Below are 57360 nucleotides of genomic sequence, written 5' to 3'. Positions count from 1 at the left end.
GTCCTATCAGGACAGACGCAGGCCGGGAGCTGAAGCGGCATCCAGCGCACGACCGCGCTCCCAGCTGCTCTCGGGCGACCGGCGGCTCACAACTCCAACGGGGGCACGCCCAAGCCGCCGGCGACGTGGCCTTCCAGCAGGCTCAGCAGAATGCTGACGTCGCGCCGGGCGAGGGCGGCCTGGTACTCCGCGAACAGCTCCTCGTGCCGCTCGACCAGGCCCTCGCGACCGCGTTTCAGCGCGTTGGTCGCGTGCAAGGCCAGCTCGATCTGGTCGCAGATCTGCGCATAGCTGGTCATCAGCCGCTGGTTGCCCGAGGCGGTGACGAGTGCTTCGTGGAACTCCCGGTCGGCTGAGACCATGGCCACCGGGTCATCCGCGTCGACCGCGTCCCGGAGCCGGGAAAGCGCTTCCGCCATCCCACCGGACCCCGCGTTCGCCCCGACGGCCAGCCGGCTCGCCAGCCCCTCGAGTGCGATGCGCACGCCCGCGAGATCGACCAGGTCCCGGGCGGTGAAGCTCGCCACCGCATAGGACCTGTTCGGTTTTTTCACCACGAGGCCGGACTGTTCGAGCGCCCGCAGCGCCTCCCGCACCGGGGCCCGGCTCACCTCCATCCGGGCCGCCAGCACCGAGTCGCGCACAGCCTCACCGGGAGGCAGCTCTCCCGAGAGGATCGCGTGCCGCAGCTGTTCCCGCACGGTCTCGACGAGACTGCCGGCTCGTACGGCCTGGATCGTCATCGGCTTCTCCCAGTATTGACGACTGTCGACACTCCTTATAGCATACCCGACCATTGGCGACTGTCGACAGTTTGCCGCCGGTCGTACTCGCTCAAAGATCTGGAGGCCGCTGGTGTCCTACCCCTCTGACAGGCCCTCGCTCCGTAACCGGCTACTGGAAGGTCCCGTACTGGGCACCTTCGTCAGCGTCGGTCACGCTGCAAGTGTGGAAATCCTTGCCACACAAGGGTTCGAAGCTGTGTGTATCGACGCCGAACACGCAGCGCTCGGCCCTGCGGAGATCGAGTCGCTGATCCGCGCGTGCGACGTGTCCCGCGTGCCGAGCCTGGTGCGGGTCTCCGGGGTCGGCGCGGAGATCAGCCGCGCACTCGACTCCGGCGCCCGAGGCGTCGTCGTCCCGCGGGTGGAGACAGCGGAGGAAGCCGCCGCGGCGGTCGCGGCGGTGCGGTATCCACCGGCCGGCACCCGCGGCGCGGGACCGGGACGCGCATCGGCGTACGGCTCGGCGCTCCCCCGCTACCTGGAGACGGCCAACGACGACACCGTGTTGGTCATCCAGGTCGAGACACGACGTGGCGTGGACAACGCCGAGGAGATCGCCGCTGTCGAAGGCATCGACGTGGTCTTCGTCGGGCCCGGCGATCTGGCTGTGTCGCTCGGTGTTCCGGGTGGTTCGCCCGCGCACAGTGCCGCGGTCGAGCGAATCATCGGCGCCGCCACCGCGGCCGGCGTGCTGACCGGGATCTTCTGCCTCGACAGCGCACAGGTGGAGCGGTGGGCCGGCGCGGGAGTTCGCTTGTTCCTGCTGGGCGGCGACTTGTTGTTCCTGGGCAGCACAGCGTCCACTGTGGCCAGTGACGCCCTGCGGAGGCTCGCGACGGTGAAGGCGGCGACGGCGTGAGCGATCTGGTCATCCGTACCGACGGGCTGCTGGCGGTCGAACCCGCGGACGTGGCGGTGCTCGAGAAAGCCGGCCTGCGCTACCGGGAGGTCACATGCCTCACCGAGGAGTCGCTGATCGAGAACTGCGCCGATGCGGCCGGACTGCTCGTCCTTCGCGAGCCCATCACCGAGCGGGTGCTCGCCGCCCTCCCCCACTGCCGTGTGGTGGCACGGTTCGGCGTCGGCGTCGACACCGTGGACGTGCCCGCCGCCACCCGGCGCGGGGTGCGGGTGGTGAACGTGCCGGACGCGAACGCGCCCGAAGTGGCCGCGCATGCGTTCGCGATGATCATGGCGCTGGTGCGGCGACTGCCGCAGTTCGATCGCGCCGTGCGTGCCGGAGAATGGGACTACCTGGCGCGCGGGCGCGGCATGCGGCGGCTGGATCAGCTGGTTCTCGGCATTGCCGGGTTCGGCCGCACCGGCCGCCGGGTCGCCGAGTGCGCCCGCGCGCTCGGCATGTCGGTCATCGTGCACGACCCGTTCGTCGCGGGCGAGGTGATCACCGAGTCGGGCTTCCCCGCGGTCGGATTCACCGAACTCGCGCGGACCGCTGATGTGCTCTCCCTCCATGTCCCGCTCACGGCCGAGACGGAGAACCTGGTCAGCGCCGAGGTCATCGCCGGGATGAAGCCCGGTGCGATCGTGGTCAATGTCGCGAGGGGGCGGCTCGTCGACGAGGAGGCGCTGGCCGCCGCCCTTGCCGAAGGGCACCTCTCGGGCGCCGGCCTCGACGTGCTGGCCGAGGAACCCGCGTCACCCGGTTCGAAGCTCCTGGCACTCGACAATGTCATCCTGACCCCGCACGCGGGGCACTACTCCGCCGAGTCCTACCGCGAAACCGTGCACCGCGCGTTCGCGGATGTCGCCCGCGTGCTGCTGGGCGAACCTCCCCGCAACCCGGTCAACTGACCGGCTGCCCACTGAGTTCAAAGGAGAAAGCAGTGAAGCATGGGCGATTGTTCGCGACGCTGGCCTGCGTCGCCCTGGCGCTGGCCGGATGCACCGGCACGAACGCGGCGGGCGGCGGCGACGTCATCCACATCGGGCTGACGAACCCGCTCACGGGCGCCGCCGCGTTCGCCGGCGTCCCCGTCGACCGCGGCGCCCGGGTGGCCGTCGACGAGATCAACTCTTCCGGTTTCCTCGGCGCCGGTAAGAAACTGGAGCTGACCTCGGACGATTCGACAGGGGACGCCGCCAAGGCGATCGCGCAGTTCCGCGGGTTCGCCTCCGAGGGCGACGTCGCCACCATCTGCTGCACCGTCTCCACCGAAGCCGGTTCGCTGGCTCCGTTGGTACAGCGGGAAAAGGTCCCCACGGTGGTCACGGGTGCGACGCTGCCGGGGCTGACCGCGCCGCCGTATCTCTACCGCACGATCGCCCTGCCTTCGAGCCCCGGCGGAATGTACGACCAGCTGGTCGATGCCGTGGCCGCGGCGTACCGGCCACGCACCGCGGTCGTCGCGGTCACGGCGGACAACGGCGGCCAGGTCGACGACTCGAAGGTGTGGACGTCGGCGTTGCAGCGCAACAAGGTATCGATCGTCCGGAGCATCGACACCTTCACCGCGGACACGGATTTCTCCGCCGTCGCGGCACAGATCATGGCGGCGGCCCCGGACGTGCTGGTGGAAAGCATGCTGGGGTCGAAGTCCGCGTTGCTCACGAAGGCGTTGCGAGATCGCGGATATCAGGGGCGGATCCTGTCCAGCTACGGCGTCGCCACCCCGCCGATCTTCGAGGCCGGTGGCCCCGCCATGGCCGGCACGCTCTTCCCGATCCCCTTCACGCCACTGGCCGACAACGACCGCACCCGCACGTTCGTGAAGCTGTACCGGAACGCGCACGGAGTGGACCCCGACCTGTTCGCCGCACAGGGTTACAACGCCGTGTGGTTCCTCGCCGAAGGCCTCAAACGCGCCGGGAAAGCCGATCGTGCGGCACTCGCGCAGGCCCTGTCGGCGTTGCCGAGCTTCCCATCCGTGTCCGGTAACACCTACAGCATGAAGGACGGCCAGGCGGTGTTGTCGGACAAGGTCCAGTTCCTCCAGTGGAACGCCGACGGGACACAAAGGCTGTGGCCATGAACCTTTTCCTGCAACAGCTGGTGAACGGCCTGTCGACCGGCGCCCTCTACGCGCTCTTCGCGATCGGGTTCGGCATCATCTTCGCGAACATGGGCATCCTGAACGTCGCCCACGGAACCTTTGCCACCTGGGGCGTCGTCGCGGCCTACGAACTCGTCATCCACACCGGGCTGCCCTTCGTCGTGGCCGTGCCGGCCGCGGCGATCGCGGCCGGCGCAATCGGCCTGCTGGCGGAGACTTTCGCCTTCCGGCCCCTGCGGGAGAAGAACGCCGGGCTGCTGGGCAGCATCATCGTGGCCGTCGGAGTGTGGATCATCCTGCTGAACTTGGCGGAGGTGGTACTCGGACCCGACGCCGTCGCGCTGCCGGACGGGGTGTTCCCCACGAAGGCGATCGCCGTCGCGGGCCTGCAGATCCCGCCGATCTACTTCGTGAACGTCCTCACGCTGGCGGTTGTCGCCATCGGGCTCGGCCTGTTCCTCAGCCGGACGAGGTTCGGGGCGGCGATCCGCGCGGTGGGATTCAAACCGGAGTCCGCCGCCATCGCCGGGGTCAACGCGCGCCTCGCACTCGGGGTGACCGCGGTGATCGCCGCCGGAATCGCCGGGGTGGCCGGCATCCTCACCGCCGCCACCACGAACAACGTGTCGTTCAACGTCGGAGAAGGCTTGCTGCTCAAGGGTTTCGCGGCCGTCGTGATCGGCGGCTTCGGCAACCTCCGCGGTGCCGTACTGGGCGGGCTCGCCATCGGGATCATCGAGATCATGACCGTCCAGTACCTCTCGACCACCTTCCGGGAGGCGATCGTCTTCGGTCTGCTGCTCGTGTTCCTCGTGGCGCGGCCGCAAGGGATCTTCGGAGAGGTCAAGGTGAGCCGAGCATGAACACCGCCTCGTTGCTGTCCACGGCCGAGTTCGGCCTCGTGTTCGGGCTGCTGGCGCTGAGCATGTACGCCTCGCTCAGCACCGGCCTGCTCAGCATGGCCAGCGTGACGTTCGCCGCGTGCGGCGCGTTCCTCGCCGGCCGGCTCGGCGCGAACACCGGCCTGCCCGGGGTGGTACTCCTGCTCGGCGGCTCACTGCTCGGTGCGGTGGTCGCGGTGTTGGTCAGCCTCGTCATCCTGCACCTGAACAGCCACTACATCGCGATGGCGACGATCGCGGTGCTGCTCATGACCAGGGTGGCGGCGCTCAACCTGCCGATGCTCACCGGCGGCGTCAACGGGCTGTCCATCCCGGTCGAACTCGGTCTGCCGTACATCTTCGGGAGCCTGGCCGTCGCGGTGTGGGTGTTCGCGCGGCTGCGGCGCTCTCGCTACGGGATCGCGGCCGAGACCGTGCGGGAGGATCCGGTGGTCGCGGCCACCCTCGGCATCAACATCCGCTGGATCCAGAGCGTCAGCTTCGTCATCAGCGGGTTTGTCGGCGGAGGAGCCGGAGTACTCCTCGCGAGCCTGTACGCCTACGTCGACGCCGACACGTTCTTCCTCAACCTCGCGTTCGTGTGCCTCGCCGCCGTCGTGCTCGGAGGCGGCTTCCACTGGCTCGGTCCGCTCGTGGGCGGGTTGGTGTTCACACTCATCCCGGAGATCCTGCGCGGCACGGTCGACCAGGCCGACCAGATCGTCAACGGGGTCATCCTGATCGTGATCATGATCTTCCTCCCGCGAGGCTTGATCGACCCGGCTCGCCGGCGCACCCGAGGAGCGCGGAAATGACCACCACACCGGCCATCCGGACGATCGGGCTCGCCAAACAGTTCGGCGGGCTGCGGGCCGTCGACGACGTCAGCCTGACCGTCCCCCGTGGCTCGATCTACGGCATCGTCGGGCCGAACGGCGCGGGCAAGACCACCTTCCTCAACCTGGTCAACGGCATCGTCCGGCGCAGCGGTGGCGAGATCGAGGTGCTCGGCTCCCGCACCAGTACGTCGGCGACGCACCAGGTCGCGCGCTTGGGGGTCGCCCGGACTTTCCAGACCATCAAACTGATTCCGGGTCTCGATGTGGTCGAATCCGTTGTGGCCGGCCGGTACCGGGTGCGCCGCGACACGGCACTCGCCGCCGTGCTGGCGATGCCGGGCGAGCGGAAAGCCCGGCGGGAAAGTGTTGCACGGGCACAAGAGTTGCTCGATCTCGTCGGGTTGCGGGTGCCCCCGCGCAGGCTCGCCACTTCGCTGTCCTACGGCGAACAGCGAAGGCTGGAGATCGCCCGCGCGCTGGCGAGTGAGCCCTCGCTGCTGTTGCTCGACGAACCGACGGCCGGGATGAACGCCCAGGAGTCCGCCGCACTCGGCGAACTGCTCGTCACCTTGCGGGAGACCGGGCTGACGCTGGTGATGGTGGAGCACAACATGGGGCTCGTCCGCACCTACTGCACGGACGCGGCAGTGCTGAACTCGGGCGCGTTGCTGATGAGTGGCGAGCCCGGCGAGTGTCTCGACGATCCGCGTGTTCAGGAAGCCTACTTCGGGAGGCGGGCCAATGCTTGAGGTGACCGATCTATGGGTGTCCTACGGCGGGATCGCCGCCGTGCGCGGAGTCGATCTCACGGTCGCGAAGGGCTCGCTCGTCGCGCTGATCGGCTCGAACGGCGCCGGGAAGTCGACCACCCTCAACACGATCGCGGGGCTGACGAAATCACGGAAGGGCACCGTGACCTTCCACGGCGAGAACGTGACCGGCCGGCCGGCCCACCGCCTGGTCCGGGCCGGCCTCGCGCTCGTCCCGGAAGGGCGCATGGTGGCGGCGCCGCTCACCGTGGCGGAAAACCTCCGGCAGGCCGGATACTCGAAACGTCTGTCCACATCGGACTTCGCCAGGGAGTACGAGCGGGTGCTCAGCCTGTTTCCCGTGCTCGGCAAGCGTTCGGCGCAGATCGCGGGCTCGCTGTCCGGGGGCGAGCAGCAGATGCTTGCGCTCGGCCGGGCCCTGCTGACCGGTCCCGACCTGCTGTTGCTGGACGAACCGTCGATGGGGCTGGCGCCGGTGATGGTGGACACGGTGTTCGACGCGATCCGGGCGATCCATGCCGGTGGCATGACGATCCTGCTCGTCGAGCAGAACGCCGAACTGGCCACCGAAGTGTGTGACGAGGCCGTCGTCCTGCAACGCGGCGAGGTTCTCGTCCGCGGTCGCGGGCGGGACGTGCTGGAGGACGAAACCCTGCGAGCGGCATTCCTCGCGTGAGAAGAAGGGACGGGCATGGCCGACGAGGCTATCCGGGAACTGCTGGCGAAGAAGGAGATCCACGAGGCGCTGCTGCGGTACTGCCGCGGCGTGGATCGCGGTGACACGGCGCTGATCAGGTCGGCGTACTGGGAGGACGTCACGGAGAACCACGGGGCCTACCAGGGCGACCGGCTCGACGACTTCCTGGCGTATGCGATGGAGCGCTCAGCGGTGTTCAGCACGGTTTCGCACTACGTCACCAACCACCTGATCGAGCTGGACGGGGACCGGGCTTACAGCGAGGCCTACGCATTGGCCGTGCACACGGGCGAACGCGGTGGGCGGCCCTTTCAGGCCGTGTTCGGCGGACGCTACGTCGACCGCTTCGAAAAACGTGACGGCGCCTGGAAAATAGCGCACCGCGTGGTCGTCCACGACTGGTCGACACAAGGCGAGATCGAGCACTGGGAACGCGGGATGCTCTTCGTGCAGGGCGTGCCCTCCCGCGCGGACATCGCCTACGAGCGCGCCTAGCTTGAGTTTTAACACCGGGCGCCTCATCGGTATGATGTGATGAATCACCAGATGCCTTCGGTTATTCGGTGACTTCAGGCCGGTTTTCCGGCACAATCATCGTGAATATCACGAGAGGCGGTCACATCGCGATGTCCTGGTCGGCGGTGCGGGAGCTGTGCGAGTCTCTCGAACGCGGGCTGCCACGAATTGCCGAGCGGTCCACCAGGAAGATCCGCCAGGAGTTGGACGAGTACGGGGCAGTCCGGTTCGGCGAGCATGTCGCGGCGGTCCACGATCAGCTGCACCGGCTGCTCGGCGGCATCGCCCGCCGGCGTGCGCTGGACGAATCCGATCTCGCGCAGGCCGTTGTCCTGGCGCAGCGCCGTGCCGGGCAGGGGATCTCCGTCGACGTCCTGATCAATGCGTTCCACATAGGCCACGGCGAACTGTGGAACGAGCTGCGGCATGCGCCCGGCGCGGCGGGCGAGCAACTGCCCGAAGTCGCCACCCTCGTGCTCGAATCGGTGCACGGTATTTCGTCGGTCCTCGCGGCCGCCCATACCGACGTGACCGCGGCGCAACAGAGTCAGCGCATCACACTGTCGCAGCGCCTGATTGAGCTCCTGGCCTCGGGCGAGAGCGGACCGGAGGCGCAGCGTCTCGCCGTCGCGCTGGAGTTCGACCCGGCGGCGGCTTTCATCGCCGCCAGCTGGGCCGGTGGACCCGAGGACATGCCCGATTCCCGAACGGTCTCGCGTTCCTTGAGTGCACGTGGGGTCGTCGTTGCGACCGGGCACCACAGTGACAGCGAAGTTCTCATCACGCAGGGCTCGACTCCCGTCGCCATAGCGAAAGCGCTCGGCGGCGCGAACGTGGTCGGCGCGGGCATCGGCTTGCCGCGGGAAGGCGTCGCGGGGGCCGTACTCAGCGTCGGCGACGCCGAGTTGGCCCGGGCAGCCTCGGCACCGGGCTCACCCGCGAGCTCGCTTTCCGAGACCTGGTACGAGGCATGTCTGCTGTCGAACGCGCAACGCCTCGAGCCGGTTCTGTCCGCCAACATCCATCGCGCCTCCGAAAACCCTCGACTCGCCCAGACCGTCCTGACATTCGCGGAAGGCAACATGTCCATCGCGGATACCGCACGGCTGCTGAACCTCCATGCGAATACCGTGACCTATCGGCTGGATCGGTGGAAGAAGGTCACCGGCTGGGACCCGCGAACCTTCGATGGCCTCGGCAAGTCCGTTCTCGCCTGCAAGATCGCCGACAGGTAACCGGCTGCCGGCGGCTTATGCGGTTCGGGCAGGCCGTGGGATGACTCGTGATTTCCACCAGGGACCCGTCCTCCAAGTCAAGGATTTCCTCGGTTTTACCCATAGAAGCCGCAGCAGGCGTCGCCAATGATAGGGATTACCACAATTTTCCGGACGTGAGGACCTATGACGACGCGAACCACCGCGCCTTCCGAAGGCGTGCCGGGCGGCAACCCTCTCGACGACCGATTCGACCTTCTGGACGGTGAGGTTCATCTGTCCGGGATCCAGGCGCTCGTCAGGCTGCCGATGGATCAGCGGCGGCTGGATGAGCGGCGTGGCCTCGATGTCGGGATCTTCATCTCAGGCTATGAAGGATCGCCGCTCGCGGGTCTTGATCTGCAACTGTCACGTCAAGCGGAACGGCTCGGCGCGCACCGTGTCGTCTTCCGGCCAGGAGTCAACGAAGAGCTGGCGGCGAATGCCGTTCAGGGCTCGCAACTGGCATCGGCGTCGCCCGACCGCATCGGTGACGGGGTCACCGGTATCTGGTACGGCAAGGCACCCGGGCTGGACCGCGCCACCGATGCGATCCGGCACAGCAACTTGGCCGGGACCCACCGCCGCGGCGGCGTCCTCGCCCTGGTCGGCGATGACTCGATCGCGAAGTCCTCCACGGTGCCGAGCAGCTCGGAGCCCGCCATTGCCGAGCTGGGCATGCCGTGCCTGTCCCCTGCTGATCCCCAGGACATCCTCGACCTCGGGCTGCACGGCATCGCCATGTCCCGTGCGTCCGGCCTCTGGGTCGCCATGAAGCTGGCGACCAACGTCGTCGACGGATCCGGCACCGTCAGCCTGAGCTCCGCCCGCGTCATGCCTGTTGCTCCCGACAACACGTTCGGGGGCGAACCGTTCGTCCACGAACCGACCGGCAATCTGCTGCAACCCACCCTGGGGAAGCTCGAGGCGACGCAGGTCCGGCAGCGCATGGAGCTTGCCCGGCGATATGCCGCCGCGAACGATGTCAACCGCATCATCGGGGATCCGGCAGCGACGCTGGGGATCGTCTGCGCGGGTGCCACCTACCTGGACGTCCGGCAAGCGCTGTCGGACATGGGCATCACGAGTGCGAGCATCTCCGGCAGCGGCGTGCGTGTCCTCAAGCTGGGCATGGTGCACCCGCTCGAGCCTGGCATCGTGGCGCGCTTCAGCGAGGGCCTGAGCGAGATCGTGGTGGTCGAGGAGAAGAAGGCGTTCATCGAACTGGCCCTCAAGGACCTTTTGTACGCACGGCCCGGGGTGCCGCAGGTCCACGGCAAGCGGGACGAGGCAGGAGAGGAGCTCTTCCGCGCCGACGGCGATCTTCCGGCCGACTACATCGCTGCCCGTCTCGCGCCGCGCATTCGCCGCCACGGCGGTGCCGCATCGGTCACCGCCTGGCTCGACCGGCAGCGGTCGGCACGGCGCGTGCCGACCCTGCTGCCCATCCTGCCCCGGCCTCCCGCCTTCTGTTCCGGCTGCCCGCACAACAGCTCCACCAAGGTGCCCGCGGGATCCCTTGTGGGCGCCGGAATCGGATGCCACGCGATGGTCGCGTTCATGCCGGAGGACCGGGTCGGCCCCTCGATCGGGCACAGCCAGATGGGCGGAGAGGGCGCGGCGTGGGCCGGCATGGCGCCGTTCGTGACCCAGGATCACCTGTTTCAGAACCTGGGTGACGGCACCTTCCACCATTCCGGATCGCTGGCGATCCGAGCCGCGATCGCCGGCGGGTCACACATCACCTACAAGTTGCTGTACAACGACGCGGTCGCGATGACCGGGGGTCAGCAAGCCGTCGGCAAGATGACGGTGCCGGAGATCGTGGCCGAGCTCCTGGCCGAGGGCGTGGCACGTGTCGTGATCACCAGCGACCAGCCGAAACACAGCCGGCGAGCCTTCGGTCGCCGGCTCCCCGCGAAGGTCACCGTCCGGCACCGCGACGACATGATCCCGGTGCAGGAGGAGCTCGCCCGGACCCCTGGCGTGACCGTGCTGATCCATGAGCAGGAATGCGCCACAGAGTTACGACGCAAGCGCAAACGTGGTCTCGTCGAGGCACCGACGCGGCGCATCCTCATCAACGAGCGCGTCTGCGAGGGCTGCGGGGACTGTGGCGACAAGTCGGGCTGCCTCTCGGTGCGACCGACGGAGACGGAATTCGGCCGCAAGACCGCGATCCACCAGGCTTCGTGCAACCTCGACTTCTCCTGCCTCAAGGGTGACTGCCCATCCTTCGTCGAGGTTGTCCCACGCAAGGGGACGAAGAAGGCCACGCGGGAGCAGGTCCCCGCCACCACCTTGCCGACACCGCGCATGCTCGTGACGCCCGATGACTTCTCGATGCGCATCATGGGCGTCGGCGGCACCGGCGTGGTGACCGTGGCGCAGGTGCTGGCGGCCGCCGCCTCGCACGCGGGCCTCAAGGTCAAAGGGCTCGACCAGCTCGGGCTGGCGCAGAAGGGCGGCGCGGTCGTGTCCGACGTCCGCCTGTCCACGTCCGAGATCGTGGGAACCAACAAAATCGGGCCCGGTGCCTGCGACCTCTATCTCGGCTGCGACATCCTCGTCGCGGCAACCGAGTCCAACCTCGCCGTCATGGGCGCGGACCGCACCTACGCGGTCGTGTCGACTTCAGTCACTCCCACGGGACAAATGGTGACCGACACCAAGACGTCGTTCCCTCGGCCCGACGACCTCATCACGCGCATCGAATGGGCGGGATCGCGCCCCGAAAACGTGTTCGTCGACGCTCACGCGGCCACTGGCGCGGCAGCCTTGGACGAGGACCAGTATGACAACGTCTTCCTGCTCGGCGTCGCCGTGCAGGCGGGCGTCCTTCCCCTCTCGCCCGAGGACATCGAGTGGGCACTCGATGTCAACGGGGTCCAGGTCGAGCGCAACATCAAGGCTTTCCGGCTCGGCCGGCAGCACGCGGTCAGCCAGGATCCGGCCGACGCCTCCACCACGGCGAGGGCGAAGGATCACCGCACCGAGAAGGTCGCATCGACCGTGCAAGTCCCGGGCGACACCGCCCTGGGCATCCTCGTCCGACGTCGCGTCGACGAGCTCATCGCGTACCAGAACGTCGCGTGGGCGCAGCGATACGCACACGAAGTCGAGAACATCCGCAAGTCCGAAGCGTCCGCACTCGACGACAGCACCGCCATCACGGAGACGTACGCGCGGCACCTGTACAAGGTCATGGCCTACAAGGACGAGTACGAAGTGGCTCGGCTGCACATCTCCCCTGCCCTCGAACGTCAGGTCCACGACGAGTTCGGCGAGGGAGCACGCTACTCGATCCTGCTCCACCCGCCGATCCTGCGAGCCATGGGACTGAAGAACAAGATCCGTCTCCGATCCTGGTGGGGCAAGCCCGTGCTCAGAAGTCTCTACGCCATGCGCGCTCTGCGCGGCACGCGTTTCGACATCTTCGGTTACGACGCGGTGCGCCGCGAAGAACGCCGGCTCATCGACGACTATGCCCGGTCCATGGCCACCGCGGTCGCCGCGCTTTCGGTCACCACTCGCGATCTGGTGCTCGAACTTGCCGGCCTGCCCGACGTCGTCCGGGGCTATGAGGACATCAAGCTTCGGACGGTGAAGGAGTACCAGGAACGGCGTACCGCAATCCTGGACCACCTCGCTGGTTGACGATCAAGTGCGCGGTGACGCTCCGTCGTCCGGCTCGGATCGGGGGTCAGCGGCGTGGCTGGCGGGGTCGGTTGGTTTGCCGGCAAGGGCGTGCGAGAACTCGGCCCGGAGTTGTTCGATCAGTCGCGCATTCTCCGCACGCAGGTCGCGGATGGTGACGTCGCGGGATTCCTCATTGAGGGTGACGACGATGGTTCCACCCGGACTGAGGGTGGCTTCCTTGATCTCGCTGATGTTGTCGGCGCCTTGTTGGCGGAAGACGGCGACCACATCGGCGCGGCGGAGCCCAAGCCGATGCAGCGCACCGGCGACCGGGCGGCCGTCTCGAACCAGGACGGTGGGGGAACCTTCGAAGATCTGGGTCAGGCGCGGGTGGCGGTTACTCACGCGCACCACCCCGGCGTTGATCGCGACCAGGACGGCGGCGCCGACCAGACCACCCGACAGGCTGTTGTCGTTACCGATCACCGCGTTTTGCACGACATTGGACAGCAGCAGCATCACGACCAGGTCGAAGCTGTTGAGCTGAGCCAGGTCGCGTTTGCCACCCAGACGCAGCAACAGCGCAAGCCCGCCGTAGACGAGCACGGTGCGCAGCACCTTCTCCAGCCACGGTATCTGTATGTGCCACAAATCGGTCCACACCGTCGAGGCCCCTTCCGTCAGTCCCGCCGACGGGCCGAGCCTGTCACAGCCGCATCCGCCTATCCCGGCGGCGGTCAGCACCCCGGCCACCCCGCACGTGAGCACGAACCACGCGCGCCGCCCATCGCACTCACTGGCGAGCGTCCCGCAAATCTGGATCCGCCACCGTGACCCACCGGGGTTCATAGCCGGAGCCGACAGCGATGACACAGTGGTCGGCATGATCCGCGAGCATATCGCCAGCGCCCATCCCGCCCTCGTCGAGACGATCAGCGAGCAAGACCTGAGGAACTGGGTCGCGCGCCGCCGCAGCCCGGCAGTTGCTCCTGCGGCGGCTGCCTGGTCCTCGGTGGCGCACCGGACCCCTCGCACCGTCGGCTCGAGCAGTGCACCGACGCGTGCGAACCGTGGCGAGCCTCATCGGGCGGCTTCTTCGGTGGCGACGCGGTCGAGCCGCAGCGCCTCGAAGATCGGTGCGTCGGAGAAGCGGAACAGGTCCAAGGCACCGGAGTCGGAGTCGGTGGTGCCGGATTCCGAGCGCACCGAGAACGGCTGCCAGGACGGGACGACGAACAGGTCGCCCCGCGTGACGCTCCAGGTGTGCTCGCCAACCGTCACGGAGCCTGCGCCGTCGAAGACCTGGTAGACAGACGAACCGGTCTCGCGCACCGGCACCGTCTCCCGGCCCCGCGCCACCCGATGCATCTCGGCTCGGATCGTCGGCAGCACGTCGGCTCCGGTCATCGGATTGGTGTAGCGGACGGCGGCGTGCCCGGGCTCGACGGCCCCCGGGAATCCCTCGCGGTCCAAGGCCAGCTGATCGGCGAGCGCACGGTCGGTGTGCTCCCATTTGTAGGCGAACAGCGGGGATCCGGCAGGGCCGGCGACGACGGAGACAGGGCGCAGGCCGGGATGGGCCCAAAGCCGCTCGGAGCGTGACCGCTTGGGGGTCGCCCGCTCGGCCTCGGAGATCTCGTCGCGACCGAATTCGAAGAACTGCGTTTCGCCGGCGTACTGGAACGGGATGTCCAAGCCGTCGATCCACGCCATCGGCTCCTTGGTGGCGTTGTGGTGGGCGTGCCAGTTCCAGCCTGCCTGCGGCAGGAAGTCGCCACGGTTCATGGGCACCGGGTCGCCACCCACGACCGTCCACACACCTTGGCCTTCGACGACGAACCGGAAGGCATGCTGGGTGTGCCGATGCGTCGGGGCGTCCTCGCCAGGCAGGAGGTACTGGATCGCCGCCCACAGGGTGGGTGTCGCGAAAGGGCGCCCACCGAGCGAAGGATTGGCCAGCGCGATAGCCCGCCGCTCGCCTCCGCGTCCCACCGGCACCAGCTCACCGGCTCGCGCCGCGAGCCGCCGCAAGTGGTCCCACCGCCACACGTGGGGCACCGCACGGGAGCGCGGGTGCACCGGCATGAGGTCGCCGATCTCGGTCCACAGCGGTACGACCAGCTCCTGCTCGAAGCTCTGGTAGAGCGACTGCAGAGCCGGCGTCACCTCAGGCTGGCCCGGGGCGGCCACCGCCTGGAGCCGCACGGGGGTTTTGGCAGAGGTCATAACGGCACTTTGGTCGCAGATCGACCTTCGGAACAGACACTTTCTGCTGTGTCGAACAAACGGCCGGCCGAATCCAACCCTTTCAGTACCGATCGGTTGAAAAGTACGCTACGGTCCACTTCGGACCGATCGACACAGAAGGTGAAGGAGTTCGGAACGTGGGGATACTCGAAGGCAAGATCGCTGTCGTCACCGGCGCCGCCAGCGGGATCGGCCTGGCCGCCGCGGCGCGCCTGGCGGCCGAGGGCGCGTCGGTCTTCCTGACGGGCCGGCGTAAGGCCGAACTGGACGCGGCCGCCGCATCCATCGGCCCCTCGGCCACCGCAGTACCGGGTGACATCGCGGAACCTGCCGATCTGGACCGGCTGTACGACATGGTCCGTGCTCGCGGCCAAGGACTGGACGTGCTGTTCGCCAACGCGGGCGTCGGCTCGTTCGCGCCGCTCGAACAGGCGACCGAAGAGCAGTACGAGCAGACATTCGGCATCAACGTCCGGGGCACCTGGATGACCGTGCAGAAGGCGTTGCCCTTGTTCAACGAGGGCGGGTCGGTGATATTGAATGCCTCGATCCGCGCCGCCGACGGCTGGGAGAACTTCGGCCTGTACTCGGCGTCGAAGGCCGCAATCCGGTCGCTCGCGCGAACGTGGGCCAACGAACTGAAGGGCCGGGGTATCCGGGTCAACACGGTCTCACCGGGCGCGATCGACACTCCCGCAATCGATCTGACCGTCGGCGAGGAGCGAGCGGCGGCCTTCAAGACGGAACTCGCCGCGGGAGTGCCCCTCGGCCGGCTGGGGCGCCCCGAGGAGGTGGCCGCCGCAGTGGCCTTCCTCGCCTCCGCCGAGAGCAGCTTCATCCTCGGCACGAACCTGGACGTCGACGGCGGCGAGCTTCAGTTCTGATCAGGGAAGGCTCGAGCGCACGCCTGGCAGGCCGCACGCTTCGCGCAACCGCACTGGATCCAGATAGAAAACGGTGAAATCGCGGATCAAGCCACCGTCGAACGTGATGAACTGGGCGAGGTGGGAATCAACTGTTCGCCCGGTCGCCCGTGAAGTCAGGTGCACCCGCATGCTGACGGCCACTCCGTCATCGCCCGCAAAGTACCGCACAGTCAAACCCTCGGCGGAAACCCAGGTTTCCGACAACACCGCGAAGAATCGCTCGACTTCCTGGATCCCTTTCCACTCGCCGGGAAATGGTGCGGATGGGCCCTGACGCATAACGGCCTCAGGATGAAAACAGGCAGCCATTTCATCGAAACCGGCCCCTCGTGGCGCGCCTCCGGCCGCGACATACCGCATCTCGGCGTCATAAAACCTGTCCAACACGGCGATATGGTCCGTGCAGCCGGCTTCTCGCGCTTGATTCGAACTCATCGGTTTCACTCCTCGGATTGATCATGGTGATGCCGGTCAGTCGCACCGATCTACCTCCCCGAACGCCGAAGCTACTTCGCCTGGCTTTCCAGCCGTGGTGCGTTCTGCACAACGAAACGCTGCTGGCGTCGTCGGGGTCCGCGGGCGAATATGCACCAAGGCGCGCCGCACTGAGAACGTATGCGCGCCGAGAAGGGGACAACCATGAAGATGCGCCGCGAGAACCCCGATGAGCTGAGTTTCGGCTATTTTTTCCCGACCGGGCAGACGGATCACATCTGGTCCGCCGAGGCGGCGCGGACGACGCCACCGCTCAGCCGCCGAGTATTTTGCGACATGGCGCAGGCAGCGGAGGCCACGGGCTTCGACTCCCTGTTCATCGCCGATACCTGGTCCGGGCACCAGCGCGCCGCCGAGCGCGGGGGGCACCAGTCACCGAAGTACCACGCCCCGATGCTTGCGATGGGACTGTTCGCGGTCACCGAGCACATCGGCGTCATCACCACCTTCCACACGACGCATCACAAGCCCGCGCACATCGCCCGCATGGGCGCGACGCTTGACGCCTTCAGCGAGGGACGGTGGGGCTGGAACGTCGTCACCGGCTTTGGCGACCCCGAGGCGCGGTTGTTCGGTGAGGAGGTGCTCATCGAGCACGACGAGCGCTACGCCATGGCGGGTGAATTCGTCGAGATCGTCAAGCGGCTGTGGACCGAAGACGAACCTATTGAGGTCGACGGCAAGTACTACCGGCTACGCGGCCGGATCAAGGCGCCGCGGCCGGTACAGAAGCCGTACCCACTCCTGGTCAGCGCAGGCGCGTCGCCCGCAGGCATGACATTTGCCGCGCAGCACTGCGACATGCTGGTCGTCGCAGGCAACAGCGTGGAGAAGGTGCACGAGACCGAGCAGCGCGTCGAGCCGATCACGAAGGCGGTCGGTCGCGCTGAGGCGCTCGGCGTCTCGCCGTTCGCCATCGCCATCGTGCGCGAGCACGAAGGCGAGGCGGAAGAGGAGTACGAACGGCTGTGCCAGACGCTCGACTACGACGCAACGGTCGAACTGACCGCCGACATCCTCGGCGACATCAAGTCGATCGAGGCGCTGTTCGAGGGCATGACGAAAGAACAGGCCGCCCGTGCTTGGGGCAGCGGGCGCGGAATCCTCAAGTTCCTCGGCACCGCCGACCAAGTCGCCGAGCAGCTGATCGCCATGAAACGGCACACTGCGACCACCAACATTCTCATCAATTTCCCGCTCTGGAACCCGCGCGAGGTGCTCGACTTCCGGCCCGTCCTCGACCGGCTTCGCGACGCCGGTGTCTGGTCTCCGCCGGAAGACCGCAACTACTCATGGTGAGCCGGGAACGTGCCGTACGCCGCACACGAAAGGATTCGAGCGCGTGATCAAAGTAGTCGGCCTGTTCAAGAAAAAGGACGGCATCTCAGATGAAGAGTTCCGTGACCACTACGAGAATCACCACTGCCCACTGTTCAACGATTACCTCGGGAAGCCGGGCGTCCAGCGCTGGGTCCGCCGTTACTTGAAGCCGATCGCGCCTCCGGTCACCGGTGAGGTTCGTGAATCCGGCTTCGACGTGATCGTCGAGATCTGGTGTGACGAGACGTGGTACAAGTCCTTCTTCGTCGAGCCGATGCCGGCGGATTTCCGCGCCATGGTGGTCGAAGATGAGGCGAGGCTGTTCGACCGGGATCAGATGTACATGTACGTCGTCGACGAGCACGACACGGATTTGTCGACGCTCTGAGGCTTTCGTTGATGCCGATAATGGGCAGGGCCTCTGTTCGTGATCTCGACTCCAGATCTTGATCACGAGCAGAGGCCCTGTTCACGTTCTACTCGACCGCTCGCCTATCTGGCGGCTGGTCTCAAATGCCACAAACCTGGCCGACCCGGACGGGATCCTGGTAAAAGACGGTCCAGTCGCGGATCAGGCCGTCGCTGAAAATAAGGAACTGCCCGACTTTGGTGTCGAGCGTCAAACCCGTCGCCCTTGACGTGAGTATTCCGCGCATGCTGACGGCTACACCGTCGTCACCGAGGAAGTACTTGACGTTCGTTATGTCCATGGCGATCCAGGTTTCGGACAACACGGCGAAGAATCGCTCCACCTCGTTGATCCCGGTCCAGTCGCCAGGAAAGGGTACCGACGGTCCCTGATGCATGACGACTTCGGGATGAAGACACGAAGCCATCTCACCGAAGTCGGCGCCCTCCCGGGCGCCGCCGGCCGCGATGTAACGCATCTCCGCGTCGTAGAACTTGTTCAGCACCACGGTGGGGTCCGTGTGGTCGGCTTCTATCGCTGATTTCACGCCCATGTGGATTCTTCCATTCGCTATGAGTCGGGTGGCGGGTCCGAGACAAACACCGCCCCGCGAGTTGAACCTTCCCGCCCCGCGAGTTGAGCGTTCCCGCCGCGCGAGTTGAACCTTCCCGCCGCACGCAACGCTCAACTCGCGCACACCCAACGCTCAACTCGCGCACACAAAACGCTCAACTCGCGCCGGGCTTCGGTGGCGGGAAACGGGCTCTAACTTGTGACTCCCCATGACTTCTTGTAGACGCTCTGGTAGTCGACCGGCGTCTGGTAGTCCTGACCGCCGGGGGCCATGTTGTGGTCCTTGTCGATCAGCCGGAAACCGATGCCCTGGGGCACAGCGGGCTCGCCGTGGAACACCCGGTTGAGGGTGTCGACACCTGCCCAGGCCGCCCACTTACTGTCATTTCCCAGGTCCGCGGTGAGGCCGCCGTTCTGCTCGACCAACTGCAGCGCAGCCGCATAACCGAAGCCGGCGGTGGAGACCATCGACTTGGCGCGGCCGGCATCCTTGATCGCCTTCGAGATGCCGGAGGAGGTCGCGATGGCATCCCAGTTCGTGATCGCCGCGTTCGCGTCGGGGTGCTGCACGAGCAGGGTGCGGAACTTCTGTTCCAGCGGGCCACCGGCGGTCGAGTCGGCTGCGCTCCAGTTGACTTCGCCCACGATCTTGCATCCAGGGCACTTGGCGAAGACCTCGTCCTGGCCTTCCTTCAGGTATTCCCCTTGCACAGGTTCGTAGTTGGTGCGAAGGATATTGGCCTTGCCTTCGGTCGCGTCGATCACGTACGCGGCCTGGATCCGGCCCCAATCCTTCCAGAACTGTCCGGTCGTTTTCGCCGTCTCGGTGTACTGAATCTCCGTCAACAGCGACTCGCCGGGACCACCGTCGTTCTTGGGATCGCTGCAATCCAGGCTGTACATGCCGACGACCGGGATTCCGGCCGCCTTCGCCTCCAGCAACGGCTGCTTGACATCGGCACACCCCATCCCGATCACGATGGCGTCCGGCTTCGCGGCTATCGCCTGCCGGACGCCCACGGCCCACCCATTGTTCACGTTGAGGGCACCGTCGATGATCTTGAAGTTCCAGCCGACGACTTTGGCGGCGTTCGCCATCTCATTGGCGGGGCCCGAGCATCCCTGGGCGGACTGTCCACATGACACATAGACGACGTTCTTGCCCGGCTGGGTTTTCGGTCCTGAGGTCGGGGGCGAGCCCTCGGTGGACTTGTACAGCTCGGCGAGGGAAGGAACGCCCTCGACGTAGACCTTGTTCGCGTCCACCGGGGCGATTGACGTCGGCGCGGAAGCCGAACTACCACCACCGCAGCCGGCGAGCACGAGCGTCCCGACCACCAGCGCTGACCCGATCGGGGCACGTCTTCTCATTTTTGCGAGCAGGTACATCTTTCCTCCGCTGTCATGTCATTGGGGCAGGGCGGTTTTGGCTGCGTTGCGTTCTCGACGCCGGGCGATGAGGGTGGAGAGGGCGACGGCGAGGACGAGGGCGATGCCGTCGAAGACGGGTTGAACCCAGACATCGGCACCGAGGAGCGAGAGGCCGCTGACGCTGGTGGCGAGGAAGTAGACGCCGACGATGGTTCCCCAGACGTTGTAGTGCCCGGGTTTGATGGCAGTGGCACCGAGGAAGACCGCGGCGAGGGCGGGGAACAGGTAGGCGGATCCGATGGTCGGGTCGCCCGCGCCGCCGCGAGAGGTTTGCAGTGCGCCGGCAGCGGCGGCGAGGACGCCGGAGATGACGAAGCTGGTCCAGATGACGCGGGTCGTGTTGATCCCGACCAGGCGGGCGGCGTCCTCATTCGACCCGATGCTGGCCAGTCGTCGCCCGTAGGGCAGGTGCGCGAGGACGTACCAGATGATGGCGGCGACGATGACGAGCAGGATGAACGGGCGCGGCACGCCGAGCGTGGTTTCGGAGGTCCAGTCCCCGAATGACGGCGGGATGCCGGAGGTGATGAGTGCGCCGTGGGTGTAGTAGGCGATGACACCGAGGAGAAAGGTGTAGGTGCCGAGGGTGACCACGAACCCGTTGAGGCGGACTTTCGCCACCAGGAACCCGTTCAGGAAGCCGATGAGCGCGCCGATCACCAGGCCGATCACGATGCCGACGGGGATCGGCAGGCCGTAGGGGCCGATGATGGCGGCGACCGCGATGTTGGACAACCCGGTCACGGCACTGACCGAGAGGTCGAAGTAGCCGGCTACCAGAGGAACGACCATGGCGAGCGCGACCAGCGCGGTCACGGCCTGGTTTCCCAGGATGTTGTTGATGTTCGCCTCGCTGGAGAAAACCGCGCCGGTGGTCGGGTTGACCGCAAACACGACGATCATGGCCACCAACAGGAGCGGAAGGCCGAACTGCTCCAGCAGACGCATCACGCGCCCGTCACCGGTGCTCCGCCGTTGGAATCGGGTGGGTGCCGGCTCTTCGACCGTGTCCCTCTCGGGGTTCGTCAGCTCGGAGGCTGCAGGAATGTCCTTCATTCGGTGTCACCAATCCGATGGGTCATTTGGGTAATCTTGTGGGCGTTGACGTCGTCACCGGTCAGCTCGCAGGCAAGCTCGCCGCGTCGTAGCACCAGGACCCGGTCACATACCTGGGCCAGTTCCTCGAAATCGGAGGCGACGACCAGCGCCGCGGCCCCGTCGGTGGTGGCGCGCCTGATGAGCTGGTAGATCTCCGAGCGGGCACCGACATCCACACCTTGGGTGGGTTCGTCGAGCAGCAGCAGCCGCGGCCGCAGGCTCAGCCAGCGCGCCAGCACGACCTTCTGCTGGTTGCCGCCGGACAGAGTGGCCAGATGTGCACGTTCATTGGTCGCCTTGACGAGGAACTTCTTCATGCCGGCAGCGCCTGCTCGGTCGATGTCCCGGCGCGAGATGCGTCCGCGGCGCCAATATCGGGAAATAGCCGGAATGGCGATGTTGTCGGCGATCGGGTGATCCAGGAACGCGGCCTCTTGCACCCGGTTTTCCGGGACCAGCGCGATCCCCGCTCGAATAGCGTCCTTCGCCTCGCGTGGTCGAAATTCTCGTCCATCAAGTCTCAGCGAGCCCCTTCGCGCCGGAATATCGCCGAAAATGCAGCGAAGCAACTCCGAACGCCCCGAGCCCAGAAGCCCAGCGATCCCGACGACCTCACCCTCGCGGATGTCGAAACTCACCTCACGCAGGGGGCCGACCGCCACCCTGTCCGCGCCGAGTACCACGTTCCCGGGTGGACGCTTTTCGAGCGTGGTGGTCTCGAGGCTCTTTCCGAGGATCAACTGGATCAGGCCGTTCTCGTCCAGGTCCGAGGTGTCGAACGTGCCCACCAGCACCCCATCGCGCAACGCCGAGACCTTGTCCGAGATGGCGATGATCTCATCCAGGCGATGACTCACATAAAGAATCGCCTGGCCATTCGAGGCATACCGCCGCAACTGATCCAGCAACAGCGACACCTCGTGCTCCGGCAGCGATGCGGTCGGCTCATCCAGGATCAGCAGCCCGCCGGGATCCTCACCCTGAAGCTGAAGGGCCCGTGCGATCGCCACCTGGGTTCGCGCGCCCTGGCTGAGTTCGCGGAGCAGCGTGGACGGGCGCGCATCGATCTCGAATCGCTTGATGAGATCCCTGGTGCGCTGATTGAGCGCCCGCCAGTCGATGGCGCCCACCTTGTGCCGGTCGTATTCGGATCCCAGAGCCATGTTCTCCGCGACCGACAGATCAAGAAAAATCCCCAAGTCCTGATGCACCACGTGCACCCCGGCACCCCGGGCCACCTCCGGAGTCATCGACTCCGCATCGACCACCACATCGCCGATCCGGACGACCCCGCCCGGATCACCCTGGTAAACGCCGGACAAGATCTTGATCAAGGTCGACTTCCCCGACCCGTTTCCTCCCACCAGCGCGTGGATCTCCCCGGCACGAATCTCCAGATCCACATCACGCAAAGCCACCGTGCCGGGAAACGTCTTCGTGAGACTCGACACCGCAACACGCGGCCCTGCCGAAACCACATGTTCAGACATCGACACTCCCAATTCTCCGTTGAATTGCCCTCGAAAAGCCGACGATCGTTGGGCTCGTCGGCCTACCAGCTGTAGTTGCGCGCGGCGGGTGGTGTGCGTACGCCGGCCTCTTCGAGCCGGCGCAGCACAGCGCCGAAGTTGCGGAGCTCGCGCGGGCTCCAGAGGGGGAAGTTGATGAGTACACCGCCGGCACCGGTGTTGCGCTTGAGCGAGATGAGTTGCCCGGCCACCTGATCCGGGGTGCCGATCAGCCGCAGCATCGCACTGCCGGATCCGATCGCGCGCACGGCTTCGTCGCGCCCGAGCCGGTCGAACATCGCCTGTGCGGTTTCGATGGAGCCCAGGATGTCCCCGGCGATCTCCCACGCCGCGTCGGCGTTGAGCGAACGCAGGAGATGCTCGTATTCCTCCTGGGCTTCACCGTCGCCGTCGCGCACGATGCAGATCGCGAACGGCCAGCTGGTGACCGTGCGGCCGTTGTTCCCGAGGAGGTTTTGCAGCCTGTCGTCCAAGGAACGCACGTCGTCCTCAGTGCGGGCAAGGGTGACGAGGGCATCGCACCAGTCGGCGGCGAAGGTGGCGCCGGCCGTGGACGCCCCGGCGCTGACGATGAGCGGCCGGGGCTGCTGCACCGGACGCGGTGCCTTGATCCGCCCCTGGGCGCGGTAGTACTTGCCGACGACCTCGATGGGGTCGTCTTTGCGCCACAGTTGTTGCACGATGTCGACGAATTCGGCCGCCATCGCGTATCGCTCGTCGTGTTCGATGAAGGGTTCGCCGAACAGCGCCGCCTCCGGCTCGGCGTGTCCGGTCACCGCGTTCCAGCCCCAACGGCCGTCGCTGAAGGCGTCGAGCGTGGCACCCATGCGGGCAACGTGCGCGGGCCGGTGGTGCGTGGTGTGCAAGGTGGTGATGACGCCGATGTGGTCCGTGACCGCGAAAATACCCATGGCCAGCAGCGGTGCGTGGAAGGCAGGCGCCTGGTGGCCGCCACGCTCGGCCGCGCGCTGGTGGCCTGACCAGTTGTCCGCGATGAACAGCGAGTCGAAGCCGGCGTCCTCGGCCGCCTGAGCGAGGGCAAGCAGGTTGTGGCGGTTCATCCGTGGCGTCCGGCGAGCGGCCTCGTCGGACCAGACGTGATTGGTTTGCCCGGCGGGGAAGAAATAGCCGATGCTCAGCGAGTCCGGGTCGGGGTTGATCGCTTTCATTGTTCGGGCTCCGTCCTGGCTCTCAGCCGGTCTGCGCGAGTTCGCGGGGGGTGTTCACCAGGCATTCGGCTTGCTGGGGCCGGACGACCATGAAGTCCGACAGCACGACACCGACGTCCGGCTTCCAGGTCGTGTCGTGGAGGTCGACGTTGTTACCGAATGTCATGCCGGTTTCGAGGACGATGTCGCCGATGTTGTGGCCGTTCAACGTCTTGTTGCCGAAGCCGTCCTCGTATACGACGGTCGGGAATTCCGGCGATGCCAAGCCCATGGCGTGGAAGCCGAGCTCCACCCAGTCGAGTTGGGCCTTGCGGGCGGGTTCACGCAGGATGGCGAGTGCTTCGCGGATGGTGCGTCCGGCGGTCAATGCCGTGCGGCTGGCTTCGAGACATTCGACAGCGACATCCCACAGCCGCTGTAGCTGGGCTGGGGCGCGTTGCCCGACGTAGACCGTGTATTCGGTGTGGCATCGGTAGCCGCCGTATTTGGTGTGCCATTCGGCGACGATGAGGTCACCGTCCTCCAGTGGCCGCATGGTGGGGGTCAGTGGTTGATCGCAGCCATGCAAGAGGTGCCACAGTTCGTTCGGGTCGTGCTCGACCGGCCCGGCGGCGAAGAGGTTGAAGATGTTCGGGTCACCGCCGTGGGCGATCTGGGTGCGGATCATGTCGGCGTATACGACGGCATCGGGCACCCCGGGACGGGCGGCGCTGACCATCGCATCAACGGTGAGCCGGGCGATCTGACCTGCGGCGCGCAGCATGTCGATCTCGGCCTCGCTCTTGACCATGCGCATTTCCTGCAGCAGGTGGTTGGCGTCCACCCAGCTGACGTTCGGCAGCAGGCGTTGCAGATCGAGCATGTCGCGGTGCAGCAGCGTAGGGGTGGTTTGCACACTGGAGGAAAAACTGACCAACCCGATCCTGCCGCGATCGAGGCCACGGGCCCGCAGTTCATCCGCGATGGCCGCCATGCCACCCCGGTCGCGGATATCGCTGATCCATTCCTGAATCGACAGGTAATGGCTGGTGGGCCGGTTCATATGCGGCAGGGTGTTCCATACGACCGGCTCGCCATCAAGACAGAACAAACCGTCCGCACCGATGACGGAGTCGACCTGGAACACATACCGGATATTGGCCATCCCCATACCCCAGTAGATGTCGTTGCCGAGAAACACCAACGCTTCGACATCGGCCATGATCATGCGTTTGCGCAGCCGGTCCCAGCGGCGATCCCGTTCCTCCAACGGCATCTGGGGCACATACTTGAGCAGTTCGCGAGTGGCTGTGGCCTCCGGCGGAATCGCTTTGCGGGTCGGCGGGAACGGGCGACGCGATGCGACAGTCATACCAACTCATTTCATTCAGCCGGCCGCTTGGGACCGGGCCGGTCAAGGGACGTGCGCGCCAGCTCGGCTTCAAGCAGCGCAATATGACGATGCAGGACCTGGGCGGCCTGCGGAAAATGGCGCCGCTGCAATCGCAGCGACGGAGCCGAAATACACAATGCGGCAACAGGTTCGCGATCAGGACCACGCACACAAGCGCCGATGGCCACCACTCCGCGCTCGGTGGATCCGTCGTTGATGCCATAACCACGACGGCGCACAGCGGCAAGCACCCGCCGGACCTCTTCCCACTCCAATCCGGCGTCAGGTGGTCCATCGCGGAAACGCCGCGCAAGTTCGGCGTCATCGAGCGCGGCGAGTAACGCTTGCCCACCAGAGGTGCGGTACGCACTCATCAAAGCGCCGACACGCGAACTGACCCGCAGCGACCGGTTGCATTCCAGGCTTGTCAAGAACTCCACATTTGTGCGACGCAAAACCATCAGGTGCACTGTCTCATTGAATTCGCGCTGCACCCGCTCGAGGAACGGCCGAGCCACCGCACACAAATCGTCCTGACGCGAATCGCCACGGCGCATCGAGCCGAGCGCCGGACCACCTCGATAAAGGCGATCGCCATCCTTACACGCAAAACCCCGATAACACAACATTCCCAGCAACCGGTGCGCAGTGGATTTGGCGACCCCGAGTTCGGCCGCAGCCTCACTCACCCGCACAGACCCATCGCGTGTCAGTATTTGCACCAGACGCAAAGCGTTGTCCACGGATGTAATGGCATAGGCCGGTCGCGCCTCCACCGGAGCCGGAACCACCAGCGGAGAGGAGGACTCACTGGCCACCCCGGTGCGAACAGAACTCATGACAACCCACCCACCGCCACGCCATTGACCACGTCGAACGCAGCCATCCGCTCATGCGACACGACATCCGACACCCGCGGCCCCGGCAAATCCCACACCAAGGTGGACGGCGCGTCTGCGGAAAACTCCGGCCACAACGGGATTTCGGCGCCGAAGTCCTCAGCCACCGTCGGATCGCCAGTACGGGCGAACGCCAGCCAAGTGCCGCGCATCAGACGTCCGAGCGCCCTGTCGGCCTCGGTCCACGGCCACTTCCACACGTCGTATGTGCCGAACAGATAGGGCAACTCGGCACCGTGAAACGCGGCGGCGAACGACTCCTCCACCAGGTCACTGTCCTGGCTGATCGGCGGTTGCCGAAGGAAGCCGTAATGCCATATCGGGCTACCTCCCGATCGGGACTGCAGGCGCGCGGCGGTCCAATTCGACCAGACGAAAACCCGGTCGCCCTCGAGCGCGCGGCTGGCGGCTGGTACATCGGCATCCGACGTTGCCGGGTAGAGCGAGAGAAGCCGATCGGCGTGAGGTCCGTACTCGCGGTGGGCGTACTCGTGGTAGTCCGGCAAGGTCGTCAGGCAGGGCAGGCCGGATCCCTCGTTCCCGACGTTGCCGACGATCATCGGCACGTCGAGCGCGCGCCCGCTTTCGTATGCCGTCAGCGGCGACTCGCGCAGCACGTAGCCGTCGACGACCGGATAGGCCGAGTCGAAGACGTGCATGCTGGTGCGCACACCGGGCAGCAGCTCGAATGACCACGGCCCGTTTGCGCGCGGAAGCGTTGCCGCAGCGAGGGTTTCGGCGGGCAACGCACGCAGCTGAGCAGCCGTCCGTGCGCCGAGCAGGTCCGCCAACTCGGTTCCTGCCTGCTCACCGGCCGCGAGAGTCTGCGGGTTCGCCGGATGACCGGGACCGTCCAGGACGGGCGCGACTCCAGGGCCGCTGTGTGCCGCCGCCCGGTGGAACAATCCGTCCGCCAGTTCGGACGCGCGCAGGTTGTGCACGCTGTGGCCACCGGCGGAAACTCCGAACAACGTCACCCGGGCCGGGTCTCCCCCGAACGCCTCGATGTTGTCGCGCACCCACCGCAGCGCCGCGAGCTGGTCGAGCATGCCGTAGTTGCCCGAGACACCTCGATCGGATTCCGCCGATAACGCCGGGTGGGCAAGGAAACCCAGCCGCCCGAGCCGGTAGTTGATGCTGACGACCGTCGCCCCCTCGCGGGCCAGCACCGCCCCGTCGTAAAGCGGGTTGGCACCCGAGCCGAACTGGAAGCCGCCGAAGTGCAGCCAGACGAGCACAGGGCGCCCCGTGTCGCCGCTGGGGCCGGTCCACACGTTGAGGTAGAGGCAATCCTCGCTGAACTCCCGTTCGCCGCCGGAGTACAGCGAGTTCGTCGCGACGACGGGTTGGGGCGCGCTGGGTGCGAAACGCTGAGCGGGACGCGTTCCACTCCACGGCCGCACCGGGTGTGGCGGCCGCCAGCGCAGGTCACCGACCGGTGGTGCGGCATACGGCACGCCGAGGAACGCACGAACTCGTCCGTCCGGCGTCGTGGCGCCTTCGAGCCGGCCACTGGTCACGGTGACATGCGCGGGGGTCATGGCGCTCCTTGAAGTGTCGCGGTCGGTCAGGGCCGTTTTTGGATCGTGAAACGCCGGAACTCAAAGGCGACTGTCGGAAGGCCTTGCCGGCAATGTGATGCGGTGGCCCATCCGGTCGCGTTTCGTGGTCAGATATGCGAGGTTGTGGCTGGTCACCAGTGGCGGTACGTCGATCTGCCCGACGATTTCCAGGTCGTATCCGCGCAGGCCTGAATATTTGTGTGGATTGTTCGTGAGCAATTGAATCCGGTGCACGCCCAGGTCGGTCAGCATCGCCGCCCCGATGCCGTATTCACGGCCGTCGACCGGCAAGCCAAGGTCGAGGTTGGCGTCGACGGTGTCCCGGCCGGCATCCTGGAGGGCGTAGGCGCGCAGTTTGTGACCGAGTCCGATGCCGCGGCCCTCGTGACCGCGTAAATAGACGAGTACTCCGACGCCTGCCTCGGCGATGCGGGCCAGCGACTGCTGGAGTTGGTGGCCGCAGTCGCAACGGGCGGACGCGAAGAGGTCACCGGTGAGGCACTCGCTGTGGACGCGCACCAGTACGGCAGCGCCGTCGCTGGTGGCGGCCGCGAGATTCCCGTACACGAGTGCGAGGTGTTCGGCGTTGTCGGTTGCCGATCGGTAGGCGACTGCGTGGAACGCACCATGGCCGGTCGGCAGTGTTGCTTCGCCGCTGCGCGTGACCAGTTGTTCGCTGGTACGGCGGTGCCGCACGAGATCGCAGATCCGCACCAGCGGCAAGCCGTGGTCCGCGGCGAACCGATCGAGCTCGTGCCCGGCGAGCGCCCGGCCGTCGACGCCGACCAGTTCGGTGATGACGCCGACCTCGCGCCGGCCCGAGAGCCTGAGCAGGTCGATCGACGCCTCCGTGTGGCCGGCTCGTTTGAGCACCCCGCCTTGGCGAGCCCGTAAGGGGAACACATGTCCCGGCCGGCGAAGGCACTCCGGTCGCGTCGTCGGGTCGGCCACCGCACGGACAGTCGCGGCACGGTCGGCCGCCGATATCCCGGTCCCCGTGCTGACGTGGTCGACGGACACGGTGAACGCCGTGCCGTGCGGGTCGGTGTTGTCCTGCACCATCAACGGCAGGTCCAGTTCGCCGGCCCGCTCTTCGGTGACGGTGGCGCACACGATGCCGCTGCCGTGCCGGAGATAGAACACCATGTCGGCGTCGGTCATCGCGTCGGCGGCCATCACCAGATCGCCCTCGTTCTCGCGGTCGTCGTCATCGGCCACGACCACCATCCCACCGCGCGCCAGCGCGGCGACTACATTGTCGACCGCCTGCATGACACCGCCTCCGTTCACAATTCAGCGGCTTCGGGAAAAGCTGAAAGTCATATTCACCCGCGGCTACCAGCGACACCAGCAGCGTTTCGCTGTGCAGAACGCGCCACCCGCAACATTCAGCTCGATCTAGTTCGCGAGAAAGCCGCCGTCGACGGCCAGTGCCGCGCCGGTGACGAAACTCGAGTGCTCGGAGAGCAGCCACGCCACCGCCTCCGCAATTTCGATGGGTTCGGCAAAACGTCCCATGAGGTGCCGGGCGCGGACTGCGTCGAACTGTTCGGCGAATCGCGGGTCCTGCGACACGCGCGCAATCATCGGCGTATTGGTCACACCGGGCAGAATGGCGTTGACGCGGATTCCGCGCCGACCATAGTCGGCGGCCGCAGCCAGGGTCAGGCCGATCACCCCGTGCTTGGCCGCAACATATTCCGACGCGTTGGCGGCCGCGACCTTGCCGAACCCGCTGGCGGTGTTCACGATCGCCCCACCGGTTTCGAGCATCGCGAGAGCCTCATACTTGAGGCAATTGAACACTCCGGACAAGTCGATCCGGATGGCTCTTTCCCATTGCTCTGCACTGATTTCGTGCAAAGGTAGGTTGCACTGCTCGATCCCCGCGTTGTTGAAAGCGCCGTCGACCCTTCCGAATCTTTCGACGACCGCCCGGACCATCGCTTCCACCGCGGCGTCCGAGCCGACATCGGCGTGGAAGAATTCGGCGCTCCCGCCCGAGGATCGGATTTCGTGGGCGACTTTCGCCCCCGCGTCGGTCACATCGACAAGCGCCACGTGTGCGCCCAGCGACGCGAGGTGTGCCGCGGTCGCGGCGCCAATGCCACTGCCACCACCGGTGACAATGATCGTGCGTGACTCCATGGACATCGTCGTCCTTTCGAACAGTATTCACTTGACGCGCCTGGGCCGCCGGCTAATCTGCGACTCCCCATGACTTCTTGTAGACGCCCCGGTAATCGACGGGTGTCTGGTAGTCCTGTCCGTCGGGCATCATGTTGTGGTCCTTGTCGACCAGCCGGAAGCCGACCCCCTCGGGCACCGGCTGCTCACCGTGCAGAACGCGGTTCAGGGTGTCGACGCCTGCCCACCCGAGCCATTTGGCGTCAATGGCCGCCGGCTCCGCGGTCAGGCCGCCGTTCTCCCGGATCAGCTGCAGGGCAGCGGCGTATCCCTCGCCGGCGACACCGATCATCGAATTGGCATAACCAGCATCCTTGATCGCCTTCGAAAGACCCGAGGAGGTCGCGAGCGCATCCCAGTTCATGATCGCCGCGTTCGCGTCAGGGTGCTGCACCAGCAGGGTGCGGAACTTCTGCACGAGCGGGCCACCCGCGTTCGAGTCCGCCGCGCTCCAGTTGACCTCACCGACGACCTTGCATCCGGGGCACTTGGCGAAAACCTCGTCCTGGCCCTCCTTTTGGTACGCGCCGAGCAAGGGATCGTAGGTCGTCCGGACGATCTTGGCCTTGCCTTCGGTCGCGTCGATCACATACGCGGCCTGGAGGCGGCCGAATTCCTTGAAGAACGCTCCGGTCGTCGTTGCCGAATCGCTGAACTTGACCCCGGTGAACAACGACTCGCTCGGGCCGCCGTCGTTCTTGGGATCGGTGCAGTCGACGCTCTCCAGCCCGACGACCGGGATTCCGGCCGCCTTGGCTTCGAGCAACGGCTGCTTGACGTCGCCGCACCCCATACCGTGAATCACGATCGCGTCCGGCTTCGCGGCAATCGCCTGCCGGAGTCCCGCGGCCCACCCGTTGTTGACGTTGTTGGCGCCATCGATGATCTTGTAGTTCCAGCCGACGACCTTGGCGGCGTTCGCCATTTCGTTCGCGGGTCCGGAACATCCCTGAGCCGACTGTCCACACGACACGAAAATGATGTTCTTGCCCGGCTGGATCTTGGGTCCCGTGGCCGGAGGCGACGTCTCGGTGGACTTGTACAGTTCGGCGAGGGAAGGCACCCCCTCGATGTAAACCTTGTTGGGATCCGCTTTCGGTACGGATCCGGCGGCGCCCGTACTGCCTCCGGAGCTACCACACCCGGCGAGAAGAATCGTCCCGCCCAGCAGTGCTGCCCCGATCAGGGCTCGTTTCTTTACCAGTATCTTCGATGACAAATACATCAATAATCCGATTCTCGAGCGACGACTCTGGCGTCGAGGTGACTGGTGGTATTCCGGGCGCGGCGGCACTGTTGATCCGGCGCCGCCGCGCCGAAGTCGTCAGCGCCCCGCGAGGAGCGATGAGACATCTGTGGCGTGCTCAGGGTGATCAGCCGGCACGACCACCGAGTACAGCGCGGTCCAGCATCCCGGGCAGCACAGCTGACGGAAGACGACGGGCATGTCGACGTAGTTCTCTGCGGTCGAGGTGATCTGCGGTCCCGCGTCGGTGGATGGTCCTTCGTACCTGGCAACGTCGAGCGTGCTCGAGTGTTCGTCGGCCAGTTGGCGACCACATGCGGAGCACGCGACGACCCGCGAGCCGTCGACGGCAACTTCGATGAGGTTGTCGTTCAACCGGCGACCGCCCGTCACATCCAGCACGGCGGCCTCGCCGGGGTGGCTCGAACGTTCCTGTCGCCGGCGACGGATCCGTTCGCGCTGCTCGCGTGTCGCGTCGACGTCAACGTTCGAATCATCGCCGAACACCACGCCGTAGTGGAATGCCGCACCGTCGCTGGTAATGCGGCCTTCGCGGTAATCGCGCGCAACCGCGTCCGTCTCGCGGTTCAGCGGATCGCCGTACCCGCCGCCGCCCTGCCACTGAACGAAATAAACGTCGTCAGGTCCCATTCCGGTGTTTTCGTAGCACTGTTGCAGCTCCATCTCTTCCCCGAGTTCTTCGAGGCGCATCGGGACCTTGCCACTGGCGAACGACGCCGCCACGCCTGCGCGTCGTGCGATGAAGCTGCGGGCGCTGTTTCCCGGGTAGCCACCCGAGAGCCCATTGTTCTGGGAGACGGCCTTGCCCGAGCTCGCCTGCACGATTCCGAACGGAAGTTCGGACCCGTGTGGAATTACTGCGGTCGAGCCGCTCACTCCCCCGCGGTGCCGGCCGGGCCCACCCGTGTCCGGCTCTTCTCGGCGCCACAGCGACAGCAGGGGATACAGAAATTCGATCATTTCGACGTCCGGAATGCGGCCCATCGGGATGCATGCGAGTCCGCCGGAATCCATGCCGTCCACATCGGGCCGTCCGCCGTAGCCCCCGGCCATCACCTCCATCATGATGTTGATGAACGGCGAAGGCTGCTCCCCTCGAGTGTCCAGACCTGCCACCAGCGCCACGTCATGCGTGCCGCAGCATGCCGCCTGGACGTCGACGCCCAGCGTCAGCGACTGGTCGAGCATCTGCGAGAGGCATTCGGCGACAAGCGAGCCGGTCAACCACGCGGGGCCGATCGGACCGCGGGCCACCGCGGCCGGGAAGGTGGCGTTGTTGAGCGTGCCCTCCTCCGAGATCAGGTCGAAGCAGCGCATCAACCCGCCGGCCGACCAAGGAATATCGGACGCCAGGATCGGCAGGAGGGCGAGCATGACGCCGCCGCGCATGCCCGCGTAGGTGCAGTTGACAACGCCTGCCTGCGGGTCGGTCCCGGTGAAGTCGAAGGAGAGGTGACCTCCGCTGTTGGTCATGGCCACGGTGATCTTGTGCAGCCCCCGGTCGCCGGTCCCGGACTGGTCCTGGTAGCCGGTGGCATGCCAGGTGCCCTCGGGCAACGAGTTCAGTTTCGCGCGCAGACGCCCCTCGGCGTCGGCCATCATGCGCTTCATCACCGCCTTGACGGTGTCGGCGCCGTACTGGTCGATCACCGCGAGCAGACGCTCGCGGCCGACGTTGCTGGCGCCGATCTTGGCCCGCAGGTCCAAGCCCACCAGAAGTGGTACGCGCGAGCGACGCACCCACAGATCGGCGATGTCCTCCTGCAATTCGAAATTCCGGACTACCCGGACGGGCGGCGTCGGTACCGACTCGGAGAACACATCCTGCGCGTCAACGGAAAACGACCCGAGGCCGACGCCGCCGAGGTCGGGTTCGTGGCACAGTGCACTCGTCCAGCCGAACAGCTGTCCCTCGTGGAAGATCGGTTGAAAGACGATCACGTCACTCTGGTGCAGACCACCACCGACCCACGGATCGTTGCACAGGAACATGTCGCCCTCGCGTACCTCGCGATGCTGCAACGTCCAGTAGATGGCGAGGTCGACCGCACCGACCAGCATCGTGTTGTACAGCCCGACCTGGACCTCCTGGCCGAGTTCGTCGCTGATGGCGAAGTCGAAGTCGTTCGCGTCGATGACGATGGGCGAACCCGACATGCGTTTGAGCGCCTCACCCATCTCGTCGGTGACGGACCAGAGCCGGTGACGCACGACCTCGTAGGTGAGTGGGTCCAGCTCGTCGATCTGTTCCAGCGTGACGTCATGCACCTGCAGCGACGTCGGCAGCTGACGCCGGAACTGCTCGGGGTCGATCGGCCGGCTGCGGAAGATCTCGGAACCAGGAACGGTCATGGACATCTTTGGTTCTCCTACTTCGCAGTGATCGTGAGGTTGCCGAGGTGGTCGACGGTGCCGGTGCTGCCGGCGGGCACGACGACCGTGGTGGTCGGGAGCTCGACGACGGCCGGCCCCCGCAAGACATGGCCCCTGCGCAACCCGAGATAGTCGTAGACGTCGGTCTCCACATAGCCGATCCGGCCGTCCAGGCAGATTGGCCGGGTACCCACCCGGGCAGAACTGGCGTCCGCGGAGTCCGCGGACTTCACCTCGGGCAGCGCCGACGAGAAGGGCAGCACACCGGTCGCCCGGACGCGGAAGGTGATCGCCTGGATGCCGGCGGCGCTGAAACCTGATCCGGCCCCGTAGAGGTCGGCGTATCGTTGCTCGAAATTCGCCGCGGCGCGTGCCAGTGCGGCTTCATCGAGGTCTCCGGCTTCCACCGGCGTCGTGACCTCAGCCAACTGCGCGGCGTATCGCATGTCGAGCTCGCGTTCCAGTTCGATCGAGGCGTAGTCGAGCCCCTGCCGCCGCAGCCCTTCCACCACCTGCTTCTCGAGTCGCGCGAAGTTGTCGGTGACCCGCTGGGGATCCAACGGAACCGTTGACGGGTCGGAGAGCTCAGCCGCCAGCACGACGTCGGACGCCGCCAGTCCGTAGGCCGAGAAGGCAGATGCGACCTGACCGAGCGGCACGACGACCGTGCCGACGCCGACCTCGGCCGCGTACATCGCGGCATGCGCGGGACCGGCACCGCCGAAGGCATAGAGGAGGAATTCGCGCGGATCATGGCCGGCCTCGACGACGGTCTTGCGGAGCAGGTCGCCGGTCTGCGAGTTCTGGACCGCATAAATGGCGGCTGCCGCCTGCTCGATCGTCAGGCCGAGCGGCTCTGCGATACGGGTACGGATGGCTTCACGCGCCGCTTCCATCGACAGTGCCTTGCGCCCCCCGATCAGACCACGATCGCTGAGGATGCCGAGCACCAGGTTGGCGTCGGTGTTGGTCGGCTCCGTGCCGCCCTGGTCGTAGCAGGCGGGGCCGGGGACGGCTTGTGCGCTGTGCGGTCCGATCTGCAGGTTGCCACCCGCGTCCAGCCATGCGATCGCGCCTCCGCCGGATCCGATGGCGTGCACTTCGAGCGTCGGCACGTTGATCGGGTGGTGGTTGATGATGGTGTTGCTCGCCCGCACCGGCTCGCCGCCGACGATCAGTCCTACCAGGAATGTCGTTCCGCCGACGTCGGTGGCGATGACGTTCGAGTGACCAAGCTGGCCGGCCAGGGCGTTCGCCCCGACCACACCGCCGGTCAGGATCGATCCGACGGTGCTGATAGCTGTCCGAGGGGCCTCGGCCGCGGCAACGGCCCCACCGTTGCTCTGCATGACCAGCAGTGGACCGGCAAGGCCGTGTTCGCGCAGGGTGGTCTCGAGGTTGCCGAGGTAATCGCGCAGCCCGGGTCCGATCTGGGAGCTCATGATGGTCGTCGCGCTGCGCGCGAATTCGCGAATGCGCGGGCTCACCTCACTCGATAACGCCACGAACATATCCGGCGCAATTTCATGGACAAGCTCACGGAGCCGTTTTTCGTGTGCGGGATTACGGAATGACCAGAGCAAGGAAATGGCGACCGCTTCGACCCCTTCGGCCACAAGGCTCCGGATCGCTTCCCGCGCCGCGTCCTCGTCGAGCGGGACGACCACTTTTCCATCTCGGTCAATCCGCTCGGTGACCTCGAGGGCCAGTCGCTTCGGCAACAATGCGTGCGCCTTGTTCTGACGCATGACATCTTGCAGCTCTTCGGGAGAACGGCCGAGATAACGCCCTTCGACGTTCATGATGAAAATCGAGTCGCGGTGGCCGACCGTGGTGAGAAACCCGACCTGCGGCACCTTGCGCATGACGAGCGCATTGAGCGAGGACGTCGTGCCGTGCGCCAGGTGGTGCGTGGCGGCGAGCATGGCCTCGAGCGATTCGCCGCGGTGCTCGGCGAGGGCACGCAGCACGTCGAGCACACCATGGGAGTAGTCGGGAGGGGTCGACGGCGCCTTCGCCGCGGCGACGCCACCTCGATCGTCGATCAAGACGGCATCGGTGAAGGTGCCGCCCACATCGACGCCAATGACCAGAGACATCCATGCCGCCTTCTGTCGAGGACGCCGTGTCCGACGCCACATCTTCGCCTTGGGCGTCGATCCTCAAACGCGTGCGTCAAAAAGTCAAGGAACGGCCCACCTGGCAGAACGAGCGCCCCGACTGTGGAGACTGATAATCGACTTGCTCGTCAATCCCTGTTAGAGTCGGCCACGACAGCCACACGCGAGAGGACACAAAGACGTGATCAAGGTGGTAGGTCTGTTCAAGAAGAAGGACGGCATTTCAGCCGAAGAGTTTCGTGATTACTACGAGAATCACCACGGCCCGCTGTTCAACGAGTACCTCAAACTGCCCGGGGTCAAGCGCTATACACGCCGATACCTGAGGCCGATCGCACCTCCGATCACCGGCGAGGTACGGCACTCCGGTTTCGATGTGATCATGGAAGTTTGGTGCGACGAGCACTGGTACAAATCATTCTTCGTCGACCAGCCCCCGGCGGAATTCCGCGCCATGATCGCCGAAGATGAGGCGAAGCTGTTCGACCGAGACCAGATGTCCATGTACACCGTGGACGAGTGCGACACGGATCTTTCGACACTCTGACGTGGTGCGGACATACGCCTCCCAGTCCTCGAAAAACGCTTCGGTCATGGAATCGAAATCGGTCTTGTCGGGGTGGCGACGACGACTGAGTCCACTAGACGACTGACGTATTGCTTGTTCCCTCGGCGACCGCCGCCCGCAACCGCACCTTGTCGATCTTGAGTGTGTTGGTACGCGGTAGTGCCGGCACGAGCTCGAGCCGTTCGGGCCACTTGAACTTCGCGACACCCAGCGCCGCAAAGTGCTCCGTGACATCGGCGAGGGTCAGGGTGGAGCCCGGTTCGTCGAGCGCGACATACGCGCAAGCCCGCTCGCCGAGCCGCTCGTCCGGCATGGCGACCACCGCCACCTCCGCGACGCGCGGGTGCCGAAGCAGAAGCTCCTCGACCTCCTCCGCGTTGATCTTCTCCCCGCCCCGGCTGATGACATCCTTGATACGGCCTTCGAATACGACGTATCGGATCCCGTCGTGGACGACCACGCGGGCGAGATCTCCCGTGTCGAGATAGCCGCCGTCGCGGAAGGTCACCGCGTTGTGCTCCGGGGCATCGACGTAGCCGGCCAGGGTGCAGGGCCCGCGGTACAGCAGCAGCCCGACATCTCCGTCAGGGACGTCTTCACCGGTCCCGGGGTCGACGACGCGGAACGAGTCGAGTACATCGTTGGGGTTACCGATCGTCTCCCTGCGGGCGGCCTCGGGCGCGTCCAGACCCGTCGTCATATACGGGCCTTCGGCCATGCCCCAGTTCTGGCCGATCCACTGCCCCAGCGAGGTGCACCGGTCGTAGATCCGTGACGGGAGTTTGGTGCCGGAAAAGGCCACTGTACGCAGCGTAACGGCGAGTTTCTCCCACAGCGGATGGTCGATCCACGGGATCATCGGACCGGCGATCAACATGTCGTTGACGCCGTGTTCGATCAGGAACTCCAGCGACCTCTCCGGCGGACCGAACGGCATCGCGACGAAGCATCCACCGACCGCATGCGCGCCGAACAATGCGTGGACGACGCCTGCGTTGTGCACGAACGGCATCACGTGAGCTACTGTCGACCGTTCATCACGTCCGAGCGTCCGTGCGAGCGCCACCCCGTTGTTCCAGTACTCCGCATGCAAGCGGGGAATCACCTTGGGCGTCCCGGTGGTGCCGCCGGAAAGCTGGAACACCGAGACCGACCGCGGATCGATCCGCGACTGAATCTCGTCGACCACCGTACGCGCCACCTCGGCGGGGATCGACAGACCCGCCTCGGCGACCCGAATGAATCCCGGCACCTCGCCACCCACACAGAATCGGTGCTCGAGAGTCGGCAGATACGACGACGCCTCGTGCGAGAGGTCGACCAGCACACCGTCACTCGCGGCAGCGTCGATCAGGTGACCGCGTGCCCCCACGATCCCGCCGACGTGCCGCAACTCGTGAGCCCGATGTGCCGCCAACGTGGCGACGGGCACTGCCCCGGCCTTCAGCAGCGAGTAGAACCCCAGCACCCCCTCCGCGGAGTTGCCGACCTGGAGCAATACCGCGTCACCGGGGCACAGCCCGGCCTCGACGAAGGCGGCGGCGACCTGGTCACTGCGTACATCGAGTTCGGCATAGGTGAACGACATGTCGGGGCCGATCACCGCGTGCCGATCCGGATACCGCCTGCTGACGTCACGGAAGCGCTCCGTCAACGTCAGCTCCGTCCATGCGCCGGCCTCGAGGTAAGCCGCTGCCATTGCCGCGTCGTGGCGGGGGAATCGCCCCGCCCAGGAGTCAGTCGACATCTGTGCCTCTCGGTCATGACCACGCCCACCCTGGCGTACGGCCGCGATCACCTTGACACAATTCTTCGTTCTTGTAAAGTATTCGTCGTAGCCGTCAACGGCTTCCTCGACGTCTGTCCGGCTGGGTTCATCGTCTTCCCGGGCAGGCCTGGAAGAAAGGAGCGACCATGTCGAACGACTTGCCACATCTGGCGCGCGGAGTCGACCATGCCGCTTTCCCGACGCTCGACGCGGCCGGGACCATTCGCTTCTATCGTGACGTCCTCGGTTTTCCGGTGGTGCATTCGATCTGCGCCGCGGGCTGGGGGCCAGAGCGTCACCCCGATTTCATCCACTTCTTCTTCGACATCGGCAACAACGATCGGCTCGCCTTCTTCTATTACTTCGGCTTCCGCCCGGAGCATGCGGGAGCCGACCGCGGTGACGCCTACACCCGCTTCGACGAGGATTTGCCGGACTTCTTCATCGCCTCGCGGCACCTGGCGATCCACGTCGAATCGGAGGCGGATCTCAACGAGTACCAGCGTCGTCTGGACGGCAGCGACTGGCCGACCGAGATGCGCGTCCAGCATGAGACGATCGAGTCGATCTACACCCACGACCCGAATGGCTACCTCATCGAGCTGACACGCGCCCTCCGGCCGGTGACGCCGCAGGAGGACCTCGATGCCGCGCTGACGGTCGATGCGCTGCTGGAAGTCTCACAGGCGCAGGAGCCCTCCCTCGACCTGCTGCTCCAGCGCAAGGCGGAGCTCATCGTCGAACGAGCGCAGGCCTGGCACCCGGCCCAGCCCGTCCCCGCGGCCGACCGAACGGCGCCGTGATGGGGTCGCTGTTCATCCTGGACGTCCCCGAGAACCGTCCCGTGGTCGAAACCGCGGACGAGGATCCGCGAGTCACCGTCCGCAAGATGGGTCCGTACTTCGCCGTCGCCAGCGACGAGCCGTTCTCGATCGATCGGCGCGCCACAGGATGCCGGCACGCCGTCTGGTACAGCTGCATCGCGGGTCTCGCCGGTTTACGGATCACCCAGTGGGACAAGGACAAGCTGGCGATGGAGAACCGATGACAGCGACCGCATCCCATGACGAGGTCGTCACGGAAGTCGTCGAACTGAAGACCCACGACGGCGCCCGCGTGAGCGGAACCCTGAGGAGACCGGCGGGCGGCGCGCGTGTCGTGGCGTCGCTCATGCATCCGCGCCAGGACGTGACCCACCACCTGCTGGTGCCCGAATTACTGCGGCGCGGCTACGCCGTCTGGACCCAGACCGCACGCTCCCCGAACAACGACATCAGCCTCGTCCACGAGCAGGCGCTGCTCGATGTCGCGGCGGGACAACAGTTCCTGGTGTCGCGGGGCTACGAGGCCACCGTCACGGTGGGGCATTCCGGTGGGGCTACACTGTTCGCCTTCTACCAGCAGGAGGCAGCGAAGTCACCCCGGGACCGGCTCGCCGCCGCACCGTCCGGCCTGCCAGTCGACCTGCCCGGTGCCGACTTGCCGGTGCCCGATGCCGCTGTTTTCCTTGCCCCGCATCCGGGTCAGGGCGTCCTGCTCCAGCGGCTGATCGACCCTTCGGTCACCGACGAGTCCGATCCCCGATCGGTCGATCCGGCGCTCGATCTTTACGCACCCGAAAACGGCTTCGCGCCGCCACCGGAGAGCTCGACCTTCGACGAGGGCTTCCTCACGCGTTACCGCGCCGCGCAGGCCGAGCGGGTGAGACGTCTGGACCAGCTGGCGCGCGAGCACCTCGCGGGCCCCGACGCCGAGCTCGCCAAGGTGATGGTGATCTACCGCACCGACGCCGAGCCGCGGTCGGTCGATCTGTCCATCGACTCCAACGACCGCCCGTACGGGTCACTGTTCGGGCGCACGCCCCACCGGGCCAACTACCGGCTCCCCGGATTCGCCAGGGTCACCACACCCGAAGCGTGGCTGTCGACCTGGTCGGCCACGACGTCGCGGGCCAACCTGCTCCGCAACGCACCGGGCGTCACCTCGCCGACATTGCTCGTCGAGCTCACCGGTGATCAGGCCTGTTTCCCGAGCGACGCGAAGGCCGTCCACGACGCGTTCGGTGCGACGGACAAGACTCATGTCCGGGTCCCGGGACTCCACTTCGGACAACCACTGAGGCGGGGTGAAACATCCGGGATGGCGCGCGCCGCCGAGCAAATCGGCGACTGGCTCACTCAGCACTTCGAGATTTGACTTGTGCGTTGACGATCCGACGATGACGAGGTTACATAGTGCGCCAGGGTCGAATCGGATTGCCCGGCCAGGAACGGCAGCAAGGGAGCACCTGATGGGTCGCATGGAAGGCAAAGTCGCCTTCGTCACCGGAGCAGGCCGCGGCCAAGGGCGTGCGCACGCGATTCGCCTGGCGGAAGAGGGAGCCGACATCGTCGCTCTCGACATCCTGGAAAACCTCGAGGATATGCCGTACCCGATGGCCACGGAGGCGGATCGCACGGAGACGATCAGCGCCGTGGAGGCACTCGGCCGGCGAATCATTTTCGAGAAGGCCGATATCCGGGACCTCGAGCGCCTCCATGAGGTGGCGGCACAGGGCATCGCGGAGTTCGGCCATATCGATGTCCTGGTCGCCAACGCGGGCGCCGGGACTTCCGCCATCTCCTACGAGATGAGCGAAGACACCTTTACGGCTGTGGTCGACAGTTTCCTGACGGGCACCTGGCGCACGATCCGTGCGGTCGCCCCTCATATGATCGAAGCCGGCCGGGGCGGTTCGATCATCCTGATCAGCTCGATCGCGGGCCTCGTCGCGATTCCGAACATGGCCCACTACGTCGCGGCGAAGCACGGGGTCACCGGCCTGATGAAAGCGTGCGCCATCGAACTCGGACCGTTCGACATCCGGGTCAACGCCGTCCATCCGTCCAACGTGAACACACCCATGATCCAGAACCCGGCCATCCGGGGAGTCTGGAGCGGAAACCCCGCCGCCACCGACGAGGAGATCATCCCCGTCATGTCATCGATGCACATCCTCGACACCCCGTGGATGGAGCCGGTCGACATCAGCCATGCGGTGCTGTGGCTCGCCTCCGACGAAGCCCGTTATGTCACCGGGTCCAGCCTCCCGGTCGACGCCGGCGCGCTCGCCCCATTCACCATCCCGCACGGCACGTTCGGAACGGATATCCAGGAGGCGTCGTGACCGAGCAGCACAGTGAATCCGGGTTCGGCAACCATCGCGCCGCGCTCGAAAGTTTCTACGCCGAGGAGGTGAAATACGTCGCGGCAGGCGGCGCCCGCGCCGGCGCCGACTTCGCCGGTATGGCCGCCCACCTCCACCCCGATGTCGTGGTACACCAGGGGCCTTCGGTGCCGTATCCGGGCGACTGGCAAGGAATTGCCGGACTCGAACGATTCTTTGCGGTTTTCTCCGACACCTGGCTTTCGCTCGACCTCTCCGAGACCAAGTACTTCGAGGGTGAGACCGGCGTGGCGATCAGCCTACGGATGCGGGCCACCGCGCGGCGCACCGGAAAGACCGTGGACACCCGGATCGGTCAATTCCTCACGTTCGACCACGGACTGATCCGCGACTTCACAGTGTTCTACCTGGACCCCGTCCAGGTCGGGGAAGCAACCCTTCCCTAGCCTCGCCCAGCTCCCCGCACGGTCCGTAGTCGTGAGCGTGCATCGAGTCCGGCGCATCGGGAAAACGGCGCTCCTCCGAACGCACCGTCCGCCACGGCTTGGTGGAGCAGGAAATCTTCGACCATGCCACCCGCCTCTTTCCCGGCTCCTCGCCCAATACACCGAGGACTCGGCCACACAGATCAACGCCATCACCGCCCGCACCGACCTCGACTCCCCCAGCCGGCTACGCCAGATCGTCACACTGCTCGCCCGCCGCCAGGCAAGCACGCCGTCCTCCGCTCCCTCGCCACCGTGATCGGTCGCGGGGTCACCGAGGGCGCCTTCCGCACGGTCGACGTCCGGGTGGCGGCACTCGGCATCCTGGGCACGGTCAACTGGGTCGCCTGGTGGTTCGACCCCGACCACAACGACAACCTCGACGCCATCAGCCACCAACTCGCCGACACCGCCGTCGCCGGCCTGCTCGACGTCAGCAGCAGGCAACCCGTCGACGGCCCGGACCAGGCCATCGCGGCCATCCGCGCCCAACCGCCTCGAACGGACGTTGCGCTCCTAAGGACCTTCGCGCTATCGGCCCGGCGCGACGACGGCCCCAGCGCCGGGCGAGGGCCGGCAGCGTGAAACTCAGTCCGACCGCCGGGGAAGCGCCACCGGCGTAGGAGACCTGGAGGATGCCGGCAATTCCTCAGTGGGCACGCAGGCCATAGCCGCCGCGATGGAAGATGAGCGGGGTGCGCGTGGCGTCGGCGCCGAGATCGAGGACGGCCGCCGCAACGATCGTGTGGTCGCCCCCGTCGTACTCGGCCCAGATACGCGCGTCGACGAAGGCCGCGACGCCATCGAGGAGCGGGGCACCGTGGGCCGAAGGCCGCCAGGCCAGGCCGGCGAACTTGTCGGCCCCCGACCGTCCGAACGCCTTCGAGACATCGGCCTGGTCGTCGGAGAGGACGTTGACGCAGAGCGAAGGGGCCTGCCGGACCTTCGGCCAGCTCGAGGAATTACGGGAAACCGAGAAGGTCACCAACGCCGGATCCAGCGACAAGGAACTGAAGGCCTGGCAGGTGAATCCGACCGGGACGCCCTCATGAATGGCCGTGATCACCGTGAGTCCCGTGGCGAAGTGACCGAGCACGTCACGAATACCGGCGGGATCGACCACCGTGACCGGTCCATCGGCTTGCTGACTCATCGCTCAGCCCCCTCACCAGCGGATTCCGCACCTCGAACCGCCCCCGATATGGCCGCGGCCGACGGGACTGTGATCATGCCCATACGGGTGAAAGTAGTTCTCCGCGCAACTCATTGCAATAGTCAGGACACCGGGACCGACGAAGATTCTGTTACCCAGAATCGCGCTCTACCAACAAATCCTTGCGGTAATCGCTCGGGAACACCAGAAGATCTTCGACACCATATATCGGAATAGCCGAATCGAGTTCTGGCCGCTGTCCACCGGACTTACCTGGGATGGAGGGCTTTTCGTCGGCCTGTGGCGGCGGACCGTACGATCGCGTCAAGCAGTCGGTGGCGCTTGACGGCGTGGGTGAAGTCCGGGGCGAGGGCCGTTCCGTGGACGAGGTCGTCCCGAATCGCGGCGTAGGCGTGCGCCAGCGTGTGGATCACTGTTCCGGCCAGGCCGGGATAGTCGTCGTAGCCACTGGGCAGCGTGATCTTCGTAGGCCGACTGCCGCTGCGTGTGCCACACACCGTGACCGGACCGATGTGCGGGAACTCGGCGGCGGTGATCTCGAGTCTCCCCTCCGTGCCGTCGATGATCAGAGAGAACCCGGCACCCGATGCCGCGCCGCCACGGTGGTGGACGGACAGGACCGCCCCGCCCGCCACGGTGCCCGAGATCGCGATCTGGTCCTCGGCGGTCATCGGAACGACCTGCCCGGTGCGCCCGAGGGGAACCTGGCGGCGCCGGGTCGCGGTCGTCGCAACCACTTCCTGAAGCTCGCCGATGACCATCGACACCAGGTCGATCGCGTGTCCGAACGCGATGGTCAGCATCGTGGCCCCGAGCTTGCGGTCGAGCGTGTAGACCATGTTCGGAGACACCGGAGTGCCCCATTCGGTCGAAGACGCCACGACGGTGGCGGAGAGCACTTCCCCCACGAATCCTTCGGACACGAGGTCGGCCAGCCAGCGGAAGGTAGGCGAGGAGCGTCCCTGAAGACCGACGAAGGTGCGCGTCGTCCCGGCGGCACGCTCCATCTCCTCGGCCTCGCGCAGGTCGACGGCGAGCGGCCACTCGGAGAGCACCGGCACTCCGGCCTTCAGCGCGGGCAACACGAGTTCGCGATGCCGAGGCACTTTGACGGCGACAACAACGAGGTCGACGTTCTCGTCGCCGGCAAGCTGCTCGACCGACGTGTACGCGGGTACGCCATACGCCGCTCCCGCGGCCTGGGCCGAGGCTTCGGAGCTCGCCGCCAGCGCGCGAAGCTCGATCCCGTCGACGGCGCTCAGCGCGGGCAGGTGAGCCCCGGCCGCCCAGCCTCCCGTGGCGCTCAGGCCGACGATGCCGACGCCGATCGGCTTACCCGAGTCAGGCACCGAGCTGCCGCCTCAGGGTTTCGGCGTCGTGCAGGGCCGTCATGTGCACGAACCGCCCGTCACGAACCTGATAGATGGCGTACTCGACGATCTCGAACGAGGCGCCGGTGGGAGCCACGCCGAGCCACTCCTTGACGGGCGTGCCCGTGTTGGTCAGACGGGCGGCCAGGCGATCACCATCGACGGCGATCTCCCGGGGCTCCCAGTGGAAGTCCGGGACCGCGTCGATGTCGCCGTTCAGCACAGCGATGACCTGGTCCCGAGTGCCCGGCTCGCCGTTCAGGGTGGTCTCGTCGTTGATGAATTCGTCCATGCGGTAGATCTCGTGGGCGTTGAGCGCCCCGATATAGCGCCGGTAGAACTCGCGCAGATCGGTGTCGGACATGATCCCCTCCTTCGCCCCCCGGAGCGGAGGTCATCCTCGGAAACTTCTGTCCCGAACGGTACCGAAGTTTGGCCGCACTGTCACGGCCCCCCTGCGAAGAGAAGTCGCGCCGGGACGAGCGAAGGGGTGCAGCCGCTAAGCAGGCCAGCCGAGCAACGCCGTGTCGACGATTTCATCGAGCTCAGCAGGATCGAGGCCGTTGGCGGCCTGCACCGCGATGCCGAAAGCCATCGTCATGATGAACCGGGCGAGACGCCGAGGGTCGGCGTGGCGCGGAAGATCACCCTCGTTGACGGCGCGCCGGAAGCGCTCCTCAAGACGGACTCCCGCGTCGTTGCGCCAGTCGACAAGCAGGTCGTGGACGGCCCGGCTCTCGTCGCTCGACGCCAGCGCACCCTGCACGGTCAGGCACCCGGAGGGGCCTCCGGGAGGGGTCGTGGTGCCGACCGCTCCCCGGAGGAACGCCAGGGCCACAGCCCGTGCGGTGGGCTCCTCCAGTGCACGCGTGGCATAGGCGGCCGGCCCTGCGCCGTAGCGCTGGAGGGCCTTGCGGAACAACTGCTCCTTGTTGCCGAAGGCCGCATACATGCTCGTCTTGGTGATCCCCATGGCGCCGGTCAGTTCGGCGAGGCTCGCACCTTCGTAACCTTGCGCCCAGAACACCCGCATCGCGCGTTCCAGCGCCTGGTCGATGTCGAATCCTCGAGGCCGGCCCATGACGGCCCTACGGGAGTCACCCATGCCACAAGCGTACCTCTCGGTACAGATCTACGGTGGCGAACGTGGTTCAGTACCGATCGGTCTTGATATACTATCGTTCTGCACCGATCGGTACTGAACTAATGGGAAGGGAAGTCCGCGCCATGAAAACCATTTCGCTCGGCAGCCTCGAGGTCTCGCGCATCGGTCTCGGAGCCATGGGAATGTCGGCGTTCTACACCGGCGCCGGCCAGTTCGACGACGAGTCGATCCGCACGATCCACCGCGCCCTGGACCTCGGGGTCACCCATATCGACACCGCTGAGGGGTACGGCCCCTTCGTCAACGAGGAGCTGGTCGGCCGGGCCGTGCAGGGGCACCGAGACGAGGTCGTGCTGGCGACCAAGTTCGGACTGATCTCCCACACCGGTGGCTCGGCTCCGGACAGCACCCCGGCCAACATCCGCCTGGCCGTGGAGGGATCACTGAAGCGCCTGGGGACCGACTACATCGACCTCTACTACCAGCACCGGGTGGACCCCGGCACGCCCATCGAAGAGACCGTTGGCGCGCTGGCGGAACTGGTGGCCGAAGGCAAGATCCGCCACATCGGCCTGTCGGAAGCCTCCCCCGCCACGATCCGCCGCGCGCACGCCGTGCATCCGGTCACCGCGGTCCAGTCCGAATACTCGCTGTGGACCCGCGACCCGGAGGCCGAGATCCTGCCCGTCCTGCGCGAACTGGGTATCGGCTTCGTGCCGTACTCCCCACTTGGCCGCGGCTTCCTGACCGGCAACATCCGCTCCCTGAACGATCTTGACACCGACGACTGGCGTCGCACCAACCACCGCTTCGCCGACGGCAACCTGGAACGCAACCTGCGAATCGTCGACGAGGTCCTGGCCGTAGCCACCGAGATCGGCACCACGCCCGCGCAGGTCGCCCTGGCCTGGCTGCTCGCCCAGGGCGACGACATCGCTCCCATCCCCGGCACCAAGCGAGTCGCCCGGCTGGAGGAGAACGCCGCCGCCGATCACATCGAGCTCACTGCCGGCCACGTCGCCCGCCTGAACGACCTGCCCCGGGCCTCCGGCGAGCGCTACGACGCGGACAACATGGCCGCCATCGACCGCTGATCGAAGACGTACCGGGCCCACCGAACCGCAAGGCGAACTCGCGGCCGTGATCCGGTCGGCCACTCTCCGCTATAGCAAACGATTGCAATACTCCTCGCGACACAGACTGCTCACAGCGCGTACGACGATGCCGAAACAGCAGTTCAAGGGGCATTGCAAACGATTGTTTCGATGGCTACAGTGCTGGACAGCGATCTCCACCACAACGACGTCGTCAGGAGAGGAGCCTCCATGTGCCGAAAGGATCAACGATGAACCTCAGACCCGGCCGCAACGAAGCCGCCGTTCGCACGATCGCGCGCACCTCGTCGGTCAACCCCATGCGGGCAGCGGTCGCCGGCGGGCTCGGTTCGCTCATCGAGTACTTCGACTTCGCCATCTACGGCTTCGTGGCCGTCTACATCGCCGGGCATTTCTTCCCCAGCGACCGGCCCGCGGTCGGGGTGCTGGCGACAATGGGGGCGTTCACCATCGGCTACGTCGTCCGCCCCATCGGAGGCTGGTTTTTCGGGCGGATGGGAGACCGGCGCGGACGGAGCAAGGCGCTCGTCGTCACGGTTGTCGCCATGGGGGTTTGCACCGCGGCCATCGGGCTTTTGCCCAGTTATGCCACCATCGGGATTCTGGCACCGATCGCGTTGCTCGCATTGCGTGTCGTGCAAGGGTTTTGTGCCGGCGGTGAGGCCGCGGGCGCGGCGTCGTACGCCGCGGAGTCCGCACCGGCGCACAGGCGAGGCTTCTACACATCCCTTACCCCCATGGGAACGACGGGCGGGTATGCGGTTGCCGCCATCGTCGTCGGCCTCGTCACCATGGCCCTGTCCCCCGAGCAGATGCAGTCGTGGGGTTGGCGGATTCCCTTCCTGGTGGTGGCACCCATCACGCTGGTATGCACATTCTTTCGGTTGAGGCTCGAAGATTCGCCCGAGTTTCTCGAGATGGCTGCGCAGCAGGTCGCGAAAAGCCCACTCAGGCAGGTCGTGTCCCAGCATCCGATGAAGGTCGCCCAGGCGGCGTTGCTGACCCTCGCCACATTCGGCACCTCGACTCTGGCACTCACCTATTTTCCGACCTTCTTCATCAAGGGTCGGGGTATCAGTGCACAACCGTTCTATTGGATGATGGCCGTCGTGATTTCGCTGGCGTTGCTGGTGTTTCCCCTCATCGGCTCGCTCACCGACCGGTTCGGCCGCAAGCGAGTGATGCTGGCCGGCTACGGCGGCTTGGCAGTGCTCGCCTATCCCTTGTTCTGGTCGTTGCAGAATTCGCAGAACCTGGTCCTTATCGGCATCATTTTTCTCGTGTACTACCTCGTCAACGGCTGCACCATCGCTTCTGCATTCCTGGTGACCGTCGAATTGATGCCCCGAGCCGTCCGCTACACCGGTGCCGCACTGGGCATCAATCTCGGCTTGATCGCGGTCGGCTTCGGGCCCACGATCGCTGCCGAGGTCGTGAGCCATTTCGGCAGCCTCGTTCCGATCGCCGTGTTGCCGGCTGTTTGTGGCGTGATCGGCGCCGCGACGCTGCTGTTCGGCGTTCGCGAGACCGCCCGAGCTGAACTCGCAAAGTAACCCGAGAGCCACTCGTCCGACGCGGCGGCGCCGCGTCGGACGAGTGCCGTTTTGTCAGTAGGGATTAGCGACGACGAGCTCCTCGGCGGGGTATTTGGTGATCACGACTGGGCCGTCGTCGGTGATGACCACTTCTTCTTCGATGCGGGCGGCGGAATATCCGTCGTTCGCGGGGCAGTAGGTTTCGACGGCGAAAACCATGCCGGCCTTGATTTCGACCGGGTCGCGGTAGCTATTGAGGCGGGAAATGATCGGCCGTTCGTGCAGGCCGAGACCGAGGCCGTGGCAGAATTGCAGTCCGAAGGCGGAAAGTTCGTCATCGAAACCGAGCGACTCGGCGGTCGGGAACAGCGATGCGATTTCGTCGGAGCCCACCCCCGGCCGGATCGCGGCGATCGTGGTGTCCATCCATTCCCGGGCCCGACCGTAGGCGGCGCGCTGCGAATCGGTGGCTTTGCCGACGCTGAAGGTGCGGTAGTAGCAGGTGCGATATCCGTTGAAGGAATGGATGATGTCGAAGAATGCCTGATCACCGGGCCGGATGATGCGGTCGGTGAAGTTGTGCGGGTGGGGATTGCACCGCTCTCCGGAGATCGCGTTGACCGCCTCGACCTGATCCGAGCCGTATTCGTAGAGTTTCTTGGCCGCCAGTGCGACGATCTCGTTTTCCCGGACTCCGGGTTTCAATGCGTCCACAATGTCCTGATAAACGCCGTCGACCATCGCCGCGGCCTGGTTGAGCAACATGATCTCGTCGATACTCTTGATCTCGCGAGCGTCGAGCATGTGTTGCTGCGCATCGACGACCTCGAGTCCCTGCCGCTGCATCTCGAACAGGAACGGCGGCTCGGCGATGTCAACGCCGACCGGCGAACTCTGCAGGCCGAGGTCGGTGAGCATGCCCTTGATCTGCGTCACCGCGTCGACCATAAGGCCCGCACGGGGCGACACGGCGCCACGGAACCCCAGAAAACCGGGGTGATTGTGGTCCTGCCGTAGCCAGGGCGAATACAGCTGATGGTGCTTCACCGCCGACCCGAAGTCCCACAAATGTGGTTCTCCCCCGCGGGTGAGCAGCGCATAGCGAATCATCTTGTCACCGAGCGCACCACCGACCCAGGACTGCGTCGTGTAGCGGATGTTGTAGAAATCGAACAGGAGGAACGCGCCGCACTCACTCGATTCCAGCGCGGCATACGCCCGCTGAAGCCGGTAATCCCGCAACCGCGCGAAGTCGACACGCATCTCATAATCGACGCCCAGCTGTCCCGGTGCGGAAAGCTGCCGGGCCGTCTTCGCAACTTCAATCATGATGAGCCGTCTCTCCCTTGACGTCAGACCGGACCTTTCCGGACGCTACCAAGGTAGTGCAAACGTTTGCAACAGTGGCCAATCGGGATGTGAGATGGCCGGCGAGGAGGCATCGCGGTGGCCGGCGACGGAGAAAGCGCAATCCGGCCTCACCCAGGCCCCGCAGACCCGGCGCCAGAAACGGGTTTCCTCAATCCGCCACCAACGCGGCGCGGAACGATGCGGCTGTCCGGGCGGGCGTGCACGTGGCGACGGCGCCGCGCCCGGATCGTCGTCGCCTGGTGAATGCCGCGACTCGTCAGCGAGCGGAGCCCGTGACTACCGCGTGGCGTACACGGCTGCGAATGTTTGCAGCGACTCCCCGCTCTTGCTCAGCCACGAATGCTTGACACAACTAAGAACACCGCCATAAGCTGCTGATGCAATCGATTGCACAACCAGTCGAGTAGTGAAAGGTAGGCAATCGTGCGGGCAGCAGTGTTCTACGGTCGCGGTGACGTGCGGGTGGAGGAGGTTCCGGATGCCAAAGCAGGATCCGGGGATCTGCTGTTGAGGGTGTCCGCGGTCGGTATCTGCGGTACGGACGCCCACGAGTTCGATTCGGGCCCGCATATGTTCCCGATCGATCATCCTCATCCCGTCTCCGGGCATATCGGCCCGATGATTCCCGGCCACGAACTGACCGGTGTCGTCGAGGATGTCGGCGCCGACGTCGAAGGATTCGAACTGGGTGCCCTTGTGGTGTCCGGCGCGGGGATCTCCTGCGGCAAGTGCTTTTGGTGCCGGCGCGCGATGACCAATCTGTGCCGGCACTACTCGACGGTGGGGCTGAACCGGAACGGGGCGCTGGCGCAGTATGTCGCGGTGCCCGCATCGACGTGCGTCGACGCTTCCCGGCTGGGCATCACGGCCGATACCGCCGCGTTGGCACAACCGATGTCGATCGCGGTGCATGCGATGCGGCGAGGTCGCCTGGCACCCGGCGAATCAGCGGTCATCCTCGGTGCCGGTGGTATCGGCGCGTTCCTGACCTACGCGGTTGCCGATCGTTGCGGCAGTGTCGTGGTCTCCGACCTCGACGGTGAGCGACTGCGAATCGCCAGTGCTCTGGGCGCTACGCACGTGGTGCAGGCCGGGGGTGACCGCAGCGTCGAGGATGTGCTGGCCGCCCACGACATCGTTCCGTCGGTCATCTACGAAGTTTCCGGCAGCGCCGCGGGATTCCAGCAGGCGTTGAGCCTCGCTCCCCGCGGCGCGCGGCTGGTCATGGTCGGCTTACAGCCGGGCTCCCGGGAAATCGATGCTCGCGGCGTCTCGCTGCGGGAAGTGGAGTTGATCGGCACCAACGCCCACGTCTGCGGACTCGACCTGCCCGAAGCGTTGCGGCTGCTGGCCTCCCGCGAGGGCGGCTGGACCGACGTCGCACCGGTGGCGCTTTCGCTCGACGAACTGGTCGAAGAAGGCCTGCGGCCGCTGGCCGAGCGGCGCAGCACCCGGATCAAAACCCTGATCGACCCATGGGCGAGCGAGACCCGCAAAACGTCGGCGGCGTAAGTAACCCAAGAAGTACACCGAACCGCCCCGGACTCTCACCAGGAGTCACGGGGCGGTTCGGTATCGGTACCGGTCCTCACCCGGCGCCCGTCTGCATGAACGGTTCTTTCCGGGGACCCGTTGTGGTGTCGATGGCGTAAAGCGAGGTGGTCGCGGTCAGGAAAAGGGTCCTCCAGCCCGGTCCACCCCAATGCAGGTTGGCGACTTTTTCCGGTATCCGGATTTTTCCGATATGCCGTCCGTCCGGGGCGAACACCCACACACCACCTGGGCCGGTCACCCAGACGTTCCCGCCCTCATCACACTTCATCCCGTCGGGCACCCCGAGATCGTCGTCCCGCACCCCGAGGTCGTTGTTTTGATAGATGCCCGTGGCGAAGATGCGCGGGTTTTCCAGCGTGCCATCTGCTCGAACGTCGAAAACGCGGATGTTCGCCTGATCGGTGTCGTTGACGTACAGCCGGTTTTCGTCCGGGGAAAAGCAAAGCCCATTCGGGGCGGTGAACATCGTCCGGTCCACGAGCAGTTGAAGATCGCCCCCACCCGGAGGAATGCGATAGACACCCTGAAAGCCCAGTTCGGGTGCACGCTCCACCCCATATCCGGGCATCCGGCCGTAGCGCGGGTCAGTGAAATAGATCGAGCCATCGGAACGCACGACAATATCGTTCGGGCTGTTCAGCTCGCGACCCTCGAAATGCGTTGCCAGCTCGGATCGCGTGCCATCCTGGCCGTATCGGGCAACACAGGACGTCACGTGCTCGCATACCAGGAGGTTGAGCTCCCGGTCGTAGGTCAGGCCGTTTCCCTTGCGGGCCGGGCGCGCGACCTCGACCACACCGGACGGGTCCCATCGACGGCGAACATCTCCGGGAATATCGGAGAACAGCAGATAATGCCCGGTCGGGTGCCAGATCGGCCCCTCGACGAAGTCATAGCCGGTACCCAGCCTCCGCATCGGACCATCAAGGTCGAGCAGCGACTCGAAACTGGGCTCGATTGCTTCGTGACGCACTTGAAAGCCCTTCTGGACGAGCGCTCAGGCTTCTTTCTGATATCCCGTCAACACGAATCGGCCTGGCCATTGGTCTTCGATCTCCGAAATGCGCCGCTGGATTCGCCAGCGACCGTCGGGTTCTCGCTTCATCGTGTCCAGATACCGGCCCAGGCCCCAGATGTACGACCGCTCGCCGTCTCCCGCGTCGAACCGGAACATGTAACTCACGACGTTCGCGGTGTCGCCGTGCAGTTCGATATGCGGGTTGAGCGCGAGGTGCTTGTGATAGAGGTCAGGAGCATGCGAGTGCCGGCTCGCGAAATCGAGCGTGCCGTCGCGGCCTTCCCAGCGATGGACCGAGCCATCCGGTCGCCTGTTTTCCCGCACCGCGTCATCGGTGAAGCAGTCCACCAGCCGATCGAAGTCGCCGTAGTCGAGGGCCTGGCCATACTGCGTCAGCGTGTCGATGATCGCGTTTCGATCCTCCAATTCCTGCACGCGCGCCTTGAGCGCCTCGAATTCGTCCTGGGACATTTCTTACTCCACATCCTGACGGGGTTCTGCAATCGTTTGCATCTTGCCACAAGTGCGAAGGTGAGTGCAATACGACAACAGTCGAAGCCCGATGCTAGGGCTTCGCCCGCGGGACCAGCCTCTGCAACTGCGTCACGTGCTGCGGCGCGAGCTCCTCGATGGTCGCGACGCCGAGCAGCTTCATCGTGCGTTCGATCTGGTCACGCAGGATGAAGATCATGCGATCGACGCCCTCGCGCCCGCCCGCCATGAGCCCGTAGAGGTAGGCCCGGCCCACGAGCGTGAACTTCGCACCGAGGGCGATCGAGGCGACGATGTCCGCACCCGACATGATGCCGGTGTCGATCGCGATCTCCGTGTCCTTGCCGACCTCACGCACCACCTCCGGCAAAAGGTGGAACGGCACCGGCGCGCGGTCGAGCTGGCGGCCGCCGTGGTTCGAGAGCACGATGCCGTCGACGCCGAGGTCAACGAGCTTCTTCGCGTCGGCGATGTTCTGCACCCCCTTGATGACGATCTTTCCCGGGAACAGGTCCCGCACGACCGCGAGGTCGTCGAACGAGATCGTCGGGTCCATGGCGGCGTTGAGCAGCTCGCCGACCGTGCCGCCGGTCGAGCTCAGCGATGCGAACTCGAGCTTCGGCGTGGTCAGGAAGTCCCACCACCACCATGGCCGCGGGATGGCGTTGACGATCGTGCCGGCGGTCAGCTGCGGCGGGATCGAGAAGCCGTTGCGCTTGTCGCGCAGGCGCGCACCCGCGACGGGCGTGTCGACCGTGAAAAACAACGTGTCGAAGCCGGCCTTGGCGGCGCGCTTCGTGAGGTCGTAGGAGATCTCCCGCTCGCGCATGACGTAGAGCTGGAACCAGTTGCGGCCGTTCGGGTTGGCCTCCTTGACGCTCTCGATCGACGTCGTGCCCAGTGTGGAGAGCGTGAACGGGATGCCCGCCGCAGCCGCGGCCGACGCGCCGGCGATCTCGCCTTCGGTGTGCATCAGCCGGGTGAAGCCGGTCGGCGCGATCGCGAACGGCAGGGCCGACGGGCCACCGAAGATCTCCGTCGACGTGTCGACCGTGTCGGGCAGTCCGCGCAGGATCGAGGGGCTGAACTCGACATCGAGGAACGCCTGGCGGGCGCGGTCCAGCGAAATCTCGTCCTCGGCGGAGCCGTCCGTGTAGTCGAAGGCGGCCTTGGGGGTGCGGCGCTTCGCGATCGTGCGGAGGTCGTTGATCGTGAGCGCGGCAGCCAGCCGGCGCTTCTTGGCGTTGAACTCCGGCTTCTTGAACTTCATCAGCTCGAGCAGTTCGCTCGGCTTCGGAACCTGACGGGTCACCATGATGTGCCTTTCGGTGGGATTCAGGAGTCGATGTGCGCGAGCAGGCGGTCGCGGCTGACCGCGATGTGCTCGGACGTGAGACGGGCCGCGCGATCGGAATCGCCGGCGAGAATAGCGTCGAGGATGCCCTGGTGCTGTTCCGCGACGTCGTTGGCGCTGAGCAGGTGAGCGGCCTGCACCTGGCCGATGCAGAGCTCGACCTCGCCCATGATGAGCGCGTGCATGCGGGCGAGCCGCGAGCTGGATTGACCGGCGACGAGCGCGCGGTGGAATGCGATGTCCTGGTGGGCGTAGTCGGCGCCGGCCTCGATCAGGGCGCGATGGGCGGCGAGCGCGGCGGCGGGGATGCCCTTGAGCCGTGCGACCGCGGCGGACTCGACGACCACGCGGCTCTCGTAGAGATCGGCGATCTCGGCCGCGGTGAGCTCGGGCACGCGCGCGGCCTTGTGCTTCTCGCGGCGCAGCAACCCCTCGGCGACGAGCCGCTCGATCGCGACCTTCGCGGTCTGGCGCGCGACCCCGAACCGCGCGGCGACAGTGGACTCGGTCACCGCCGAGCCGGGCGCGACCTCCTGCCCGATGATGCTCGACCGCAGGTGCTCGTAGATCGTCTCGGGCAGCACGCTCGCGTGTTGCTCTGCGACCATCGCGTCACCATCCTCCGGGCGATTGCTTGACAATGTAGCCGATTGTAAAGCAATCTTCGGGGCGACGCAGCGTCCGGAGTCACCGGCCCGGGAAAACAGGCAGCCGCCTCGTTCGTCGTGGACGAGGCGGCTGCCGGAGCGAGCGTTTTTACTTACTGCACAAGGCATCCGCGAAGGTGGACATGATGTCGGCCGTGGCTTTCGGGGCCACCGGGTAGGCGTTCGCCGAGATGACCGCGATCCGGCCGTCCGTGCCCTGGCCCGCCATCGACATGAAGCCGAACGTGGAACCTTCGTGCCCCCAGTACTCGCCACCGCACGGCAGCGGCACGTTGAACAGGCCGAGCCCGTAGGAACCGTTCGCCACCCCGAGACTCGGCGCGGGCACGGCGGTCTTCATTTCCTTCAACTGCGCCGGCGGCAGGATCCGGCCGCCCAGCAGGGCCTCGTAGAACGAGGCGACGTCCTTCGTGGTGGAAACGAGCCCGCCCGCGGCCCACGCCATGGTCGAGTCGTAGTCACTGAAATCGATCACGCCGTTCTTCGCGGGAACGTAGCCGACGGCGTGCGGTTCGGGCAGCTTCGTGTCGCCGCGCAACGGCAGGTAGGTGTTCGCCAGCTTCAACGGGCGCACGATCCGCGCGTCGATCTGGTGCGAGAGCGTGTCACCGGTGACCTTTTCGACGAGCATGCCGATCACGATGTAGTTGGTGTTCGAGTACGTCCAGCCGGTGCCGGGCGCGAACAGCGGGGGTTGCTGCACCGCGGTCTTGACCAGATCGGCCGGGTCCGCGCCCTGGTTGCGCAAGGCCTCCGGGTCGAGAGTCATCAGCTTGCCGAGGTAGTTCGGCAAACCGCTGGTGTGCTGCAACAACTGGCGGACGGTGATCTTCGTACCGTCGTTGCCGTTTCCGTTGATCAGACCCGGCAGGTACTTGTCGATCGGCGCGTCGAGTTCGACCTTGCCTTCCGCCTCCAGCTGCAAAGTCACGGTGGCCACAAAGGACTTGGTGATGCTGCCGGCGCGGATCCTGCCGCCGGCCTGCATCGGCGCCTTGGTCTGGAGGTTCGCCACACCGCTGGCCGAGGTGCGATCCTGGCCCTTGTCGCGGAACAGCGCCTCGACGCCGGGCACGTTGTCGGCCGAGGTCAGTTTGTCCAGCTGCGCCTGGGCGACACCGCCGGCGGGAGCCGCCCCGGCGCCCGCGGCCTGCGTCTGGGTGTCGGCCTTGCCGCCACAAGCGGAAACGAGCACCGCGACGGCGCACGCGATCGCGGCACACTTCGCGGACAAACCGAATTTCATGGCAGCTTCCTCTTCTACTCAATCGAACATGGGAGCGGTACGAACGAGAAAGGCGTGCCGCACGCCGGTCAGCATACTGAGCCGTGACCCATTGTCCCGTTGGGGCAGCACCTCGTTGCCCTTTGCGGACAGGGACACTGGCCGAAAAACCAGTGACTATCGGATAAAGAATATGCCCGATAGTCACCCGCCGGAAAAAGACCTGTCCACTAAGGACGAATCATTCCGGCCAAGCCGGGCCCGGAATATCCCGGCGCAGTACCGGCGCGATCTCCACCGGTTCCTCGCTGGAACAGTTCGTAGGCCCTCGGTTGCGGACGGCGGACGCCGGTCACCGGATCGGTCAGCTGCGCGTCCACATGCGACACTCGCGATCAGCCGCGACCCCGGCGATCCGCGGCGTCGCGGCGAAGCCGGTCGGCCTGTTCGGTGAGCGCCTCCACCTGGCCGGCCAGCCGGGGGTGCTCGTCGGCCAGGTGCAGCCGCGCGGCGGCGAGACGTGGCAGCAGGGTCGTCACGTCGTCGTCCCCGAGGGCGGCGCCGATCTGATCGGCGGTTTCCTGCGCGACCGGGTCCAGACCGTCGAGCCCGCTGACCTGCCCGGCCAGCCCGCGCAGCGCCGCCGAGTTGCGGCGCGCCCAAGCGGCCACCGCGCGGTCACCGGCCCTGCGGTCACGCTCGGCCTGCACCCGCCCCTCCCCTGTCGTCTCCCCGGTGCCCGATGGCTGGAGCCGCAGGTAGCGGCGCTCGGCAGCCTGCCTGCTGGCGACCCCGAGCGCCGGGGCGAGCGCACTCCAGCTGACCCCGGCGGCACGCGCCGCGGTGACCAGCGCCGGCTCCCAGGTCGCGATCTCCTCACGCAGCAACCGCAACGCGCTCAGCGCCGCCAGCAGCTGCTCGCGGTCCGCGGTGCCCGCCCTTCCCGCGGCGACCGCCGCACAGATCCCTTCGAGTGCATCGACCGGATCCCCGCTCACATTGTCATCCTTTCGACGACACCTGACTTGTCATCCTCTGGACGACATGTTAAAACAGTAGTGCGTATTGACACCACACCGTTGTCCAAGAACCAGGAGGTGGATTTCCGATGTTGATGCGCACCGACCCATTCCGTGAACTCGACCGGTTCGCTTGGCAGGCAATGGGCTCAGCCAATCCCGGGACCTGGTCGGCACCGGCCACGATGCCGATGGACGCCTACCGCAGCGGGGACGAGTTCGTCGTCTCCTTCGACCTGCCCGGCGTCAACCCCGACGCGATCGAACTGGACATCGAGCGCAACGTGCTCACCGTCCGCGCCGAGCGGCGCCCGCTGCATCCCGACGATGCGCAGATGCAGATCTCCGAACGCCGGCTCGGCGTGTTCTCCCGCCAGCTCTTCCTCGGCGATTCCCTGGACACCGAACACATCGCGGCCGGCTACGAGGCCGGCGTGCTGACCATCCGCATCCCGGTCGCCGAGCGCGCCAAGCCGCGTCGCATCGAGATCAGCGGTGCCCGCGAAGATCGCCGGGAACTCCAAGGCTGACAACCTGTCCGGGTGGGAGCCCGCGCCGGGGTCCCACCCGGACGCCGCACAGAAAGGTCACTTCCCCGTGACGGCATCACTGGACGCGCAGACAACCCATCAGCATCCGGTGTTCACCGCTTTGCGCGGATATCCTGCGTAAGGTCACCGATGCGCTCGGGATCGGCCTCGAGTCGTGCACGGTCGACCACGACAGCCCGGTCTCGGCCTACGTCGCACTCGACGGCCGGCTTCCGCACTACCCCGACCGTGATGTCGCGCTGCTCTGGGACGAACGGCACGGCTGGGCCGCCGCGATCGAAACCCACTCGGGCGAGGATCTCATCGTCCTGCGTTATCAATCCGACTGAAAGTAGGCGGACACGATCCGCAGCCGATCTGCTTGTAGAAAGCCGTTTCCGCCGTGGCTGCCGTCGGATTGGTAACGGACGGCCCAGTATCTCGGCGGCTCCACCGTCACTCCGGCACCGGCGCA

54 protein-coding genes and 1 pseudogene (2 of these 55 running past the window's edge) are annotated in these 57360 nt (G+C 66.1%); 26 read left to right on the top strand and 29 right to left on the bottom strand.

The features are described from left to right. Positions 1–33: the final stretch of a TetR family transcriptional regulator gene (locus GKO32_RS38390; RefSeq protein ID WP_208024396.1), read on the top strand. The gene continues 153 nt to the left of window position 1, outside the view; the window shows 33 of its 186 coding nt (coding positions 154–186); the start codon falls outside the window, past its left edge; it ends in the stop codon at positions 31–33. Positions 34–86: 53 nt separating this feature from the next. Here GKO32_RS38390 and GKO32_RS13425 read toward each other — a convergent pair whose 3' ends face one another. After that, positions 87–743 (bottom strand): GntR family transcriptional regulator, encoded by a 657-nt coding sequence (locus GKO32_RS13425; protein ID WP_166459533.1) that lies wholly within the window; start codon positions 741–743, stop codon positions 87–89. A gap of 112 nt (positions 744–855) precedes the next feature. Here GKO32_RS13425 and GKO32_RS13420 point away from each other — a divergent pair, with 112 nt between their 5' ends. The 10 genes from GKO32_RS13420 (at position 856) to GKO32_RS13375 (ending at position 12409) form a co-directional block, all read left to right on the top strand. Then, on the top strand, positions 856–1644 hold the full coding sequence (locus GKO32_RS13420) for an HpcH/HpaI aldolase family protein (RefSeq protein WP_312867860.1): 789 nt from the start codon (positions 856–858) through the stop codon (positions 1642–1644). Further along, positions 1641–2597 (top strand): C-terminal binding protein, encoded by a 957-nt coding sequence (locus GKO32_RS13415; RefSeq protein ID WP_154757167.1) that lies wholly within the window; start codon positions 1641–1643, stop codon positions 2595–2597. Before GKO32_RS13420 ends, GKO32_RS13415 begins: the two co-directional genes overlap by 4 nt. A gap of 32 nt (positions 2598–2629) precedes the next feature. Then, on the top strand, positions 2630–3775 hold the full coding sequence (locus GKO32_RS13410) for an ABC transporter substrate-binding protein (RefSeq protein ID WP_166459532.1): 1146 nt from the start codon (positions 2630–2632) through the stop codon (positions 3773–3775). Beyond that, complete coding sequence (locus GKO32_RS13405; protein ID WP_154757165.1) at positions 3772–4659, top strand: branched-chain amino acid ABC transporter permease; 888 nt, start codon at positions 3772–3774, stop codon at positions 4657–4659. Before GKO32_RS13410 ends, GKO32_RS13405 begins: the two co-directional genes overlap by 4 nt. Next, entirely contained in the window at positions 4656–5492 is an 837-nt protein-coding gene (locus tag GKO32_RS13400) for a branched-chain amino acid ABC transporter permease (RefSeq protein ID WP_154757164.1), read from the top strand. Before GKO32_RS13405 ends, GKO32_RS13400 begins: the two co-directional genes overlap by 4 nt. Continuing rightward, entirely contained in the window at positions 5489–6265 is a 777-nt protein-coding gene (locus GKO32_RS13395; RefSeq protein ID WP_154757163.1) for an ABC transporter ATP-binding protein, read from the top strand. The genes GKO32_RS13400 and GKO32_RS13395 overlap by 4 nt, the downstream gene beginning before the upstream one ends. Beyond that, entirely contained in the window at positions 6258–6962 is a 705-nt protein-coding gene (locus GKO32_RS13390; protein WP_154757162.1) for an ABC transporter ATP-binding protein, read from the top strand. Before GKO32_RS13395 ends, GKO32_RS13390 begins: the two co-directional genes overlap by 8 nt. Positions 6963–6977: 15 nt before the next feature. Beyond that, positions 6978–7478, top strand: coding sequence for a nuclear transport factor 2 family protein (locus GKO32_RS13385; RefSeq protein ID WP_154757161.1), 501 nt, complete (start codon positions 6978–6980; stop codon positions 7476–7478). Between the two features lie 101 nt (positions 7479–7579). After that, positions 7580–8734, top strand: a complete 1155-nt coding sequence (locus GKO32_RS40140) for an RsbRD N-terminal domain-containing protein (RefSeq protein WP_154757160.1) — start codon at positions 7580–7582, stop codon at positions 8732–8734. A 165-nt stretch (positions 8735–8899) separates the two neighbouring features. Beyond that, complete coding sequence (locus GKO32_RS13375) at positions 8900–12409, top strand: indolepyruvate ferredoxin oxidoreductase family protein (RefSeq protein ID WP_154757159.1); 3510 nt, start codon at positions 8900–8902, stop codon at positions 12407–12409. Positions 12410–12412: 3 nt separating this feature from the next. Here GKO32_RS13375 and GKO32_RS13370 read toward each other — a convergent pair whose 3' ends face one another. Further along, positions 12413–13135, bottom strand: a complete 723-nt coding sequence (locus GKO32_RS13370; protein ID WP_312867859.1) for a DUF421 domain-containing protein — start codon at positions 13133–13135, stop codon at positions 12413–12415. A gap of 336 nt (positions 13136–13471) precedes the next feature. Beyond that, positions 13472–14617, bottom strand: coding sequence for a cupin domain-containing protein (locus GKO32_RS13365; RefSeq protein WP_154757158.1), 1146 nt, complete (start codon positions 14615–14617; stop codon positions 13472–13474). Between the two features lie 158 nt (positions 14618–14775). Between GKO32_RS13365 and GKO32_RS13360 the strand changes: the two genes are divergently transcribed. Further along, entirely contained in the window at positions 14776–15522 is a 747-nt protein-coding gene (locus tag GKO32_RS13360) for an SDR family NAD(P)-dependent oxidoreductase (RefSeq protein WP_312867858.1), read from the top strand. Here the strand turns inward: GKO32_RS13360 and GKO32_RS13355 are convergent, their stop codons facing one another. Beyond that, complete coding sequence (locus GKO32_RS13355; protein WP_166459531.1) at positions 15523–15951, bottom strand: nuclear transport factor 2 family protein; 429 nt, start codon at positions 15949–15951, stop codon at positions 15523–15525. 252 nt (positions 15952–16203) lie between these two features. Here GKO32_RS13355 and GKO32_RS13350 point away from each other — a divergent pair, with 252 nt between their 5' ends. Then, positions 16204–17358: an LLM class flavin-dependent oxidoreductase gene (locus GKO32_RS13350; protein WP_154757156.1), complete on the top strand. Its 1155-nt coding sequence runs from the start codon at positions 16204–16206 to the stop codon at positions 17356–17358. A gap of 43 nt (positions 17359–17401) precedes the next feature. After that, on the top strand, positions 17402–17767 hold the full coding sequence (locus tag GKO32_RS13345; RefSeq protein ID WP_154757155.1) for an EthD domain-containing protein: 366 nt from the start codon (positions 17402–17404) through the stop codon (positions 17765–17767). Between the two features lie 121 nt (positions 17768–17888). Here GKO32_RS13345 and GKO32_RS13340 read toward each other — a convergent pair whose 3' ends face one another. The 13 genes from GKO32_RS13340 to GKO32_RS13280 form a co-directional block, all read right to left on the bottom strand. Beyond that, positions 17889–18341: a nuclear transport factor 2 family protein gene (locus tag GKO32_RS13340; RefSeq protein ID WP_154757154.1), complete on the bottom strand. Its 453-nt coding sequence runs from the start codon at positions 18339–18341 to the stop codon at positions 17889–17891. A 212-nt stretch (positions 18342–18553) separates the two neighbouring features. Further along, on the bottom strand, positions 18554–19732 hold the full coding sequence (locus GKO32_RS13335) for a sugar ABC transporter substrate-binding protein (RefSeq protein ID WP_166459529.1): 1179 nt from the start codon (positions 19730–19732) through the stop codon (positions 18554–18556). 36 nt (positions 19733–19768) lie between these two features. Then, a complete protein-coding gene (locus tag GKO32_RS13330) occupies positions 19769–20740 on the bottom strand; it encodes an ABC transporter permease (RefSeq protein ID WP_246243646.1) in 972 nt (323 codons plus the stop codon). 104 nt (positions 20741–20844) lie between these two features. Then, positions 20845–22380 (bottom strand): sugar ABC transporter ATP-binding protein, encoded by a 1536-nt coding sequence (locus GKO32_RS13325; RefSeq protein ID WP_154757151.1) that lies wholly within the window; start codon positions 22378–22380, stop codon positions 20845–20847. 62 nt (positions 22381–22442) lie between these two features. Then, positions 22443–23588, bottom strand: a complete 1146-nt coding sequence (locus GKO32_RS13320; protein ID WP_154757150.1) for an LLM class flavin-dependent oxidoreductase — start codon at positions 23586–23588, stop codon at positions 22443–22445. Positions 23589–23610: 22 nt separating this feature from the next. Then, on the bottom strand, positions 23611–24939 hold the full coding sequence (locus GKO32_RS13315) for a M24 family metallopeptidase (protein ID WP_154757149.1): 1329 nt from the start codon (positions 24937–24939) through the stop codon (positions 23611–23613). 11 nt (positions 24940–24950) lie between these two features. Beyond that, the gene (locus tag GKO32_RS13310) at positions 24951–25799 is read right to left on the bottom strand and encodes an IclR family transcriptional regulator (protein ID WP_154757148.1); all 849 of its coding nucleotides are present in this window, start codon (positions 25797–25799) and stop codon (positions 24951–24953) included. Then, positions 25796–27400, bottom strand: coding sequence for a carboxylesterase/lipase family protein (locus tag GKO32_RS13305; RefSeq protein WP_154757147.1), 1605 nt, complete (start codon positions 27398–27400; stop codon positions 25796–25798). Before GKO32_RS13305 ends, GKO32_RS13310 begins: the two co-directional genes overlap by 4 nt. 60 nt (positions 27401–27460) lie before the next feature. Further along, positions 27461–28693 carry a GTP cyclohydrolase II gene (ribA, locus tag GKO32_RS13300; RefSeq protein ID WP_154757146.1) on the bottom strand — a complete coding sequence of 411 codons (1233 nt, stop codon included), beginning with the start codon at positions 28691–28693 and terminating at the stop codon, positions 27461–27463. Between the two features lie 126 nt (positions 28694–28819). Then, on the bottom strand, positions 28820–29569 hold the full coding sequence (locus GKO32_RS13295; protein ID WP_208024394.1) for an SDR family NAD(P)-dependent oxidoreductase: 750 nt from the start codon (positions 29567–29569) through the stop codon (positions 28820–28822). 52 nt (positions 29570–29621) lie between these two features. Beyond that, positions 29622–30671 carry a sugar ABC transporter substrate-binding protein gene (locus tag GKO32_RS13290; protein WP_166459527.1) on the bottom strand — a complete coding sequence of 350 codons (1050 nt, stop codon included), beginning with the start codon at positions 30669–30671 and terminating at the stop codon, positions 29622–29624. A gap of 261 nt (positions 30672–30932) precedes the next feature. Then, a complete protein-coding gene (locus tag GKO32_RS13285; protein WP_154757143.1) occupies positions 30933–33233 on the bottom strand; it encodes a hydantoinase B/oxoprolinase family protein in 2301 nt (766 codons plus the stop codon). 11 nt (positions 33234–33244) lie between these two features. Then, on the bottom strand, positions 33245–35347 hold the full coding sequence (locus tag GKO32_RS13280) for a hydantoinase/oxoprolinase family protein (RefSeq protein WP_154757142.1): 2103 nt from the start codon (positions 35345–35347) through the stop codon (positions 33245–33247). A gap of 202 nt (positions 35348–35549) precedes the next feature. On the opposite strand from GKO32_RS13280, the gene GKO32_RS13275 reads away from it, so the two are divergent. Then, positions 35550–35915, top strand: a complete 366-nt coding sequence (locus GKO32_RS13275; protein WP_154757141.1) for an EthD domain-containing protein — start codon at positions 35550–35552, stop codon at positions 35913–35915. A gap of 94 nt (positions 35916–36009) precedes the next feature. Here GKO32_RS13275 and GKO32_RS13270 read toward each other — a convergent pair whose 3' ends face one another. After that, positions 36010–37635 (bottom strand): AMP-binding protein, encoded by a 1626-nt coding sequence (locus tag GKO32_RS13270; RefSeq protein ID WP_208024393.1) that lies wholly within the window; start codon positions 37633–37635, stop codon positions 36010–36012. A 215-nt stretch (positions 37636–37850) separates the two neighbouring features. Between GKO32_RS13270 and GKO32_RS13265 the strand changes: the two genes are divergently transcribed. The 6 genes from GKO32_RS13265 to GKO32_RS13240 all read left to right on the top strand — a co-directional run bounded on the left by GKO32_RS13265 (position 37851) and on the right by GKO32_RS13240 (position 41940). Beyond that, entirely contained in the window at positions 37851–38507 is a 657-nt protein-coding gene (locus tag GKO32_RS13265; RefSeq protein ID WP_154757139.1) for a VOC family protein, read from the top strand. Continuing rightward, entirely contained in the window at positions 38507–38752 is a 246-nt protein-coding gene (locus tag GKO32_RS13260) for a hypothetical protein (RefSeq protein ID WP_154757138.1), read from the top strand. The genes GKO32_RS13265 and GKO32_RS13260 overlap by 1 nt, the downstream gene beginning before the upstream one ends. Beyond that, positions 38749–39900 carry an alpha/beta hydrolase family protein gene (locus GKO32_RS13255; RefSeq protein WP_154757137.1) on the top strand — a complete coding sequence of 384 codons (1152 nt, stop codon included), beginning with the start codon at positions 38749–38751 and terminating at the stop codon, positions 39898–39900. Before GKO32_RS13260 ends, GKO32_RS13255 begins: the two co-directional genes overlap by 4 nt. 94 nt (positions 39901–39994) lie before the next feature. Next, on the top strand, positions 39995–40870 hold the full coding sequence (locus GKO32_RS13250) for a mycofactocin-coupled SDR family oxidoreductase (protein WP_246243623.1): 876 nt from the start codon (positions 39995–39997) through the stop codon (positions 40868–40870). Further along, complete coding sequence (locus GKO32_RS13245; protein ID WP_154757136.1) at positions 40867–41316, top strand: nuclear transport factor 2 family protein; 450 nt, start codon at positions 40867–40869, stop codon at positions 41314–41316. The genes GKO32_RS13250 and GKO32_RS13245 overlap by 4 nt, the downstream gene beginning before the upstream one ends. 123 nt (positions 41317–41439) lie before the next feature. Then, positions 41440–41940 carry a TetR-type transcription factor C-terminal domain-containing protein gene (locus tag GKO32_RS13240; protein WP_246243620.1) on the top strand — a complete coding sequence of 167 codons (501 nt, stop codon included), beginning with the start codon at positions 41440–41442 and terminating at the stop codon, positions 41938–41940. A 64-nt stretch (positions 41941–42004) separates the two neighbouring features. Here GKO32_RS13240 and GKO32_RS13235 read toward each other — a convergent pair whose 3' ends face one another. The 4 genes from GKO32_RS13235 to GKO32_RS13220 form a co-directional block, all read right to left on the bottom strand. Then, on the bottom strand, positions 42005–42508 hold the full coding sequence (locus GKO32_RS13235; RefSeq protein WP_154757134.1) for a flavin reductase family protein: 504 nt from the start codon (positions 42506–42508) through the stop codon (positions 42005–42007). Between the two features lie 269 nt (positions 42509–42777). Further along, positions 42778–43878: a Gfo/Idh/MocA family protein gene (locus GKO32_RS40135; RefSeq protein ID WP_312867857.1), complete on the bottom strand. Its 1101-nt coding sequence runs from the start codon at positions 43876–43878 to the stop codon at positions 42778–42780. Further along, positions 43871–44263: an ester cyclase gene (locus GKO32_RS13225; RefSeq protein ID WP_154757133.1), complete on the bottom strand. Its 393-nt coding sequence runs from the start codon at positions 44261–44263 to the stop codon at positions 43871–43873. The genes GKO32_RS40135 and GKO32_RS13225 overlap by 8 nt, the downstream gene beginning before the upstream one ends. A gap of 135 nt (positions 44264–44398) precedes the next feature. Then, positions 44399–45004 carry a TetR/AcrR family transcriptional regulator gene (locus GKO32_RS13220; protein ID WP_154757132.1) on the bottom strand — a complete coding sequence of 202 codons (606 nt, stop codon included), beginning with the start codon at positions 45002–45004 and terminating at the stop codon, positions 44399–44401. A 122-nt stretch (positions 45005–45126) separates the two neighbouring features. Here GKO32_RS13220 and GKO32_RS13215 point away from each other — a divergent pair, with 122 nt between their 5' ends. Next, on the top strand, positions 45127–46098 hold the full coding sequence (locus GKO32_RS13215; protein WP_154757131.1) for an aldo/keto reductase: 972 nt from the start codon (positions 45127–45129) through the stop codon (positions 46096–46098). A gap of 251 nt (positions 46099–46349) precedes the next feature. Beyond that, on the top strand, positions 46350–47672 hold the full coding sequence (locus tag GKO32_RS13210) for an MFS transporter (RefSeq protein WP_208024392.1): 1323 nt from the start codon (positions 46350–46352) through the stop codon (positions 47670–47672). 54 nt (positions 47673–47726) lie between these two features. Here GKO32_RS13210 and GKO32_RS13205 read toward each other — a convergent pair whose 3' ends face one another. Then, entirely contained in the window at positions 47727–48983 is a 1257-nt protein-coding gene (locus tag GKO32_RS13205) for a M24 family metallopeptidase (protein ID WP_154757130.1), read from the bottom strand. 465 nt (positions 48984–49448) lie between these two features. On the opposite strand from GKO32_RS13205, the gene GKO32_RS13200 reads away from it, so the two are divergent. After that, complete coding sequence (locus GKO32_RS13200) at positions 49449–50537, top strand: zinc-dependent alcohol dehydrogenase (RefSeq protein WP_154757129.1); 1089 nt, start codon at positions 49449–49451, stop codon at positions 50535–50537. Between the two features lie 76 nt (positions 50538–50613). On the opposite strand, the gene GKO32_RS13195 is transcribed toward GKO32_RS13200, so the two are convergent. From GKO32_RS13195 to GKO32_RS13170, 6 genes are all read right to left on the bottom strand, one after another. Next, positions 50614–51552: an SMP-30/gluconolactonase/LRE family protein gene (locus GKO32_RS13195; RefSeq protein WP_208024391.1), complete on the bottom strand. Its 939-nt coding sequence runs from the start codon at positions 51550–51552 to the stop codon at positions 50614–50616. Positions 51553–51576: 24 nt separating this feature from the next. Further along, positions 51577–52068, bottom strand: coding sequence for a nuclear transport factor 2 family protein (locus GKO32_RS13190; protein WP_154757128.1), 492 nt, complete (start codon positions 52066–52068; stop codon positions 51577–51579). A 94-nt stretch (positions 52069–52162) separates the two neighbouring features. Next, positions 52163–53404 (bottom strand): alpha-hydroxy acid oxidase, encoded by a 1242-nt coding sequence (locus GKO32_RS13185; protein WP_154757127.1) that lies wholly within the window; start codon positions 53402–53404, stop codon positions 52163–52165. 20 nt (positions 53405–53424) lie between these two features. Beyond that, positions 53425–54051, bottom strand: a complete 627-nt coding sequence (locus tag GKO32_RS13180; RefSeq protein ID WP_154757126.1) for a GntR family transcriptional regulator — start codon at positions 54049–54051, stop codon at positions 53425–53427. Positions 54052–54199: 148 nt separating this feature from the next. Then, positions 54200–55357 (bottom strand): serine hydrolase domain-containing protein, encoded by a 1158-nt coding sequence (locus GKO32_RS13175; RefSeq protein ID WP_154757125.1) that lies wholly within the window; start codon positions 55355–55357, stop codon positions 54200–54202. A 374-nt stretch (positions 55358–55731) separates the two neighbouring features. Then, entirely contained in the window at positions 55732–56334 is a 603-nt protein-coding gene (locus tag GKO32_RS13170) for an HSP18 transcriptional regulator (protein ID WP_312867856.1), read from the bottom strand. A gap of 110 nt (positions 56335–56444) precedes the next feature. On the opposite strand from GKO32_RS13170, the gene GKO32_RS13165 reads away from it, so the two are divergent. Further along, complete coding sequence (locus GKO32_RS13165; protein ID WP_154757124.1) at positions 56445–56885, top strand: Hsp20/alpha crystallin family protein; 441 nt, start codon at positions 56445–56447, stop codon at positions 56883–56885. A gap of 67 nt (positions 56886–56952) precedes the next feature. Next, positions 56953–57360 (top strand): annotated as a pseudogene (locus GKO32_RS40775) (DUF6292 family protein) (it continues 121 nt past the right edge of the window).

It is taken from the genome of Amycolatopsis pithecellobii (assembly GCF_009707865.1).
GTDB lineage: Bacteria > Actinomycetota > Actinomycetes > Mycobacteriales > Pseudonocardiaceae > Amycolatopsis_E > Amycolatopsis_E pithecellobii.
Note: the sequence above shows the minus strand (reverse complement) of the source record. Positions and strands in the feature narration are given on the sequence as shown.

Excerpts from the sequence above, each read along its gene's own strand:
- GKO32_RS13240 (WP_246243620.1), top strand. The coding sequence starts at position 41,440 with ATGCCACCCGCCTCTTTCCCGGCTCCTCGCCCAATACACCGAGGACTC.
- GKO32_RS13185 (WP_154757127.1), bottom strand. The coding sequence starts at position 53,404 with ATGGTGACCCGTCAGGTTCCGAAGCCGAGCGAACTGCTCGAGCTGATG.
- GKO32_RS13235 (WP_154757134.1), bottom strand. The coding sequence starts at position 42,508 with ATGAGTCAGCAAGCCGATGGACCGGTCACGGTGGTCGATCCCGCCGGT.
- GKO32_RS13315 (WP_154757149.1), bottom strand. The coding sequence starts at position 24,939 with ATGACTGTCGCATCGCGTCGCCCGTTCCCGCCGACCCGCAAAGCGATT.
- GKO32_RS13255 (WP_154757137.1), top strand. The coding sequence starts at position 38,749 with ATGACAGCGACCGCATCCCATGACGAGGTCGTCACGGAAGTCGTCGAA.
- GKO32_RS13180 (WP_154757126.1), bottom strand. The coding sequence starts at position 54,051 with ATGGTCGCAGAGCAACACGCGAGCGTGCTGCCCGAGACGATCTACGAG.
- GKO32_RS13395 (WP_154757163.1), top strand. The coding sequence starts at position 5,489 with ATGACCACCACACCGGCCATCCGGACGATCGGGCTCGCCAAACAGTTC.
- GKO32_RS13225 (WP_154757133.1), bottom strand. The coding sequence starts at position 44,263 with ATGTCCGACACCGATCTGCGCGAGTTCTACCGGCGCTATATCGGGGCG.
- GKO32_RS13250 (WP_246243623.1), top strand. The coding sequence starts at position 39,995 with ATGGGTCGCATGGAAGGCAAAGTCGCCTTCGTCACCGGAGCAGGCCGC.
- GKO32_RS13210 (WP_208024392.1), top strand. The coding sequence starts at position 46,350 with ATGAACCTCAGACCCGGCCGCAACGAAGCCGCCGTTCGCACGATCGCG.
- GKO32_RS13165 (WP_154757124.1), top strand. The coding sequence starts at position 56,445 with ATGTTGATGCGCACCGACCCATTCCGTGAACTCGACCGGTTCGCTTGG.
- GKO32_RS13220 (WP_154757132.1), bottom strand. The coding sequence starts at position 45,004 with ATGGGTGACTCCCGTAGGGCCGTCATGGGCCGGCCTCGAGGATTCGAC.
- GKO32_RS13305 (WP_154757147.1), bottom strand. The coding sequence starts at position 27,400 with ATGACCCCCGCGCATGTCACCGTGACCAGTGGCCGGCTCGAAGGCGCC.
- GKO32_RS13270 (WP_208024393.1), bottom strand. The coding sequence starts at position 37,635 with ATGGCAGCGGCTTACCTCGAGGCCGGCGCATGGACGGAGCTGACGTTG.
- GKO32_RS13375 (WP_154757159.1), top strand. The coding sequence starts at position 8,900 with ATGACGACGCGAACCACCGCGCCTTCCGAAGGCGTGCCGGGCGGCAAC.
- GKO32_RS13425 (WP_166459533.1), bottom strand. The coding sequence starts at position 743 with ATGACGATCCAGGCCGTACGAGCCGGCAGTCTCGTCGAGACCGTGCGG.
- GKO32_RS13325 (WP_154757151.1), bottom strand. The coding sequence starts at position 22,380 with ATGTCTGAACATGTGGTTTCGGCAGGGCCGCGTGTTGCGGTGTCGAGT.
- GKO32_RS13215 (WP_154757131.1), top strand. The coding sequence starts at position 45,127 with ATGAAAACCATTTCGCTCGGCAGCCTCGAGGTCTCGCGCATCGGTCTC.
- GKO32_RS13285 (WP_154757143.1), bottom strand. The coding sequence starts at position 33,233 with ATGTCCATGACCGTTCCTGGTTCCGAGATCTTCCGCAGCCGGCCGATC.
- GKO32_RS13330 (WP_246243646.1), bottom strand. The coding sequence starts at position 20,740 with ATGCGTCTGCTGGAGCAGTTCGGCCTTCCGCTCCTGTTGGTGGCCATG.
- ribA (WP_154757146.1), bottom strand. The coding sequence starts at position 28,693 with ATGCAGGCGGTCGACAATGTAGTCGCCGCGCTGGCGCGCGGTGGGATG.
- GKO32_RS13175 (WP_154757125.1), bottom strand. The coding sequence starts at position 55,357 with ATGAAATTCGGTTTGTCCGCGAAGTGTGCCGCGATCGCGTGCGCCGTC.
- GKO32_RS13335 (WP_166459529.1), bottom strand. The coding sequence starts at position 19,732 with ATGAGAAGACGTGCCCCGATCGGGTCAGCGCTGGTGGTCGGGACGCTC.
- GKO32_RS13340 (WP_154757154.1), bottom strand. The coding sequence starts at position 18,341 with ATGGGCGTGAAATCAGCGATAGAAGCCGACCACACGGACCCCACCGTG.
- GKO32_RS13190 (WP_154757128.1), bottom strand. The coding sequence starts at position 52,068 with ATGTCCCAGGACGAATTCGAGGCGCTCAAGGCGCGCGTGCAGGAATTG.
- GKO32_RS13295 (WP_208024394.1), bottom strand. The coding sequence starts at position 29,569 with ATGGAGTCACGCACGATCATTGTCACCGGTGGTGGCAGTGGCATTGGC.
- GKO32_RS13320 (WP_154757150.1), bottom strand. The coding sequence starts at position 23,588 with ATGAAAGCGATCAACCCCGACCCGGACTCGCTGAGCATCGGCTATTTC.
- GKO32_RS13400 (WP_154757164.1), top strand. The coding sequence starts at position 4,656 with ATGAACACCGCCTCGTTGCTGTCCACGGCCGAGTTCGGCCTCGTGTTC.
- GKO32_RS13310 (WP_154757148.1), bottom strand. The coding sequence starts at position 25,799 with ATGAGTTCTGTTCGCACCGGGGTGGCCAGTGAGTCCTCCTCTCCGCTG.
- GKO32_RS13365 (WP_154757158.1), bottom strand. The coding sequence starts at position 14,617 with ATGACCTCTGCCAAAACCCCCGTGCGGCTCCAGGCGGTGGCCGCCCCG.
- GKO32_RS13390 (WP_154757162.1), top strand. The coding sequence starts at position 6,258 with ATGCTTGAGGTGACCGATCTATGGGTGTCCTACGGCGGGATCGCCGCC.
- GKO32_RS13280 (WP_154757142.1), bottom strand. The coding sequence starts at position 35,347 with ATGTCTCTGGTCATTGGCGTCGATGTGGGCGGCACCTTCACCGATGCC.
- GKO32_RS13385 (WP_154757161.1), top strand. The coding sequence starts at position 6,978 with ATGGCCGACGAGGCTATCCGGGAACTGCTGGCGAAGAAGGAGATCCAC.
- GKO32_RS13405 (WP_154757165.1), top strand. The coding sequence starts at position 3,772 with ATGAACCTTTTCCTGCAACAGCTGGTGAACGGCCTGTCGACCGGCGCC.
- GKO32_RS13265 (WP_154757139.1), top strand. The coding sequence starts at position 37,851 with ATGTCGAACGACTTGCCACATCTGGCGCGCGGAGTCGACCATGCCGCT.
- GKO32_RS13260 (WP_154757138.1), top strand. The coding sequence starts at position 38,507 with ATGGGGTCGCTGTTCATCCTGGACGTCCCCGAGAACCGTCCCGTGGTC.
- GKO32_RS13350 (WP_154757156.1), top strand. The coding sequence starts at position 16,204 with ATGAAGATGCGCCGCGAGAACCCCGATGAGCTGAGTTTCGGCTATTTT.
- GKO32_RS13205 (WP_154757130.1), bottom strand. The coding sequence starts at position 48,983 with ATGATTGAAGTTGCGAAGACGGCCCGGCAGCTTTCCGCACCGGGACAG.